This window comes from Photorhabdus asymbiotica (genome assembly GCF_003634575.1).
GTDB lineage: Bacteria > Pseudomonadota > Gammaproteobacteria > Enterobacterales > Enterobacteriaceae > Photorhabdus > Photorhabdus asymbiotica.
The window spans coordinates 461,371-519,041 of record NZ_RBLJ01000001.1; the positions used below are offsets into that span (position 1 = coordinate 461,371).

The following is a 57,671-nucleotide window of genomic DNA, read 5'->3' on the forward strand; positions in this document are numbered from 1 at the left end:
CATATCCAGTGCTGGCCGGACATGCAATACACCCGCATCTACATGGCCAAACATGCCATAATTGAGATGATGGCTATCCAGTAGCTGTCGGAATTCTGCAATATAATCAGCGAGATGCTGTGGCGGTACGCAAGTATCTTCCACAAACGGGATCGGTTTCGCAGCACCTTTACTATTACCTAGTAAGCCAACGGATTTCTTACGCATCGCATAAATACGCTCAATATCATCTAATTCCCGACAAACTTGGTAACCAATGACACCCGCCTGCTTGTTATCCATAAGTTCATCAAGACGCTGACAGAGGGTTGTTACTTGCTGATCTATTAATTGTTGGTCATCGCCACTGAACTCAACAATATTCAACCCCTGCATGTCCTTACCAGGCACATCAGTAATCAACTCTTTAACTGAATGCCAGACAATATCCTCACGCGCTAAGTTCAGAACTTTGGAATCCACAGTTTCAACCGATAAAGCCTTTGCATTTACCATAAAAGGCGCATTACGCAGTGCAGAATCAAATGAATCATATTTTACGTTCACCAACCGCCTAACTTTTGGCAACGGTGTAATATCCAGAACAGCTTCCGTAATAAAAGCTAGCGTTCCTTCTGAACCAGTCAAGATACGGCCTAAATCAAACTTCTGCATGTCGTCACTGAAAACATGACGCAAATCATAACCCGTCAGAAAACGATTAAGTTTAGGAAATTTTTCGACGATAAGTTCACGTTGTTCACGGCAACGGTTAAGCACCGTGTTATAAATACGACCTGTCACAGAATCTTCTTGCGCAATCGATTCCGCCAGCGCTATGTCCATAACGCGGGTATCAAGTAGCTCTCCACCCAACAACACGGCCTGTAAGCCAAGAACATGATCGGAAGTTTTACCATATACCAACGAACCTTGACCGGAAGCATCGGTATTAATCATGCCACCCAGTGTCGCTCGGTTACTAGTTGAAAGTTCTGGTGAAAAGAAATAACCATACGGACGCAAATATTGGTTCAGTTGATCTTTAATCACACCCGCTTCTACTCTCACCCAGCCCTGCTCTGGGTTAATTTCAAGGATGCGATTCATATAACGGGACATATCCACCACGATACCACTATTGAGAGCCTGACCGTTTGTGCCTGTTCCCCCTCCGCGCGGAGTAAATGTTAAATTCTGGTATTTTCTTTCACCTGCGATACGGGCCAGCAAAACCACATCTGCTCCGGATCGAGGGAAAATAATAGCCTGCGGCAATAACTGATAGATGCTGTTATCTGTCGCCATTGTCAGACGATCTGCATAGCTGCTTGTAGCATCTCCAGTAAATCCTTGCTCTTTCAGTGTATCCAAGAATTCCTGTGCCAACTCACTGACGTGAGGGGCTTGTGATATGCGTGGGATCATTATCGTTTTGATCCTTGTAAAATAAGTGTCCACATTGATTTATTTATACTACTCTTTGAGTTTGATACTTTAGCCAACCGTAACAATTAATCACTACTAACCTACTATCTGAGAAGGCAAGCGTTTACCTTATCATAATATTCACCTATTTTGAGTAACCTATAGATAACATCTTATTTATTATCTTTATCGCCACTGAATTACTTAGAGAAATTAACTTATGGACAAATCACAGTCGCATTATGATCTACCAAAGTTATTGTTTACCTTAATCTTTCTTTCACTCTTAATCGTTACCAGTTTCTGGGTGATGAAGCCCTTCATCCTTGGTTTTGTCTGGGCCGGAATGGTTGTTATCGCTACCTGGCCTTTACTGGAAAAACTACAAAACAGCTTATGGGGTAAACGCTGGCTTGCCGTCGCCATTATGACATTATTACTAATTCTATTATTTGTGATTCCCATTGTATTACTGGTTAGTAGCTTATTAGAAAACAGTGCACCATTAATTGCGTGGGCTAAATCCCCCACTAATTTTCAAATGCCAGCCATGACCTGGCTGAGCAGCATTCCTCTCGTTGGTGATAAACTCTACAGCGGTTGGAACTCACTGATTACTGATGGCGGGAATGTTCTGATTGCCAAAGTCCAGCCCTATATCGGAGAAGCTGCAACCTGGTTCTTTACTCAAGCGGCAAATGCCGGACGTTTTGTTTTTCATCTTGCTTTGATGGTGCTATTCAGTGTGTTGCTATATCTAAAAGGTGAACAAGTGACAATGAGTATTCGCCATTTTGCTGTTCGCTTGGCAGATAAACGTGGAGATGCCGCCATCCTTCTGGCAGCGCAATCTATCCGTGCTGTGGCGCTCGGAGTAGTCGTTACTGCTTTGGTTCAAGCTATTATCGGTGGTATTGGCTTGGCTGTTTCAGGTATTCCTTATGCTACTTTGCTAACAGTGCTCATGTTTGTCTGTTGTGTTGCCCAAATCGGTCCATTGCTGATTTTAGTTCCTGCTGTCGCCTGGCTTTACTGGACAGGTGATACAACCTGGGGAACCGCGCTATTGGTCTGGAGCTGTGTAGTAACAACAATGGATGGATTTCTTCGTCCGTTTTTAATCCGTCTGGGCGCAGACTTGCCTATGGCCCTGATATTAACCGGTGTTATTGGCGGAATACTCTCATTCGGTATGATCGGTCTATTTATCGGACCCGTTGTGTTAGCCGTTGCTTATCGTTTATTAATTGCATGGATGAATGAAATCCCAGAACCCAAAAATGATTTGACAGAAACTGAGAAATATCTGGAAAAAAAATTCTCAGAATAATTTTTCCGACAATTAATTTTGCCACATATAGCGAAAGAGGATTAATTCTTTCGCTAAATTATAGCCTTATACAGATACATCTAATCATTCATCTGAAATACGAGTTTATTAGATATAAATATTGTCAAATAAATGTTAAAAAAAGGTTAAATATCGCCATTTTTGTCGATAAATAATACGTAAATTAGGACTATTCTTAATGAATAAACTATTCAACTAAATTAATATGGACGGGCTATGAACGAGACGTTTATTTCTCCTTTTGATGGTTCTAGTAATTAGGAACGCGTATATTGCTGTGTGTAGTCTTTGCCTATCGAGCCCACGATAGGCTTTTTTTTTACTATTTTTGTGCTCCTCCAGAATAATGTCATCCGTTTGCTCTCATCATTAAAAAAACCCGCCATTTTGACGGGCTGTTAGTTCCAATTGCGTATTATTCGCAGTTAACTCTCTTTCGCTAACTCTAACCAGGTTTTCACAACGGTATCTGGATTTAATGACAGGCTATCAATTCCCTCTTTCATCAACCAGTGAGCAAAATCTTGATGGTCTGAAGGACCTTGGCCACAAATTCCCACATATTTGTTTTGACGCTTAGCTGCTTGGATAGCTAATGAAAGCATAGCTTTGACTGCATCATTACGTTCATCAAATAGTTCAGATACCACACCCGAATCCCGGTCCAAGCCAAGAGTAAGTTGAGTCATATCATTAGAACCAATAGAGAAACCATCAAAGTGTTCAAGGAATTGTTCTGCCAGAATTGCGTTGGAAGGAATCTCGCACATCATAATGACTTTCAATCCATTCTGACCACGTCTCAACCCTTGCAATGCCAGCTCAGCAACAACAGCTTCAGCCTGAGCAACGGTACGCACAAATGGGATCATAATCTCAACGTTTGTCAGCCCCATATCATTACGTACACGTTTAACCGCTTCACACTCTAATGCAAAACAGTCACGGAAGCTGTCAGAAACATAACGTCCCGCACCACGGAAACCCAGCATAGGGTTCTCTTCATCAGGTTCATAAATATTGCCACCAACCAAGTTAGCATATTCATTGGATTTAAAGTCAGACAGACGCACAATAACCCGTTTCGGCCAAAATGCAGCCGCCAAAGTCGCGATCCCTTCAGTCAGGCGCCCAACATAGAATTCAATCGGATCATCATAACCCGCCATTAAAGATTTTATTTCTTGCTGTAATTCTGGGGATTGCTGTTCAAACTCTAATAATGCGCGAGGATGGACCCCTATCATCCGGTTGATAATAAATTCCAAACGGGCAAGACCTACACCTTCATTCGGCAAACGGGCAAAATCAAATGCACGGTCTGGGTTGCCGACGTTCAACATAATTTTCACATCAAGCTCAGGTAATCGATCGACCTGGGAACTTTGCACCGTAAAATTCAGTTGATCCTGATAAACAAAACCGGTATCACCCTCCGCACAGGAAACCGTAACCTGCTGATTTTCTTTCAGACGTTCGGTTGCATCACCACATCCAACAACAGCTGGAATTCCCAATTCGCGAGCAATAATTGCTGCGTGGCAAGTGCGGCCCCCTCGATTAGTTACAATCGCAGCCGCTTTTTTCATAATAGGTTCCCAATCTGGATCAGTCATATCGGTGACCAAAACATCGCCCGCTTGGATGCGCTCCATTTCATTTAAGTTATGGATAACTTTTACTGTGCCTGAACCAATACGATGACCTATGGCACGCCCTTCTACTAATATCCGACCTCGTTCATTTAATTGATAGCGTTCCATCACCTTCTGATTTGAGCGGACAGTCTCAGGACGCGCCTGCACAATGTATAACTTGCCATTATGACCATCTTTGGCCCATTCAATATCCATTGGCCGGCCATAATGTTTCTCAATCAACAGAGCCTGACGAGCCAGCGCCTCAACTTCTTCATCAGCTAAGGAGAAACGATTGCGTTGTGATTCTGCCACATCTTCAATACGTACCTGCTTACCATGCTCTTTATTATCAGCGTAGATCATATGCAGCTTTTTAGAGCCAAGATTGCGGCGAACAATTGCAGGATAACCTTTATTCAGAGTTGGTTTATGAACATAGAATTCATCCGGATTCACTGCCCCCTGAACAACCATTTCACCCAGTCCGTAAGCCGATGTAATAAATACAACCTGATCAAATCCTGATTCAGTATCAATAGTAAACATTACACCCGAGCAAGCGAGATCAGAACGCACCATACGCTGTACACCCGCTGATAGTGCAACCCCTCGATGGTCATAACCCTGATGGACACGATAGGAAATAGCCCGATCATTAAACAATGAAGCAAACACATGCTTGATGGCAATCATCACAGCATCAATACCCTGTACATTCAGAAAAGTTTCCTGCTGCCCTGCAAAAGAAGCATCAGGCATATCCTCGGCAGTTGCAGAAGAACGCACAGCAAAAGAGGCATCTGGCTCCCCTTCGGACAATTGTTGATAAGCCTCTTGGATATCTTTTTCTAATTGCGGAGTAAATGGCGTATCTATCACCCATTGGCGAATTTGTGCGCCCGCTTTAGCCAGCTGGCTGACATCATCAACATCGGTTTCATCCAGTAAATTATAAATACGCTGATTGACGCCGCTTTGTTCCAGAAAATCATTAAATGCCTGTGCTGTCGTAGCAAAGCCATTCGGAACAGAAACCCCCAATTCTGACAGGTTGGTGATCATTTCTCCCAGGGAGGCGTTTTTACCACCCACCCGGTCAACATCATGCATACCTAATTGGTTATACCAAAGCACATTACACGGGGTGAGGTCATTATTGGGCATTAAAACAATCCTTTTAACATTCGTGAGGAACAAGTCGGAAAATGGGCACTGCACTTAGCAGCCGTAAATAGACTAACACAATGTTTTGACACACATAGAAAGGTGAATCGATCAACCAAACAATATTATTTTTTTACGAGTATAATCTGTAAAAAATCGCTATCCTATTTCACTGAATTGAACGATTAAGATCAAAGGCCACGATAAATATCATGACAAAAGCCAGACTAAAAATATCAGAAGAAAATAACAATGTTGAACGTACTGTTTTCTTTATTTCTGATGGAACAGCAATTACCGCGGAAGTATTGGGGCATGCAGTATTATCACAATTTCCCATTAAAGTGACTTCACATACTCTTCCCTTTGTTGCAAGTGAAAATCGTGCAAAAGAAATAAAGCAGCAAATAAACCAAATATATCAGGATACGCGTATAAGACCTTTAGTTTTCTATTCTATTATCTCTTCTGGAGTGAAAAATATTATCACCAGCAGCGAAGGATTTTGTCAGGATATTGTCCAAACGCTAGTGGCTCCATTACAGAAAGAAACCGGGCTGGAACCCAAACCTGAACTTAACCGTACTCATGGCCTGACAGAGAAGAATCTCAGTCAATATGACGCACGCATAGCTGCTATTGATTATGCTCTGGCACATGATGATGGTATCTCTTTACGTAATCTTGACCAAGCACAGGTTATTCTATTGGGCGTATCTCGCTGTGGAAAAACGCCTACCAGTCTCTACTTAGCCATGCAATTTGGTATCCAAGCTGCAAATTATCCTTTTACTGCGGACGATATGGATAATTTGCAATTACCTGCAACATTAAAACAATTTCAGCATAAGTTATTCGGTTTAACTATAAGCCCCGAACGATTAGCCGCTATTAGGGAAGAACGTCGAGAAAATAGCCGTTATGCATCATTAAGACAATGCAGAATAGAAATTGCTGAAGTTGAAGCTTTATTCCGTAAGAATAAGATTAATTATCTTAATACCACAAATTATTCTGTTGAAGAAATCTCTACCAAAATAATCGATACAATGAAGCTAAAACGCCGAATGTTTTAAGAATATATTAATATAAACAATTGAAAAAAATTTATCATATGAATAACTATATTGTTTGTTTAATTTAACTATTTTCGTTTATCGTAATTTTAATTATCTATACCCAATAGATTTCAATTTGCAGCGCGGCGGCAAATGAACACATCCCCAGGAGCATAGATAACGATGTGACTGGGGTAAGTGAAAGCAGCCAACAAAGCAGCAACTTGAAGGATAAAGGGTATATATAGACACACGCTAGTATGGAACGAACTTTGAGAAAATATATGCCCAGAACAGATGGTTTAAGGACTCACTGCGTCGATAGTCTGGTAACGCCTCAGGCTCTTGCGAGTCAATTTCCTGTATCCGAAAAAATCGCCAATAATGTGACAGCGTCACGAAAACGTATTGAAGCCATTTTGTCCGGGAATGACCCACGACTTATGGTTATCGTCGGTCCTTGCTCTATTCATGATGTTGATGCTGCTTTAGATTATGCTTATCAACTAAATATATTACGCAAAAAATACCAGCATAGACTGGAAATTGTCATGCGCACATATTTTGAAAAACCGCGTACAGTTTTAGGCTGGAAAGGTCTTATTTCAGATCCAGATCTCGACGGTTCCTGTCAGATAAATCGCGGTATTACCTTGGCCCGGAAATTACTCGTTGGCATAAACGAGTTGGGTTTACCCACCGCAACCGAATTTCTCGATATCGTAACCAGCCAGTATATTGTTGATCTGATTAGCTGGGGAGCCATCGGCGCCAGAACAACTGAAAGTCAAATTCATCGCGAAATGGCATCAGCACTCTCCTGCCCGATTGGTTTTAAAAACGGAACTGATGGCAATACCCGAATAGCAATAGATGCCATCCGAGCAGCCAGTGCCAGTCACACATTCTTATCGCCGGATAAGCATGGTCAAATGACTGTCTACCAAACCGAAGGCAACCCATATGGCCATATTATTATGCGTGGAGGTAAACAACCCAACTACAGTGCCGAAGATATTGCCTCAACTTGTGATCAACTACGTAAATTTGATTTACCGGAGCATTTAGTCGTCGATTTCAGCCACGGTAATTGCCAGAAAATACACAAACGCCAACTGGATGTAGCAAAAGAAGTAGGTCAACAGATTCAAGATGGTTCTACCGCAATTGTCGGTGTGATGGCTGAAAGCTTTCTGATTGAAGGCGCTCAAAAAATCATTCCAGGGCAGCCACTGAATTACGGTCAATCTATCACAGATCCTTGCCTAAGCTGGCAAGATACAGAACAACTTATTGAAACTCTTACCAAAGCAGTAAGTGCTCGTTTTTAAGTCCTTTTCTGAGTTAGCCTTTTGATTCATCAAAGGCTAACTCACAATACATTAATAACTTGCATCAATATATTGATCCTGAACGTTAAAAATATTACTTGAAGTCATCTCTTCATATAACGATAATGATTCTCAATATAATAATAGTTAGTATTCTCTAATCGGACTTATGACTAAAAATTCTACCAATTTCGCCAAACTAAAACCGATAAGCTAATATTAACTAAATATATATAAAGACAACCCAGCCAGCCACCCAGAACATGTATTCGGGGCAGCTCGCTATATCCATAAATCACAAAATATTATTATGGGGATTCGTCTGATGTCTCAATCTGCGAAATCAACACTTAAATTATCAGCGCTAAGCCTGGCAATTATCAGTAGTATTCCAACTGTTTATGCAGCAACAAAATCGCCCGATTCCGAAAGCGATAAATCATCCCACGATGTGATAACGGTTTATGCAACAGGTAATGAAAGGGATAGTTTCGAAGCACCCATGATGGTAACAGTGATAAATAATAAATCACCACAAAGTCAGACAGCTGGCAATGCCAATGATCTCATCAGAAAAATACCCGGCATTAATATAGCCGGTACAAACCGCGCCAACGGACAAGACATTAGCCTGCGTGGTTATGGTCCACAAGGTGTTTTGACATTGATTGACGGCATCCGTCAAGGTACAGATACCGGCCATATTAATGGCACGTTCCTGGACCCAGCACTAATCAAACAAGTCGAAGTGGTACGTGGTCCTTCAGCTCTACTCTACGGCAGTGGTGCCTTAGGCGGTGTTGTCGCCTATCAAACTGTAGATGCCGAAGATCTTCTGCAAGCGGGTCAAAATCACGGATTCCGCGTCTTTGCCCGCGGTGCAACCGGTGACCATAGCATAGGTTTTGGCGGTGCGACTTTCGGCAAAACAGAATCTCTGGATGGTTTATTTGCATTCAGTACGCGTGATGCTGGTAATATCCGCAATAGCAATGGTTTGACGGCTGATAATGATGAATTTATCAGTAATCTAATAGCAAAAGGTAGTTGGAAAATTAATGAAAACCAGTCCCTAAGCAGCCAGTTACGCTATTACCGCAATGAAGCGAAACAACCTAAAAATCCACAAATGCTCATCGGGAAAAATGAAAAACCTGACTCATGGTCTGACCGAACAACAACTCAGCGTGATGCCCAATTAAGCTACCAATTAAATCCAGCAGAATATGATTGGTTAAATGCCAAGGCTAATCTTTATTATTCGGATATCACGATTGATGCCCGCACTAAAGAAAAGGGTTTCGAAGGCCGCAAGCAAAAAACCTATGGCGTAAAACTGGAAAACCGCTCCCGCCTGTGGACAGACAGTCCATTAGCACATCAATTTACCTACGGTGGTGAAACTTACCAACAGAAACAAACCCCAGGGGGCAACACGGATAGCTTCCCAGATGCCGATATCCGCTTCTCTTCCGGTTGGGTGCAAGATGAAATAACCTTGCGTGACCTGCCAATATCTATTATCGCTGGCACTCGTTATGACAACTATAAAGGAACCAATTCTAAATATAAGGATGTCAACGCGGATAAATGGTCTTCTAAAGGTGCTATCAGCATCACACCAACTGATTGGTCAATGCTGTTTACCTCGTATGCTCAAGCTTTCCGAGCGCCGACAATGAAAGAAATGTATAACGATTCCAGGCACTACCCGATGGGTCCAGGAATGAATAACTACTGGATACCTAACCCTAATCTCCGCCCAGAAAGTAACGAAACATGGGAATCTGGTTTCGGGCTACGTTTTGATAACTTGCTGGCAGAAAATGATGAGCTGAAATTTAAAGCCAGCTATTTTGATACCAAAGCTAAAGATTATATTAAGTTAGAACTTACTAATCCGCTTAAAACAAAATCGGGCGAGATAGTCAAATCAAGATCTGGCGATCCAATATACCTGAACACAACATCTACTAATGTACCCAGTGCCAAGATTTGGGGTTGGGATATTTCTATGAATTATGAATCCAGCCTGTTCTCCTGGGAGCTGGCTTACAACCGCACTGAAGGCAAAGACGAAAAAAGCGGTTATTCCCTTAATAACCTTAGCCCAGATACTATCACCAGCATACTGGATATCCCCATTGCACAGACCGGTTTTTCTGTAGGTTGGATAAGCCAATTCACAAATCATACTGATTTCAAAGGCAAAGACGACAAAGGTAACGACCTCAAACAGCAAGCCGGCTATGGGATTAATGACTTCTACGTCAGCTACCAAGGCGAAGGAATGTTAAAAGGTGTGACCACTACGGCAGTTCTAGGTAACGCCTTTGATAAAGAATACTACTCACCACAGGGAGTACCGCAGGATGGCCGCAATGCCAAACTATTGGTCAGTTACCAGTGGTAATTTAATGCACTGTATTTTTAAGGAGCTAAATTGTGAATCCATCACTTTATGAACGTTACCTGCAAGCCAAAGCTGACAACAAAGCCAAATATGCCCGGGATCTGGCTGCTTATCTGAATGTCAGTGAAGGTGAGTTATTGCACAGCCGCGTTGGTGTAGATGCCAAACGCCTTGATGTTGATGCCCCCACGTTATTGGAAGAGCTGGCTGTTGTTGGTGAAACTAAAGCAATTACCCGCAATGACTTTGCAGTTCATGAACAAATTGGCCGGTATGAAAATACACGTTTCAGCAGCCATGCAGGGCTGATCCTAAACCCTCGTGAACTCGATTTGCGGATGTTTTTCAATCACTGGAGCAGTGTATTTTATCTGGTTGAACCAGCAAAAAATGGTATGCGCCACAGCATCCAGTTTTTTGATCATCAAGGTGATGCTCTACATAAAGTTTATGCGACAAGTCATACTGATATGGCAGCCTGGGAAACCCTGATCGAAAAATATCAAACAGAAGAAAACCCAGCACTGGTTATCAAACCTGTAGAGGGGACTCATCATTCAGTAATAACAAATGAACTGAAAACGCAGCTTGATGAAGAATGGCGAGCCATGACCGATGTTCATCAATTCTTCATTATGCTTAACCGCCATAATTTGAGCCGCCAACAAATTTTCAATGCTGTACAGGACGATCTCGCCTACAGAGTAGAAAATTCTGCTTTGAGTGAGATCATCAATACCGCTTATGGTGATCAAAACGAAATTATGATTTTTGTTGGTAACCGTGGTTGCGTGCAAATCTTCACCGGTAAACTGGAACGTCTGATGCCATATCAGGAAGAAAACTCAGATCAAAAATGGATTAATATCTTTAACCGCAATTTCACACTACATTTAATAGAGAGTGCTATTGCTGAAAGTTGGGTAACTCGCAAACCGACAACTGATGGTTTCGTCACCAGCCTTGAATTATTTGATGCTAATGGCAATCAAATTGCTCAATTGTTTGGTCAGCGCACAGAAGGCACTCCTGAGCAAACTAAGTGGCGTGAGCAAGTGGCTGCTCTGCCAAAATTGCAACCAGTACAGGAAGAGCGTGTAGCATGAAACAATGGCTTCTAACATTTGTCCTTATGGTATCGTTCAGTGCTTTTTCCACTGAGCGCATCGTTACTATTGGTGGTGATGTATCTGAAATTGTTTTTGCACTAGGTGAAGGTGAAAAAGTTATCGCCAGAGACAGTACCAGCCTGAAACCAACAGAGTTACTTTCTTTACCGGATGTCGGCTATATGAGGATGCTTAACCCTGAAGGCATTCTTTCTATGCATCCGACACTGGTTCTGACCAGTGAACTGGCAAAGCCTTCACTAGCTCTCAAGCAAATCCAAGACTCTGGAATCGAAGTTATTCAGATAACCGGAAAAGCAACGTTAGAAGCCATTCCTGAAAAAATTAAGACCGTCGCTAAGGCGGTCAATCAAGTTAAACGTGGCGAACAGCTGATTCAACAATATCAAAAAGAGCTGGCGGTCATACCAACAACCAAATTGCCAACCCGTATTCTGTTTGTAATGAGTCACGGGGGTATCATACCAATGGCTGCCGGGCAGAAAACCGCTGCCGATAAAATGATCCGTGCTATTGGCGCAACTAATGCAATGCAAGGCTTTAACAATTATCGCCCACTTTCTCAGGAAGGTGTTATTGCCAGTGCGCCAAATTTATTACTGGTGACTGAGGACGGCATCAAATCAATGGGCGGTTTAGATAAAATCTGGCAATTACCCGGATTGAAACACACCCCAGCAGGCCAAAAACAACAGGTTTTAATCGTAGATGATATGGGGCTGCTTGGCTTTGGCCTCGAAACCCCCACAGTGATGAAACAACTGAGACAGGCGGCGGAGAAAGCTCAATGAGCCGTATGAAATCCCCTGGTTTAGGGGTGGTATTTCTTTGTCTATTACTCTCTGTGTTAGCTATTGTCTCTGCCAATATGGGTGCGTTATCACTATCTTTTAAGACATTGTGGGAAGCTTCTATCAGTGATCCTCAGTGGCAAATCTGGCTAAATATTAGATTGCCAAGAGTATTATTAGCAATACTGGTTGGCTGTGCTTTAGCGGCTTCCGGAGCCGTGATGCAAGGGTTATTTCGTAACCCACTGGCAGATCCTAGTCTACTAGGTATCAGCAGTGGTGCAGCACTGATGGTTGCCGTGGTCATTGTCCTACCATTTAGCCTACCAGCTGCGATTACTGTATATGGACATATTATTGCAGCCTTTATTGGCAGTATATTAATTTCATTACTGATTTTTTCACTGAATAAATATAGCTCCGGAAATCTGGCTCGTTTATTGTTAGCCGGGATTGCCATTAATGCGCTCTGTATGTCTGCTATTGGTGTCCTAAGCTATGTCAGTGACGATCAACAATTGCGGCAATTCTCTTTATGGATGATGGGATCACTTAGCCAAATAGAGTGGCCAACTCTGGCAATTGCTGCTTCTTTGATTATTCCAGCCACCATCCTGACTTTCAGTCAGGCACGTAAACTGAATCTGCTGCAATTAGGCGATGAAGAAGCTCACTATCTTGGTATTAATGTCCAGCGCACCAAATTCCAGTTATTACTGCTAAGCGCTCTACTTATTGGTAGCGCCGTTGCATTAAGTGGTGTCATTGGATTTGTTGGGCTGGTTATCCCGCATCTGATCAGAATGCAGTTTGGTGGCGATCATAACTGGCTGCTTCCCGGTGCTACGTTGGGAGGAGCTTCCCTTCTGCTTACCGCAGATACACTAGCAAGAACATTGGTTTCCCCCGCAGAAATGCCTGTTGGCCTAATCACTGGTTTAATCGGCGGCCCATATTTTTTATGGCTGATACTCAAACAGCCAGGGAACCGCGCATAATGGATACAACAAAAAGTAATATTTTTCTACAGGCGAAGAATCTGAGTTATTCGATTGGTAATCAGAAAATAATTGATGATGTTTCGCTCTCTGTGAAGAAAGGTGAGGTTATCGCCATTATCGGACCAAATGGTGCTGGGAAATCCACATTATTGCGGCTATTAACGGGATACATGAAGCCTGAATATGGGCAATGTTATTTACATGGAATACCTATTGAGCAATGGTCATCTCAACAGTTAGCACGAACCCGTGCTGTTATGCGTCAATACAGTTCACTCTCCTTCCCCTTTAGTGTGGAAGAGGTTATTGCTATGGGACGCTCGCCTCATGGCAATCATCACAAACAAATAGCAATTGATACGGTTATTGCGCAAACAGATTGCCAAGAGTTACGCCACCGCGACTATCGACAATTATCCGGTGGTGAACAACAAAGAGTACAATTAGCTCGTGTACTTGCTCAGCTCTGGCATCCAACACCAACAGAGTGTTGTTTATTTCTCGATGAACCGACATCAGCTTTGGATCTCTACCACCAGCAGCATACGTTACGTCTGCTTTATCGGCTGACTCGGGAACAACCCATAGCCATGTGCTGCGTTCTGCATGATCTAAATCTCGCTGCTCTCTACGCAGATAAAATATTTCTGTTACATAAAGGGAAGTTAGTCGCAGCAGGTACGCCAGAAGATGTGTTGAGTGATCAGATTCTAAGGAAATGGTATCAAGCGGATCTTGGTATCACCCGTCACCCTGAAACCCAGCAGCCTCAGATTTATCTGAGGCAATAATCGCAAAAGCTAACAGGCAAATTATTTCAGTAATTTGCCTGCCTTATTTCTTTACCTATTCTATTCACGAAACTTTATTGCATCAGGTAGATACCAGAAAGCTGAAATCAGACAAAAGCAATAACCCAAGAGCTCACATCCCTCTTCAGCCATAGTTTTTACTGTGCGCTCAAAATGTTCCAACATTAAACCTTGCCATAGTTCTCCCATACCAAACAAACGGGAAAAAACCAACACACATAAAATACCCGCAACCATCATGCCGTAACTTTGATGACGAGCAAAATGAGCAAGCCCTGCTAACGTATCCTTACCTCTACGAACAGCATAAAAAATACAGATCAACGCTAATGGAATGGCTATCCACGCCCAAGCACCATGAAATATTTCATCAAATATGGAATCCAGTTCTCTTATCAACAGACAGGCAAAAAAACCAGACATCAAAATTAAGGCAGGGCGTAATTTGCTATTCTTCCTTGCTTCCCGAAGAAATACAGCAGAAATAACAAACAGTATACTCTCCTGAGAAATTTCAGTTAATGAGTTCTCCTTCACTGCATTCTGCAAATAGATAACATCGATAAAAAGTAAGCCTATTACTATGACCAAGATCAGAGCATACAGAATGAAAAATACCAATCTTTTAGTTAAAAAGGCCAAATCCGATTGCATTACAACCTCCATTAAATTGAACAACGAAAGATGATACTAATTTAAATAAGTTGATGCAGAGCATTTGATGCTACTTATTTTTAAAGTGAAGAAAATCTTTATAAATGATAATAATTATCAACTATAAATAGCATTTTTTGCCTATCGATATTTCCGATTTATTTTAAAATACACACATTAATAACTTATGTTATTATCATTATGGAAATAACTAACAGACTCTAATATTTTAGCAACTAGCCCACCTTAGTGGGAGGTGAAAATGTCAGAAATTGTAGTAAACGATATTATCCGGTGGCTCGAAACTCAGCTTCAACGTAACGAAGGTATAAAAATAGAGACTATTGCCGACAAAAGTGGTTACTCAAAGTGGCACCTGCAAAGAGTGTTTAAAGAGGTAAAAGGTTGTACCTTAGGTGAATACGTTCGCAAACGGCGTTTACATGAGGCGGCAAGATCTCTACGTGAAGGAAATATGCCAATCCTTGATATTGCCTTACAGTATGGTTTCAGCTCTCAGGCAACATTTACTCGAATCTTCAAGAAACATTTTAATACCACACCTGCCAAATTCAGAGAGAATGGTCACCTACCTGAATTAAAGTACTTCTTAGGTTATGAGTGATCATCGATTTCCTAAACTTTATTGGCAGCACTCTCTAATGGTCAATAATTTATTGGCCATTCTTCTCTTCTGCTATCTATACCCGTTATCTTTCAAGTTGCCTCTTTGTTGACTGCACTCACCCCGGTCACAGAGTTATCTATGCTCCCTCGCCGTCGCGATGCATCTTGAAATCCATAGGGTATATAATTTAAAAACAAAAATATTTTCATATAAATCATAATATACGGTATTTTTTATTCAATCAGTAGAATCATTTTACTGTCAGCAGACAGATAAAGAATGATCAAAAAACAAATTAATCATAAATATTAAAAAACCATCTTCCTTATTTTTAATCAATAAATATTAACGAAGATTCCTGATTTTTTCATAAAATAAAATTAATTAGAATGACTTTTAACAATATTTAGTAACCTGATAGAAGAAAACTAAGAAAAGATCATCTATCAGATATTTATAGGAATTTTCGTTCCTAAAGTTCAGTAATTAAAAAATAAAAACCCTGAAGACTGAACATCAGGGTTTTATTTAAAATTAATTCTAATTCACTACTCAACACAATAGACGCTATTTTTGCAGACAACTTGAACATTGTCCAAGTTTAAAATAGCAAATGAATAACGGACTTTTAGTATCTTCAACGTAAATGATAACGAATAATATTTTCTATAGAAATTCTCATTCCTATCATAATTTTACTTTACTTATCATTCCTAATTTTTGCTACCACCACCACTACCGCCGCCGCCACTACCACCACCGCTACCACCACCACCGCTACCACCACCACCGCCACCACTACCGCCACCACTACCGCCTTTATCCTCTTTAATTAATACGCCGTTGATATATCCATGTTTATTATATTCATATCCAGTAGTTCTAAGAGTGACCTTTTTGGAATTAAGGTGTGCAAGAAGCAAAGTTATTAAACTACCATTCCCTTGATAACCCCCGTCAGAGTTATCCAGCAGAAAATCCCGTGAAGCACCTTTGTCATCAATAATAACTACATGAACATTGTTTCTAGCTATTTCCGGAGCAATTTGAATAGAAGACACAGTTACATCAGAAATCGACACATTAGGGGTAACTATATCATTAGAATTGTTTTGATCAGTCATAATATATTATTCCTTATAAAATTGAGTTTATACCAAATTACAAATATAAAAATTTATATTACACAAAAAAAACCCAACTAATTTATCAACATCCATATTAAACCATCATAATCCATAAACTTATAAAAAATAAAAAAACTTTACAACTTTAAAAATAGTTTAGAACCATTAATTCGTCAATAAAATACCAAAGAAAATCAAACTAAAAAAAATAAACATTTAACATTAATTTATAACAACAAATTAAATTACTGTATGTTTTTTATTTTTAACTTAGTGCTAATACATATCATATATTTTGTTGTTTACACCTACCATTATAATAAATAAAAAAACCTCCTAATAATAATCGCTAATAATTATATAATCAGTAGAAATTAAAAAAATAACTAGCTGATATTTAACTAAATATCATTTCAGTAAAAATAATAAAATGAGCCAGATATCTCTAATAGAATAATCTGACTCATTATTCATTACTTCATAGTGAATTCAACTGACCATTCGTAAGTCACAAAGTTAGTAGAAGTGATGGTCGCATTGCAAATGGCACCACCGCTCGGAGTTGCCCCCTTGTTCCACTTAGGCAATTTAACACCATTGACATATGTATTAACGAAAGTAGTAGAAAAAACACAAGTCTTATTTCCAATTTTATATCGCACAATCGCATAATTTCCATCAGGTGAAATCGGGCTTTGAACCCGATAATGATCGAAACCTCCTTGCTCTACACTAACCTTGGGCTTGGTTGATGCATTTACGTATGTACTGACTTCATTATTAGTAACGATGGTATAAACAGCATCGGCGCTACCCGGCGCACCGAGATGCTTAAATGTAACTGTTACGGCTGGTCCTGCATGAGCAATACCCGCAGCAGTTAAGGAAGCAGTTGCAAACAGGGCCAACAACGATTTACGTACTAACATTTAGATATTTTCCTTATGTTGTTTAGAATGGCTTACTGCATTTTGATACAACTTTTTCTTCTACAAGATCACTTAGAACACGATATACCCTTCATCCTTCAAGTTGCTGCTTTGTTGGCTGCTTTCACTCACCCCAGTCACATAGTTATCTATGCTCCTGGGGATTCGTTCATTTGCCGCCGCGCTGCAACTCGAAATTTATTGGGTATATATGTTACGACCTCATAAAGCGAATTTCCGCTTTATATATTTATAATATAGACTACTTTCATTAGGATTTACTCAGAGAGATAAAATATTCTCAGTTATAAAAGCCATAGATATTTTTACCTGGAAAAATATGGAGACAAATAGGTGGGAATTATTTCATGAGGAGATTAAATTTTACCAATAAATATTAATATTCACTTCTAGCAACTTCCAGAATTTAAATTTGAGCAATGTAAATATATCAAAGTAAATTAGTTATATACCTGTTATCTTTCAAATTGCCTCTTTGTTGGCTACACTCACTCACCCCAGTCACAGAGTTATCTATGCTCCCGGGGATTCGCTCCCTTGCCGTCGCGATGCATCTTAAAATCCATTGGGTATATATAGGCCAAATCGGCCATTATTGCACAGGAATCTCAACATAGCCTGCTTCCAACCCGATCACCTCTACCCCCTGAGGAACGGCATATCTTGGCGTCACCCTAATCTGTTGCACTGGATCGCGTAATTCTCGTCGATAGATGACAAAAGTCTGCCCATCAGGACCAGTACGTAACGCATCAGTTGGCACCGCTAAGCCATGTTCATTGCGATACGTGACAATGGCCAGTTTCGCACTCATGTTCAGACGAATACGCTGTCGTTGTTCAGGTGTCAGTGGATCAACCGCGACCAACACGTCATAAGTCACACCAGCTCCTTGAGATTCGGTTGAGCGCCCCTGTACACCAATCGTCTTAATCTGCCCTTGCAAGGACAACCCGGCAAAACCATCACCGGTGATCTGAACCGGCATTCCTTCATATAATTGATGTAGATCCGCCTCTTCAATGCGCGCCACCGCCTGAACTTGTTCCAAATTGATTATGCCAAAAAGTGGGGCTCCCTGAGTTACCCGTGTTCCTTTTTGAATAGATAACGTTTTATCTGATTCGGTAACAAGAGGACGAACAACAATTCCGTCAAAAGGCGAAACCAATTCCCGTTGAACTTGCTGGGTTTGAAGCGCTTGATAACGCGCTTGAGCATTCGCCAATTCCATATCGGCAATCTGCCGATTCTCACCTGTACCTTTGTCAAACATAGCACTTAGTTCCGCCTTAGCTGCGGCAAGATCGAGCCGTTGAACTTTAACCTGCTGTTCCAGCGTATCAACTTCCATGCGGGCAACGATGCCTCGTTCAAACAAAACTCGAGTATCAGTCAGTTTACGTTCAGTATCGTTCAGGCTTAGCTGAGCGTTGGTTAAAGCCCTGCGTGCTCTGGCAACATCCTGGCTGTTCTTCCAATCCGCTAGATCTTGTACGGCTCGCTGGGCTTTCAGCAGTTCGGTAAGCGCCTGTCGCAACTGGATATCCAGTTGTGCAGTGTCAAGGCTCAATAATGGTTGCCCACGCTTAACGCGTTGACCTTCTATCACTCCCACTTCGGCGATAATTCCATCGAACGGTGCTGTAATAGTCAAACTGGTGGCAGCCTGAATACGACCGACTAACCCAAGATGATTTTCTAATAGTTGAGGTTCAACACGTACCCATTGCTCTGGCAATGATATATCGGTTGAGGCAGGAGAGAAAACATAGGCAATAGCTGTCCCGACAACCAAAGTAATAGCGAATACCACGAGCCAATGAATTTTATATCTGCAATGAGCAAATGCTCTGATTTTAGTCATTAAGTGCAATATCCCAGCTCCCCAGAGTGGTACCCAGTGTTTCATCCAACTCCGCCTGTGCATTTAGATAAGCAATCAATGCGTTAAGACGAACATTCTCCGCATTGCGCAAATCAGTTTCAAAGCTCAATACCTGAAAGTTACTGGAGCGGCCCACCGTCAATTTTTCACGTTCAATTTCCAGCTTACGTCGGGATAGGTCCAAAGCACGCTGTGCTATCTCATATTGACGCCAACGTGTACCAATATCACGCACCGCATTACCTACATCACGCTGCAATGACTGTTTTGCTTCAGTAAGACGGATATCCTGATTCTGAACATCAACCTGTGCCCGGACTTCCGCCTGACGCTGACTCAAATCCCCGATAGGTATCTCCACTTGGACACCCGCGTAATTTTCCCAATTACGGGAGCTATTTGATCCTGTTCGATCTCGTACCTGACTAGCCCTGCCGACTAAAGAGACATCCCATAAGCGATCATTACGAGCAACTATTAGGTTTATCGCCGCCTGTTCTGCGGTAATCAATTGAGTGAGGTATAATGGTTGATGTTCTTGTGCCAAATGTTGTGCCTGGAGGAGATTGATATCTATGCGTTTCGCCTCCAATCTGTCAGTTGCCTTTACTTGAGTTTGTAAGTCCAAAGCAAGCAAACGCAGTAACTCTAAGCGACTGTTATCCAGTTGATTGGCTGCTTCCTCTGCTGCCAATTCCTGCATAGCAACATCAGCCTCAGTCTGGACAATTTCAAAGGCTGCCATTCTGCCCGCAGCAATCATGGCTTTGTTAACTTCCAGCAGTTGGCACGACCGTTCTAGCGCATCGCGCGCAATTTGCAATTGTTCTTGCGCACGTAACAACTCACGGTAAGCCATAATAACCTGTGTGATCGTCTGGGATACCGTCGCTTTCAGGTTCAAGCGATTTATCTGCTCCATCATTTGGGCAAGACGCACAGGTGCTGTAGCCACATCCTTACCAGCACCTCTCAGTAAAGGCTGAATGACAGAGAAGGAAACGCCATCGCTACGATTACGGCCAGCATTGTTTGCCCATGTCGTTCGACTCGTCCATGACAAGCTGAACTGAGTACCATATTCTCCAAGCATTGTAGATGTGGGCATAATCTCGCTCTGGTGGTAACGATCACTTTGGTTACGCGCAATAGCATAACGACTATTGAGCAATAACTTGGGCGTAAAACGATCTTCAGCAACCCGCAAATCAAATTTCTGTGCAATGCGATCTAAATAGGCACTACGGATAGAACGATTGTTTCGTAATCCCAAATAGATCGCATCACTGAGCGTTATATCAATAGTCTGTTGACTAAGAGAAATGGTACTTGTTGCAGACATAGTTGCCTGTGACGGAACCAACTGCTCTGCCAAAACCGGCTTTACAGACAAGGCTATTACCAATCCAATGATGATACCAATAATGCGTAGAGAAATTTGGCTAATCATCACGCAGTGCCTCTATAGGTTGTAACTTAGCAGCTGCCAACGCTGGATTAATGCCAAAAAACAGGCCAATTACTAATGAACTGGCAATACCCAGAGGCACAGAAAATAAGGATAACGTGAATACCCAGCCAGAAAATTTTACGAACAGATACCCAGCAGCCACTCCTAACAATGAACCAACTATTGCACCGGCGATTGTCAAGGTGGCAGCTTCCAACATAAAAAGTATGCCGATATCAATGGGTCTAGCCCCCAGAGCCATACGAACACCAATTTCACGCCTGCGTTCCGAGACGTTCATCAGCATGACATTCATCACCCCCACACCGCCCACCAACAACGAAATGCCCCCCAAACCAGCAAGCAAATAAGAGAATGTCTTCGTCTGACGCGTCAGCCCATCAAGCAATTGTTGCGGGATTTGAACTTCGACATTACGACCTTTTGATAGTGAGATAAGATAGTTACGTAATAATGTAGCGTCACGGTTTAATATTGTTGTGTCATGTGTTTTGACAATGATACTGCCAATCTCCGGAGCAGGCCGCAACCGTCTCATTCCTTCAATAGGCAGTATCACAGAATCATCAACAGAGACAGGAAGTAAAGGATTTACTCCCTGAATAGCGAGAATTCCTATCACTTCAAACAAATAATCCCCAATTTGCAGTTGGCTACCTACCTGAATCTTTGACTGTTTCGCTATATCGGCACCAATTACGGTATAAGTCGTCTGACGATCATAGTCCGATAAAAAACGCCCCTGCTCGATTTGTAAATCAAGCACCTTAGCCAGATCAGAGGATGTCCCTGTAATATTCGTATCGATCCCTTGCCCCTGAAAACGAACACGAGTTGAATGTAATGTGATGGGTGCGGCATACGCGATAGCAGGTAATGTACGAGTCAATGCTTGAACATCCAATGTAGATGGTGCAGGTTTAACATCAACGCCGGGAATAAAACTAAAATGAGCAACCAGAATATTGCTTCCCATACTTTTAAAAGTGCTAATAGCTTCATTAGCGGCGTTATAGCCAATGTTCAAAAGTGCAATAACCGAAGCACATCCGACTGCAATGCCAAGCAAAGCAAGCAGAGATCGCCTTCCCAGAAGACGCAGACTATCCAACGACTCACGCAGAGCTTGCGCGAGAGAAAGACCGTGGCGACCAGAATTCACACTAAACATCAAATATCCGACAGATCAGTTTCGGAAATTCGCCCATCATTGACATACAAACAGCGCTGCATATTTTTAGCTATTTCCCCATCGTGTGTAACCATGACGAGCGTAACACCCTGCTCACCGTTTAATGACAGAAGCAGTGTCATGATATCGCGTGCTGTGACACTATCGAGATTGCCTGTTGGTTCATCGGCCAAAATGAGAGAAGGCTTGCCAACCAAAGCCCGAGCGATAGCAACGCGCTGACGTTGTCCACCGGAAAGATCTGCCGGACGATGGTGCATACGATTAGCCAGGCCAACCAACTCAAGCTGGTATTGCGCTTCCTTCCGAGCTAATGAGCGTGAATATCCACGATATAACAATGGCAGTGCCACATTATCCAATGCCTGCATTCTGGGAAGTAAATTAAAACTCTGGAATACGAAGCCTATTTCCTGATTTCTTATTTTCGCCCGCTCATCAGAAGTTACTTTTGTTACATTAACACCATTAAACTTAAAACATCCAGAAGTTGGCTGATCCAGTAAACCAAGGATATTAAGTAAAGTACTTTTACCCGAACCGGAAGCGCCAAGAATAGCACAGCTTTGCCCCCGCATTATAGTCAGTGATATTTTATCAAGCACAGGATGATATTTTTCCCCCATACGATAGGATCGACAAATATTTTCCATGTAAATCAAAGATTCCAGACACCTAGAAGTCGTGATTGTCATGTCTGATTTATCCATCGTTTTTTACATCCATTAAATGGTTCACTGACTCCATTTGATCGTTTAAGCAAGTTTATATCATGGGAAGAATCTCTTGTAAAAGCGTGCAGCCTGAATGAGTTACAAAAACATGGAATAGCAAAAATCCATTAGACATACTTAACAAAAAATTAAATTGCCCATTGCATTTTAAGGTTATTCCATCCAAATTAATCGTTCCTCCTTCGGTGTATAGTGCGTATTTTTATGAAAATTCAGGAGAAAAAAGGAACGAGATCGAAATATATCTCTGTTCTCGCAATAGAAAATTATCAGATATTGGGGTAATGGCTATGAAATTAAAAAAAATCTTTGGAATCGGCAGCGCATTACTGTTAATGATGTTTTCGCAAACTGGGTTTGCGGCAAGTGGAAGCTATCAACCTTCGGTCACTCTACCAACGATATATTCCAGAAACTTCACAGAAACGGCTTATCTTCCTGTTGTCGGATCTCCACCCGCGACGGGCAGTATTACCAATGTATCCTGGACTTGGAATGTCGTTGGATGGCCTCAAGGATTGTCTGTTTATCTTTGCCAAGGAAATACCAGTAATTGCATAGATATATCACGCGTTCGAAGAATGTCGACAACTGCATTCAATAATAGCAGCCCGACACAACAATTCTTTTATGCTATGAGAGTTGCAAGTGGTGGAACAGTACCAGTGGCAGGTCAAACCGGAGAAGTTATTGTCAGTTGGCAATAATATTTCGATTATTCTCCAAAGATTGCCGCCAGCATTATAGGCGGCAATGCCAATTTGCTTTGAATTGTGAAATATAAAATTGGGTATATATTCCTTTATTCCTGCCCGAAAATATTCTCTGCCAAGATAATAGATGGCGACATCAGTCACCATCTCGGTATATCTTAGGTGATTAATCCTACGGTAATTTAACCCCTTTATAACCAGATAAAATTAACTCCCATTCCTGTTGGGCAAACCATGTCTGAGCTTTGCCAGCATAATGTATCTCATCAGGCAAAAAGACACCAAACTGGGGGGCTACTCCGGTATAGTCAGGAGAATTCCTTGCATCAATCAGTGTCCGGTATTGAGGAGCATTAGCGATAACATTGTTGATTGCTTCAAGCACATAATTGGTGTTGATGGGATCAAACGCAACCGAAAGCGGGTAATACAATCTCCATGGTATACAACAGGAACCCAAGGCATCGCTGATACCGGTAATGATGCGGGTAAAATTCTGCTCTGATGCCCGTGCCGCTAATAAACTTTCAGTTTCTGCTTCCCACTGATTCCAATGGACAGCCAAAATGCGAGGGTTTTTGCCCAGTTTACGCAGTGATTCAACTGCCATACACAACGTTCTGATTGCACGGGGATAGAGCGATTCCACATCACTAGGATCACGTTCAGGAGCCCACCGGTTATCCGGCGGATTATCCAAATACATACCCTGACCGCCCCAACCCATTAGAATGACATAGAGATCAGGCAAATTAAGCGAATTACCTTCGTTAATATGGTCTTGCCAGAGCTTGGCGAAACGGTTAGCGGCATTGATGGGATGATCCTGATTGCCGCGTGATAAACCGATAGGAGTACCAATATTGGCATTGCCAAAACTAGTTAGTTTTATCCAGTTAATTACGGTAAAGTCAATGTCGTAGACTTCTGGTAATGATAACGTGAATACATTTTTTAAACCTTGTGTTATTTGTTCATCTCGCGGTAATTGCGTTCCATGACCATAACTGTTGGATTGCCCAAGTATGACAAATAGCGGAGCATCATTAGGTGCCCATGAGGGGTATTTTATTTCAGGAGAATAAAGTTGTTTATCTATCATCAGTTTTCCTCTCAAGATGATTTAAGTTATTGGACTTTTTCTGAACGCAAAAATATAATTGATTTCTGAAGAAAACAAAACTTAGTTAATCAATTATATTTATGTAACGAAAATCAAAATTGCTTTATATATTATTTTTATATTCCTCACGCCACGAAAAATAAAATAAACACCCAATTTATTATTGTTAATTTTAACAAGCTTACCAATCCACTTTAAAATATAAATCTGACATCATTCCTCACAGATAAAACATAATAATTGATCGCACCCATTATTAAAAAACACACTTATTAGTCTAATCCAGAAAATTAAAACGTCACTTATAAAAACAACTTTGTTTAATAAATAACATCTAAGTTTTTTTTCATAAAGAAAAATAAAAATATTTTTTATTTCATTCTTCACCAGTGGTATTTTATTTATGAGAAAAAATTCTTTTAAATATATGCCTCCGTAATAGGAAATAACCTTATTAAATGGATATAACCCTGTTAATAATATTTGAATTTTAACTAACTTTAAAAACACATCAATGAGGAAATAACATGATTAAATTTTAAGATAATTTGTCTATGAAAGGAAATATTTTTGCTTCAAGTAAGAAATTCCCTAAAATCGCTTTAGCCAGTATCATCGCAGTTAATACCTTCTTAATCATTCATGCCCCTGAAGTTAAAGCAGCTGAAACACTATCACTTTCACAAATATCATCTCTTAATGAAAAGACTATTACAAATGGTATCGGAGGAAGAGCGATTCTTAATAATACAGGCGCTATTCTCACCACAAAAGTAGCCCTACCAGAGATTAAAGACGGCTCTTCTTTTAAAGCAGAAGGTGGAACACTATATGTATATTCCGGTTTTTCTGGTCAAGTAGAATCAGATATTGGTTTTCAATATAGTACTACCTATAATGTATGGAAACCAATTGTGAAAGTAGGAAACCGTGGCCAAGAAACTGTTCAATATATTGAAGGAAAAGATAACTTTACTTATACCCTTCATCTTTCAAGTTGCTGCTTTGTTGGCTGCTTTCACTTACCCCAGTCACATAGTTATCTATGCTCCTGGGGATGCGTTCATTTGCCGCCGCGCTGCAAATTGAAATCTATTGGGTATATACAAATGGTTTTAAACCTGGTAGTGAAGTACAACTTACAATATATAAAAATATAAATGGCGCAACAAGAGCAACATATTGGTGCACTTCCAATAAGGATTATACAAATAGACTTATTTCAGAAATAAAAAATACTAATATTATCTCGGTAAAAAACTGGAAGATATTATCCACAATCGCAGTACCTCGTGGAACACCAGAGAAAAATATTAAAATTCATAAAAATTACGCTGCTAAATTTAAAAATATAGTTATATACCTAATAGGCGTAATTATTGTAGGCCGTTCATTGTAAGCCACTCATAAGAGTGTATTTAAATCCTACGGGCTTGCCAAAAAGCTTTTTTCCAGTAAACGCTATTCATAGATGAGCGGGTAACCCCCTTACTGGTTGACGCATGAATAAACTGATTGTTGGCATCATAAATGCCAACGTGTAACCCATGCTCACCACTACCTGTCTTGAAAAAGACTAAATCACCCGGCATTAAATCACTTTTATCAATGCGAGTCCCTAATCCTATTTGTCCACGGGTAGTACGAGGTAATTTAATATCAAATCGGTCACTAAAAGTACGGTAAACAAAACCCGAGCAATCTACGCCCCGATGATCCATCCCACCATAATGATATGGTGTGCCATACCATTGTTTAAGCTGCTCCTTAAGCTGAGCAATCACCATGATTGGATCAGAAAGTGCTGTTTTTAACTCGGGTGCTTGAGTCTTGGGGGAATGACTGGAACAGCCAATGAGCACCAGACTGAATAACAACAGCAACATTTTCATTCTTATTGTCATGTCCCCCCTCCTCATAAAACCAGCAAAAAATAAGGTAACTTTATCTACCACCTAATAAAAAAACAAGGCTATACCCTTCATCCTTCAAGTTGCTGCTTTGTTGGCTGCTTTCACTTACCCCAGTCACATCGTTATCTATGCTCCTGGGGATGCGTTCATTTGCCACCGCGCTGCAAATTGAAATCTATTGGGTATATATCCTACAGCAGTGGCTAGATATTTATTTTGCTACTCGTTCTGGGCGACTGATCAGCCAGACACCAAACAAAATGAAAATCACACCTACTGTTTTCATTAACGTGACAGTTTCATTAAACCAAGGCAATAAAGCAGTCATTAGATACACAAATACATAACTCAAGCTTATTAACGGATACGCTTTATTTAACGGTAAATATTTCAGTGCAAATAACCAACACAACATAGATAACAGATATCCAGCCAGACCGGCTATTATCACCACAAGCGAATCACGATTACCCCACAACCATTCAATATCAAACCAGTGCAAGCTAAGGTTTAATGTGGGCAGATTTACCACGCCCCATTTCAATAATAACTGTGCTATTGTCACCAACAATACACTCGCTAATCCCCAGATATAACCCTTCATTAATTCAAGCTCATCAGCAGAATGCCTAACATGATACAAACAACGCCAGCCCAATGTTTTATGCCAACTGCTTCCTGATAGAAAAATTTCCCCGCCAAAGTAACAATAATAAAATTAATGCTCAGCATTGGATAGGCCATTCCCAACGGCAATATCTGTAATAAACGAAGCCAGAATAGCATCCCAATAGCTAACAGAATCACGGCACCCATTAGCCATTTCAGAGCTGATACCCGCTTATAAGCGTCACTCTGCCAACATATCACAGCCTGTTTCTGACACAGCTGGCCAGCACATGTAAGCAAACTGACCAACAGCAATAGGGCAAAACTTATCACGGGCGTTTCTCATAGACCATAATAACAAAACGATAATGACGGCTGACTTGATCTGCTTTAGGTAAATCAGGTAATTCTTCATTTTTATACAAATGAAGCAGTACTGATACTCGCCCTTCTTTACGGGCTTTCTCTAACCATTGTGGAAAATCTTTATAACTGATACGCCGATATTGGCTATCTGGATAATTCAGGCCATATTCCAATTCTCCCCACCGTTCAAGCATATAAATATCACTGCGTTTCATTTCCCACGCAGCACTGGTTGCCAAACCAACACTTTCCGAAAGAATATACCGACTGTCTTCAAGTTCCTGACGATGCAGGTTAATAAAATTCTGAGGTAATTTAGAATTAATAGTATTTTCAGGCAACGCATTACCGATCGCCAGGCTAACAACAATAGAACAATACGCAGCTAACAGCCAGTATTTTCCATTCAACATAAAGCACAAATAACCAATAATTCCCCAGATACCAAAGGCAACAATAGCCAAAACCCATTTAGGCCATTCTGATGGCTGATATAAAGAATGTTGTGTCACCGTTTCCATAGCAAACAAAGTCATCACTGCCAACAGACCAATAAATACGTTAACCATTCCATTGATCTTCAGTAATTTCATCTTGCCATTTTTTACACAATCGACACCAAACTTAGCCATCATCATTGCCAATGGTGCCATGCAAGGTAAGATATAAGTTGGCAATTTTCCTTTTGCAATACTGAAAAACAATAACGGCACTGCAAACCAGCAAAGCAGAAAAAACATTTCAGGATTGGATTTCCTCTCTTTCCAACCTTTAATCACCGCTCCCGGTAATAACCCCAACCACGGAATGACACCAAGGATCAGAATAGGAATGTAATACCAGAATGGCGCAATATGCTGCGCATCATTGGAAGAGAAACGCTTAATATGTTCAATCCAGAAAAAATAATGCCAGTAGTCAGGCTCACGTTGAGCAACGGCAATAACCCACGGTAGGCTAATGGCTATTGCTGAAATAATGGCAAGTGTGCCAAAGTATGCCGTTTGCAGGAACCGCTTCTGATAAATGACAATTGGCAGCATAGCGATCACCGGAACAGCCAGTGCCAAAAATCCTTTAGTCATAAAACCCATACCACAGCACAAACCAAGCACCAAATAAGCTATAACTCGCTGTCTGGTACAATCTGCTTTTAGCGCCCAGAAACTACATACCATCGCGGCAGTCATCCACAATGAGAACATGGGATCGAGTACGCTATAAGTGCCAATCGCCAATACCAAAAACATTGAGATGTAAATCAGACTGGTGACAAAAGCAATATGCCGACTTTGCCACATCATCATAGCAAGCCGATATAATAAAATCGCACTGATAAAAATACAGAAAACTGAACCAAAACGAACAGCAAAGTTATTATCGCCAAAAATCCACTGGCTGATGTTGTTAATCCAATAACCTGCTACAGGCTTCTCAAAATAACGAATGTCCAACAAATACGGAACAATCCAATCGCCTCGTTGGAGCATTTCACGGCTGATTTCTGCATAACGCGTTTCATCAGGCTGCCATAACAGACGGCCATTAAGGGGTAATAAATAGGTAAGGACAAAAAAAAGAGCCATCAAAAAGGCCCCCACTTTACACGCCCGGTTATTTAACATAAATAAGTTAAACCTCTTGTTGACATCCTAACCACCCTTCTCTGCCGGGAAATTCGGAACGAATAATTCGCCCTACAGGAAGTCGCTGTATATTTTCAGGTAGCAGATGACTCAATGCACAAAATTGTATGTTTTCCCGGTGAGCCATCTCCAACAGAGTTGCAAATTCTGTCGCCTTGGACATCCCTTCCACTTCTGTATGGATGGTATATACCGGAACACCTTGATCATTTTTCATCTCATTAAGAATAAACTGATTAAAATCCTTATCCTTAATCTGAGTTCCTACAACTTCATCATAAGTTGGCAACGTCACCGGAATTTGCACTGTACCGATAGTGCCATCCGGCAAAACTGGCCTGAATGGGTGCGTACCGCGGCAATCACTGTTGTAATCAAAACCAAACTGCTGCTTTACCGCCAGTACCCGCTCATCTGCCCGCCAACCAGCTACAGCCGAGCAAGTTACCCGTTGACCCGTTGCCTGAACTAAAGCATCCACCCCCAATTTAACCTGTTCTGTTAATTGAGCTTCAGACCAACGGCCAACTTTCGCCTGCCAACCCTGATGATCCCATGCATGCAGACCAACTTCGTGGCCTGCATCCAGAGTCTGCTTCATCAAATAACCTAAATCCTTGGCTATTTTTTTACCCGGCCATGCAGTACCCGCCAGTAAAATATCAAGACCATACAGAGATGCCGCATTTGATCTCAGCATCTTCCATAAGAATTTCGGTCGCAAAAGGCGCCATAAATGACGCCCCATATTATCCGGGCCAACACTGAAGAAAAAACTGGCCTGAACCTGATGTTTTGCCAAGATCTTAAGCAACTGCGGTACACCTTCAAAGGTTCCCCGATAAGTATCTACATCAACTCTCAAGCCAACTTGTTTCATTATTTTTTCCCTAATTCTTCCACTGCACCACGCAAGAAGAAATCCAGTGTCTCATCTATCGTCTGTTTCATATCAATAGTTGGCTTCCAGCCTAATAGCCGTTCCGCATTTTTAATGCTTGGCTTACGGTGTTCAACGTCCTGATAGCCTTTTCCGTAATAGCTTCCGCTTTCAATCTTTTTGAATCCCGCAAACGGAGGAAAATAACCTCTCAATTCGTGATTCTCAAAGCTATCAAGTAGCATTTCCGCTAGCTGACGAATACTGGCTTCGTTAGTTGGATTACCGATATTGATAATCTGACCGTCACACAATCCATCTCGGTTTTCAATAATGCGGAATAACGCTTCAATACCATCATTAATATCAGTAAAACAGCGTTTCTGTTCCCCTCCATCTACCAGTTTGATCGATGACCCCTCAACTAAGTTCAATATCAGTTGTGTAATTGCTCTAGAGCTACCAATACGTGCAGAATTCAGGTTATCCAAACGTGGCCCCATCCAATTAAATGGGCGGAACAAGGTGAATTTTAGCCCCTCTTTTTCGCCGTATGCCCAAATAACGCGATCCAGTAATTGTTTAGAGACAGAGTAAATCCAACGTTGTTTGTTAATCGGGCCAACAATCAGACGGGAATCATCTTCGTCAAACTCTTTATCATCACACATTCCGTAAACTTCTGATGTGGATGGGAAAATAATCCGTTTATTGTATTTAACGCAATAACGGACAATTTTAAGATTCTCTTCAAAATCCAGTTCAAATACACGCAGTGGGTTACGGGTATATTCAATTGGCGTTGCAATAGCGACCAATGGCAGAACCACATCGCATTTCTTGATGTGATACTCGATCCATTCAGTATGGATGTTGACATCACCTTCAATGAAATGAAAATGCGGGTTACCAATAAAACGCTCAATAGCGGAAGAGCCAATATCCATACCGTAGATGTCATAGTTGCCATCACGCAACAGACGTTCTGTCAGATGATTACCAATAAAGCCATTCACACCAAGGATTAACACTCGCTTACGGTGACTAATCTGAGATGTTGCCTTTGGACCAACACGTATATCAGTCACAATGCTCATCTCTGCCGCTAGGCGAGTCCCCCGAACATACAAACTAGATTCACTTTGCCCACTGATAATTTCTAATGCCCCTTTCCCACAAGCAATAACCAGTGGCTCTATCGACAATACCGTACCCGGCTGTTTGTTATGGGATTCATGCAACGGAGAAGCACGCCAGATCGTAATCTTACGCTCACCTAGGAAAGTAAATGCTCCCGGGTATGGCTCAGCCACCGCTCTGATAAGGTTGTTGATTTCAGTTGCTGATTTGCTCCAGTCAATCTCTCCATCAGCAGCAGTACGTCGACCAAAGTAAGTTGCCTGACTTTGATCCTGAGGTGTTGAAGTATAGGTCCCTGCGTTGATCTGAGGTAATACTTGATCAAGCAATTCTTCCGCCGCTTTACGAATTTTTCCGTGTAAAATCAGCGAAGTATCCGTTTCTGTAATAGCGACTTTATGTTGAGCAATAATATCCCCGGCATCCGGTTTCAACACCATTTTATGCAGGGTTACACCTGTTTCCGTTTCACCATTCAGAATTGCCCAGTTAATAGGTGCACGACCACGGTATTTTGGCAATAGAGATCCATGCAAATTAAATGCACCTAAACTCGCCAGTGATAAAATATCTTCACTCAGCATGTTCCGGTAATAAAACGAGAAAATCACATCCGGTTTCAGTTCACGGATACGTTCAATCCATAGAGGATGATTAACATTCTCTGGCGCAAAAACCGGAAGCTCCAAATCTGCACTCAAGCGGGCAACAGAAGAGAAAAAATGGTTTTCAGTAGGATCATCTGTATGGGTAAATACTGCCTGAATATCAAACCCAGCTTTAATTAAGGCATTGATCCCGACACAGCCGATATCATGATAGGCAAATACAATTGCTTTCATTAGTACTCTTCCTGGTTGTCGTTGGTCTTTTTATTTCCGACCACTTTTTGAATAAAATAACGTGGGCGCGCACGGACATCGTTGTAGATACGGCCTATGTATTCACCTAATAAGCCCATTGCAATGAACTGCGCGCCAATAAACATGAAAAGGATGGCAAATAGGGTAAATACGCCGTCTGCTGCCCATATAGCCCCAAAAATCAAACGTAAAACCACCAGCAATACAGCCAGCAAAAAACCAGAAACTGCAATCACACTCCCTATTACGCTCAGCAAACGTAAAGGCGCGGTTGTCAGACAGGTAAGCAGGTCATACATCAGATTAATGAGCTTCATGAAGTTGTATTTGGAATCACCAAATTCACGTTCCGCATGAGCAACATCTATCTCAATCGTTTTACGGGCGAAAGTGTTTGCCAGAATAGGAATAAAAGTACTGCGCTCATGGCACTGCAACATGGCTTCAATAATGTGGCGACGATAGGCACGAAGCATACAGCCATAATCTCCCATAGAGCGGCCTGTTGCCTTGGTGATCATCGCATTGATGATTTTTGAAGCTGTTTTACGGAACAGAGAATCCTGCCGATTAGCCCGGCGGGTACCAACAACGTCATAACCCTGCTCAGCCGTTTCAACAAGACGAGGGATCTCTTCCGGCGGATTCTGTAGATCTGCATCAAGAGTAATCACTAAATCGCCACTGACCTGATTAAAACCTGCCATAATCGCTGAGTGTTGACCGTAATTACGGTTAAGCAGAATGGCAATAATATGATTTTCAGGTTGTTCTGCTGCCTGGACCAAAATTTCAGCGGACTTATCACTGCTGCCATCATCAACAAGAATAAGTTCATAGTCCTGAGTCAGTTGTTTACAGGCTGATAAGGTTCTTTCCAATAACAGAGGTAAACTTTCCTCTTCGTTATAAACTGGAATAACAATAGAAACTTTTTTAATTTGTTCAAAAGACACTAAATCTGCGCTCCGAAAGAATTTCTTGTAAAGCATTAATTACACGATCCACATCGTTATCACTCATATCAGGAAAGAGTGGTAATGAACAAAGTGTTGCTGAGTTCCATTCTGATTCAGGCAACGACAACTGCGGAAAGCGTTCCCGATAATATTTTTGCGTATGTGCGGCTCTGAAATGTAAACCTGTGCCAATATCTTTCTCTTTCAGACATTCCATCAATGTGTCACGGTCAATGCCACATACATCCTTATCAACTCGTACCATAAACAGATGATGTGCGTGCAAATGTTCATAATCGGGCACATTCAACATCTGCAAAGGAGAATTTTTTAATGCTGTTGAATAACGAGCAACAATTTGTCGACGACGAGCATTCATTGATTCCAACTTACTTAATTGCACAACCGCAATTGCTGCATGAATATCTGACAAATTATATTTGTAACCTGGCTCTACGACTTCCGCTTGTGGTTTCCTGCCCTGAATCTGACGGTCAAAAGCATCAACACCTAATCCATGAAATTTGAGACACCGAATTCGTTCAGCAAGTTCATTATTATCAGTTGCAACCAACCCGCCTTCTGCACAGGTAAGATTCTTTATGGCATGGAAAGAGAAAATAGCCGTGCCCTGTTCACCGACCCATTCATTTTTATAACGGGTTCCGACTGCATGAGCAGCATCTTCAATCAATGGAATACCCGCATTCTGCGCAATTGCACGTAATGCATCCAAATCACAGGGAGCACCAGCATAATGAACAGGAATAATGGCTTTGGTTCTTGGAGTAATCGACCTTTCTACTGTTGCTGCGTCGACCATTAAAGTATTGCGATCAACATCAATCATGACCGGCTTCGCACCAAGCAAACAGATCATATTTACTGTAGAAACCCAAGTCAGAGATGGAGTAATAACTTCATCTCCAGGGCCAATGCCCAACGCCATCAATGTCAGATGCATACCCGCAGTTGCAGAGGTCAACGCAACCGCATGTTTACAGCCAAACATTCGGCAGAAATCCTGTTCCAATTGATGATTTTGAGGGCCTGTTGTAATCCAGCCCGAATGAAGAACTTTTTCTACTGCCTGAATTTCTTCATCACCTAAAGCAGGACGGGAAAATGGAAGAAAACTTCCCATAAAATACAATCCGATTCGTTCATAATATAATGATATATTAGATGACTATATTTTAACGAATCATCAACGCAGGCACAGATTTAACAAATTAAATGGAAAATAAGGCTATCAAAACAATAAATTCACTGTGGCATACATCAAACTGAATTATAATGAGGCAAAAAAACCCGCCAATATTTATACGTATTCTCAGATACGCATTTGATATCAGCAGCAAAAACTTTAGATAGCGTATTTTCTTTCATTACCTCATCTGGTTTTCCATCCGCAACCAACTGTCCATCAGCAAGCAACCAAATCCGATCAGCTCTATCATAACTATGGTTAAGATCGTGACCACTCATAACTACTGAACCACCAAGTTCACAGAATTTTTTTACTAACAGATCAAGCGCCGCTACCTGAGCGATATCGAGGTTATTAGTAGGCTCATCCAAAAGTAATAGTTTTCCTTCCAGATTGATTGACGACCAAACTTGCAAGAAAACCCCCGCTAATCGAACTCGTTGCCATTCACCACCAGATAATCTCCCTACCGGTGTCTCCAGAAGCATTCCTAACTTAAAAAAGGAACATAATTCTGGCAGTACACCACCTTTAACCGGAGGAGATGCTAAATATAGCTGCAAATATTGAAAAACCGGCATTATTGGTACAGAAGAAACTTGCTGGCTAAACCATGCTCTGTGCCGTGCCAGTTCTCGGTGACGATATTCACTGAGACACTTTTGTTGCAAACAGATTTTGCCACTATACGGCAGAATACCTGCCATACAAGCTAATAACGTACTCTTTCCTGAACCATTCGGCCCAATAAGATGTATTTGTTCACCTTGTTGTATTGATGCTGTCAGCGATATTAATCGGTTTTGGACTGATACTTGCCTGATAGTCATCAATTGATGGGTCATTTGTGCTTTACTCACTTTCTTAACTCCAATCTCTGACTTTCAATAATAACCAAATGAATATCGGTGCTCCTAATGTTGCTGTTACAACACCAATTGGTACCTCTGCGTTAATCAGACTAAGGCGGGAAAGCAAATCAGCCAGCAATAACCCATAACCTCCGGTCAGAACACATGCAGGCAGCAATGTTTTGTAATCTGTTAAACCACATAAACGCAAAATATGCGGAATAACCAAACCGATAAAACTGATTGTTCCAGCAAGTGCAACACTTAACCCCACCAACAGTCCAACAGCAAGTACAAATAAATTACGCCAATAATAAAGTGAAATACCTAACTGGTAAGCCTGTGTTTCTCCCAACGAAAGAAAATTAAGCACTTTTCCTTGACTGCTCAGCCAAATAATCAAAGGAAATAAAGCAACTACCAACCATTGCTGTCGCCAATCTATTCCACTGAAACTGCCCATCATCCAATACATTAGCTGACGCAAATCTAAACTGGTACTAAAATAGACCATCCATGTCATTAGTGCCCCAGAGACAACGCCAAAAGCAACGCCCACCAACAACAATCGGGCATTATTCAAGTGACGCTTTCTTGAAAAGAACAACAATATCATTGTGACAATAAGTGCTCCAAATACAGCGCCAGTACTCAGCAACCAAAATGGGGCAATACCGTGAAACATTAGCACCAAAAACACGACAACGACACCGGCACCATTGCTGATCCCCAGTAGCCCTGGTTCAGCTAAAGGGTTTTCAAACAATGCCTGCATTATCGCACCCGCCACAGTCAAACTTGCACCCACAGCAATTACAGCCAATACCCGAGGAAAACGCAATTGCCATACAAACAACCGACCTGTTTCAGAAAACCACTTATCAGGCCATATCCAATTTTCCCCGGCGCAAAGTGAAAGAAAAAAAACGAATAAAAATAAACAAGCAAGAATTGCCAGAAAACGATAATCACGTCTTTTCTGACGAATTACTAATTCAGCAATAGAATGGGTGGGTTGCATTGGACATCAGCTCATGAGAAAGGATATTTTAAGAAAAAGGCCGCTATTAGCGCGGCCTTTTTGATTTGATTATTCCTTAGGTGTGGCTTTCTCAACCCTGCTTTTTAACTTCTGACCAGGACGGAATGTCACTACTCGGCGAGCTGTAATCGGAATATCTTCACCAGTCTTAGGATTACGTCCCGGACGTTGGTTTTTATCCCGTAAATCAAAGTTGCCAAATCCAGACAATTTTACCTGCTCACCATTCTCCAAAGAACGACGCACTTCTTCAAAGAACAATTCAACTAGATCTTTAGCATCACGTTTGCTAATCCCCAGTTTCTCAAACAGATTTTCTGACATTTCAGCTTTAGTAAGCGCCATAGGTTCAGTCCCTCAAGGATGCTTGGAATCGCTGTTTCAGTACTGCAACACATTTATTAACGGTCGCAGCAATCTCTTCTTCTTCCAGTGTACGCGCGGTATCCTGCAAGATAAAACTTATAGCGAGGCTCTTATGACCCTCGGCTACACCTTTACCACAATACACGTCAAACAAGTTTATGCCAACTATATGATTTACGCCAACTTTCTTACATTCAACCAAAACATCTTCTGCCGCAACATTTTCAGGTACAACGATTGCGATATCACGACGGTTTGACGGGAAGCGCGAAACTTCTTTCGCATCAGGAATCACGCAGTCTGCCAGCTTATTCCAGAGTACTTCGAACACCACAGTACGGCCATTTAAATCAAGTTTGCGCTCCAGCTCTGGGTGAACAACCCCAATGTATCCGATATATTCATTTTCCAAATAAATACCAGCACTTTGACCTGGGTGTAATGCTGGATTTACATCTGCTCTAAAAGAGATCTTAGATAATTTTCCAGTCAATTCCAGTACAGCTTCCAAATCGCCTTTCATATCGAAGAAATCAACAGACTGTTTTTCTAGTGACCAGTGCTCTTCAAAACGATTACCGGTGATAACTCCCCCTAACACCAGTTCCTGGCGAATATCCTGTTCCGCATTTTCATCAGGAACAAAACGCAAACCAGTTTCAAACAAGCGCACACGGTTTTGCTGACGGTTCTGGTTATATACCACTGTTGTTAGCAAACCAGTCAACAAAGATAAACGCATGGCTGACATATCCGCTGAAATTGGGTTAGGTAACATCAACGCTTGTTGCTGTGGATGTAACAGTGCCTGAATTTTAGGATCAACAAAGCTGTAAGTAATCGCTTCCTGATAACCTCTATCAACCAGCATTGTTTTAACACGTTTCAAGGAAAGATCCGCTTCACGATGTTTTTTCATGACAAGATCTGCACGCATCGGTACATCAGGAATATTGTTATAACCGTAGATACGGGCAACTTCTTCAACCAGATCTTCTTCAATTTCCATATCAAAGCGCCAACTCGGGACAACCGCCTGCCAGCAATTTTCTTGCACAGTGACCTTACAACCTAAACGGGTTAAGATGTCACCAACTTGTTCGTCAGGCACGTGATGGCCAATTAAACGATCCAGCTTTTCACGACGCAGAGTGATTGTCGCTGGTTTTGGCAATTGAGATTCATCAGTAACATCAATGATCGGACCGGCTTCACCACCACAAATATCAATCAGTAATTGAGTCGCCCTCTCAATTGCTTTGTGCTGCAATTGAGGATCAACACCACGTTCATAACGATGAGAAGCGTCAGTATGTAAGCCATAACGACGAGCGCGGCCAGCAATCGCCAAAGGTGAAAAAAATGCGCACTCAAGTAAAATATTTTGGGTTTTTTCATTCACACCAGAATGTTCACCGCCAAAAATACCTGCCATTGCAACAGCTTGTTTTTCATCAGAAATAACTAGAGTATCAGCAGAAAGGTTGGTTTCTGTACCATCCAGCAGCACCAATTTTTCATCCTGTTTCGCCATGCGTACAGTGATTGAACCATTTAGACGCTCCAAATCAAACGCATGCAATGGTTGACCCAATTCAAGTAACACATAGTTAGTCACATCGACTATCGGATCGATGGAACGGATTCCCCCACGACGCAATTTTTCACGCATCCATAGTGGCGTTGCCGCTTTCACATTAATTTTCTCAATTACCCTACCCAAGTAACGTGGGCATGCTTCTGTCACTTCAACACGAATAGGGAAGACAGTATCTGTTGTCGGTTTTACTGCCTCAATTTGCTGTTCAGATAATGGAATTTTATTAGCGACTGCTACATCACGTGCAACACCAATAATACTCAGGCAATCAGCTCGGTCAGGTGTAATACTAATTTCAATTACGCTGTCATCTAACTTCAGATATTCACGCAGATCAATACCTAAAGGTGCATCATTTGGTAATTCAATAATACCGTCATGATCCTCTGAAATACCTAGTTCTGAGAAAGAACACAGCATCCCTTCAGAAGGCTCACCGCGCAGTTTAGCCGCTTTGATTTTGAAATCACCCGGCAGCACAGCTCCCACAGTTGCTACAGCAACTTTCAATCCCTGACGACAATTTGGAGCACCGCAAACGATATCCAGCAGGCGTTCACCACCTACATTCACTTTTGTTACCCGCAACTTATCCGCATTCGGATGCTGGGCACATTCGACAACTTCACCAATAACCACGCCATGGAATTGACCAGCTACTGCTTCCATGCCATCAACTTCCAGACCAAGCATGGTCATTTGGTCAGATAATTCTTCACTACTGATGGCTGGGTTTACCCACTCGCGTAACCAGAGTTCACTGAATTTCATGAGATACTCCCGCCTTATTTAAACTGTTTGAGAAAACGCAGATCATTTTCGAAGAACGCACGCAGATCCGTTACACCGTAACGCAACATCGTTAGACGTTCTACCCCCATGCCGAAAGCAAAACCAGAATAGATTTCAGGATCAAGACCAACATTATTCAGAACATTAGGATGAACCATACCGCAACCCAGCACTTCCAGCCATTTGCCATTTTTACCCATTACATCAACTTCCGCCGAAGGTTCTGTAAATGGAAAGTAAGATGGGCGGAAACGGATCTGCAAATCTTCTTCAAAGAAATTGGTTAAGAAATCGTGCAATGTCCCTTTCAGATTGGTAAAACTAATACTTCTGTCAATAACCAAGCCTTCCACCTGATGGAACATAGGAGTGTGTGTCTGGTCGTAGTCATTACGATATACACGCCCTGGTGCAATAACACGAATTGGTGGCTGTTGGTTATGCATAGTCCTAACCTGCACACCTGAAGTCTGAGTACGTAACAGACGCTTAGCATCAAACCAGAACGTATCATGATCAGCTCGCGCAGGATGATGCGCTGGAATATTCAATGCATCAAAGTTGTAATAATCATCTTCAATTTCAGGGCCTGATTCTACAGAAAAACCTAATTCACCAAAGAAAGCTTCAATACGCTCTATTGTGCGGTTAACCGGATGTAACCCACCATTTTCCATCCTGCGACCTGGCAGTGATATATCAATCTTTTCTGCTGCCAAACGGGAGTTCAAGACATCAGCTTCCAGTTTTTCTTTACGGGCATTCAGAACTTCTTGAATTTCCTGTTTAGCCTGATTAATAACAGCCCCTGCGGCTGGACGTTCTTCGGCCGGCAGATCACGCAGCGATGACATTTGGAGGGTTAAATGGCCTTTTTTGCCTAAATATTCAACACGCACCAAATCCAACGCAGCAACATCTTGGGCATCTTCTACGGCTGCTTTTGCTTTTGCAACCAGCTCAGCGAGATGTGGCATCGTTTTCCTCTTCCTTTGGCCTAACGGCCTGCTAATAATTATCGTTGATAACTTAATGACTCTATATACCTGCTTCTGTTTTTATTGTGATAAAAACAAAAAAGCCTCCACGATGGAGGCTCAGGCGCAACTTTTCGTTTCTTTTCTTACGCGCGAAGCCCCCTGGATTCAGGCGCTAAAGTAAAAGTAAAAAAAGAAGCGAAAAAAAGCGAACAACATAATATTAGTTCTCTCAATAATGGTATTTTTTTCTGATGGCGACACATTAGTAAGTCACATTTTTAAACAAAAGTAAAAGAGGGAGCTATGCTCCCTCTTACTACTCTAGCTTATACCAGAGCGCCTTTCGCTTTTTCAACCAAAGCAGCAAATGCTACTTTGTCAAACACAGCGATGTCAGCCAAGATTTTACGGTCAATTTCAATAGATGCCTTTTTCAAGCCATTGATGAAACGGCTATAAGACAGACCATTTTGACGTGCAGCAGCGTTGATACGTGCAATCCACAGTTGACGGAACTGACGTTTACGCTGACGACGGTCACGGTAAGCGTACTGTCCTGCTTTGATTACTGCCTGGAAGGCAACACGGTAAACGCGCGAACGAGCACCGTAGTAACCTTTCGCTTGCTTTAAAATTTTCTTGTGACGTGCACGGGCGACAACACCACGTTTTACGCGAGCCATATACTTCTCCTATCGTCTCTGAGTTCTAATCTAAAAAATTGCTTATGCGTATGGCAAACAAGCAACAACCAGGCCCAGATCACCTTTGGAGACCATGCCCTTTGGACGTAAATGACGTTTACGCTTAGTTGATTTCTTAGTCAGAATGTGACGAAGGTTAGCGTGCTTACGCTTAAAACCACCACTTGCAGTTTTTTTAAAGCGTTTAGCAGCGCCGCGTACTGTTTTAATCTTTGGCATTTTAATTTCCACTTCGCATTGTTAATTACAACGAATTAGTAAGGCGAACAAACCCCAACCAGACAAAACCAGCTGGAGTTTATTACTTGACTGCCTAACTATTTCTTCTTAGGAGCGAGCACCATGATCATCTGACGACCTTCAATCTTCGAAGGGAATGATTCAACCACCGCCAGTTCATCCAGATCGTCGCGAATACGGTTGAGCATTTCGACACCAATCTGTTGATGCGCCATTTCACGCCCGCGGAAACGCAGAGTGATTTTGGCTTTATCGCCATCTTCCAGAAAACGAACCAGGTTGCGTAGTTTGACCTGATAGTCGCCTTCATCTGTACCAGGACGGAATTTAATTTCCTTAACCTGAATAACCTTTTGCTTCTTCTTCTGTTCTTTGATTGACTTACTCTTCTCATAGAGGAACTTGCCGTAGTCCATGATACGGCAAACCGGCGGCTCGGCATTTGGGCTGATTTCAACCAAATCAACACCCACTTCCTCAGCTTTTTCAAGAGCTTCTCTCAGACTGACAATACCAATCTGTTCGCCATCTAAACCTGTTAAACGAACTTCAGAAGCGCGAATCTCTCCATTAATGCGATTAGGACGCGCCGTTTGAATTCTTTTTCCGCCTTTAATACCTTATTCCTCCAATTGATGAAGCTTACGACTGCGTATTTCTATAAGCAGTTTTTCAATGAACTCGTTAACGTCAATACTACCCAAATCTTTTCCGCGGCGAGTACGCACAGAGATTTTCCCTGATTCGACCTCTTTTTCACCACAGACAAGCATATAAGGAACACGACGCAGAGTGTGTTCACGGATTTTAAAGCCAATCTTCTCGTTTCTCAAGTCTGCTTTTGCACGAATACCAGATTCTTGGAATTTTTTTGCTAATTCCTGTACATAATCAGCCTGACCGTCAGTGATATTCATCACAACTACCTGCTGCGGAGCAATCCATGTCGGGAAGAAACCCGCATATTCCTCAGTCAGGATACCGATAAACCGTTCCAGTGACCCCAAAACCGCACGGTGAATCATTACAGGAACCTTACGTTCATTATTTTCACCTACGTAGGATGCACCCAAACGACTTGGTAGTGAAAAATCAAGTTGCACAGTACCACATTGCCACGCACGATCCAAACAATCATGCAAAGTAAACTCAATTTTAGGTCCGTAAAAAGCACCTTCGCCTGGCTGATATTCAAACTGAACACCATTTTCTTGCAGTGCCGCTGCCAGAGATTCTTCGGCCTGATTCCATTGCTCTTCAGTACCAATGCGTTTTTCCGGGCGCGTTGACAACTTCACAACGATTTTTTCAAAGCCAAAAGTACTGTAAACGTCGTACACCATCTTAATACAGTTGCTAACTTCCCGGTGAATTTGCTCTTCTGTACAGAAGATATGGGCATCATCCTGAGTAAAACCACGAACACGCATTAAACCATGTAATGCACCAGACGGTTCATTGCGGTGACAACTGCCGAATTCAGCCATGCGTAAAGGCAAATCACGATAGGATTTTAAACCTTGGTTAAAAATCTGAATATGCCCTGGGCAATTCATCGGCTTAACGCAATATTCGCGGTTTTCTGAAGAAGTGGTGAACATATGCTCATTGTAGTTTTCCCAATGGCCTGTCCTTTCCCACATCACACGATCCATCATAAATGGACCTTTAACTTCCTGATATTGATATTCCTTCAGTTTAGTGCGCACGAAAGTTTCTAGTTCACGAAAAATTGTCCAGCCATCGTTATGCCAGAATGCCATACCAGGAGCTTCCTCCTGCATGTGGTACAGATCTAGCTGTTTACCAATTTTACGATGATCACGTTTAGCCGCTTCTTCCAGGCGTTGCAGATAAGTATTGAGCTGTTTCTTATCCGACCATGCAGTGCCGTATATACGTTGCAACATTTTATTGTTGCTATTCCCGCGCCAATATGCTCCAGCGACTTTCTGCAATTTAAAATGATGGCAGAAACGCATATTTGGCACATGTGGGCCACGACACATGTCAACATATTCTTCATGATTGTACAGACCAGGATGATCATCACGACCAATGTTTTCATCCAAAATCTGTACCTTGTAATCTTCACCACGAACAACAAATGTATCACGAGCCTCTTGCCAACTTACTTTTTTCTTGATGACGTCATAGTCTTTTTTGGCAAGTTCCAGCATGCGTTTTTCAAGCAGCTCGATATCTTCCTGAGTCAAAGCGCGGCCAAGATCAACATCATAGTAGAAACCATTATCAATAACTGGGCCGATAGCCATTTTAGTATCTGGCCATAATTGTTTAATCGCATGACCCAGCAAATGTGCACATGAATGGCGGATAATTTCCAATCCTGCGTCATCTTTACTAGTGATAATTGCAAGGTTTGCATCTGAATCGATTAATTCACAAGTATCCACCAGCTCACCATTTACACGGCCAGCAATACATGCTTTCGCTAAGCCCGGACCAATATCACAGGCAACATCCATTACAGAAACAGCACGGTCAAACTGGCGTTGGCTACCGTCAGGAAGTGTAATAACAGGCATTTACAATCCTTATTTACAGTGGTGACCCACACGAAAGGTCACTTGAAGGAGTTTGATATTCAACTAAAATAACGATTTAAATTATTATCTAGTCAATCCATTAAAGTTTGGTACTAAAATTGGTACACAATATAAAAAGTGACTGCCTTTGATACCGAAACACGATGAAAATATACCACTAACAAACATTCAGGTCACGGCTATGTTTAGTTAGAAAACTAAAAGGCATAAAGAGTTAATAATCCGATATGTCAATAACACGATCATGGTCACGACTAAAAAGTCCACACTTTGATCTTGTTGTAGAATCGGATAAATACTGTAAATTTGATATTGAAATCAACATTAAAGAATGGCCGATAATATACAATGTAGAAAACCCATTAGAAATGAATCACCATTTTCCTCCGTTTGCTATTCTATCATTGTCAATGAACGATAAGCATTTTTTACTTTCCACAAATAGCGTGGAGCCTGGGCTGCCGGATGATTATCCTGAACATGCTGATAAAACTCATCCGGTGTCATACGATTTATTTTATTAACAGCTAACTGGCGATCTGTACTAAAAATGCGTAAAAGGGCACCAGCGCCATTTACGTAAGCAACAATAGTCGCGTAGTAGAGAGTCTCAGGGTTATTAATCCCTGCCAAATGCTGCTCTTTCAGAATGCTGATGTAAGCAGTGCCAAGATCAATATTAGTTTTAGGATCTTTCAACTCACGGATTGTCGGTTGACCAAGGCGCCCCTTCTGTCGATATACATCTCGCCCTGCTGTTGATGCTTTAATCTGCATAAGACCAATTGCATTCGATTTACTGACTACATCAGGGCGAAAACCTGATTCAACTTGAATAATCGCTCTGATAAGTGTTTCATCAACACCATATCGATTAGATGCCTGCTGAATAAATGTATCAAATGGTGTCGGGGGTAAATTAGAAGAAAACTTAGTTACAGCACCACCACTAAGCATACGTTGCAGGCCTGGTTGTTTACCGAGACTTGTTTGCTGGAGATTCTTTTCGGCACAACCTACCAATAGAACAATCAGTACTGCAATGCTGAATCTTGATTTCACCTTAAATAATCCTCTGGATCAGATTTATTAAAACGCAGCATATACAATTTCACTTACAACCCAAAAATATTTTTACTTAACTTTTAACTGTATTCGTGTTCATATCATATGAAATGACTATCGCAATAATCTCTGTTTCCAAACTTTATAACCTTGACTTTACTTAAATGATATTGATAATCGTTATCATATATATACTTATAACAAGTAAGGTTTGAACCGATGAAGAAAAAACTTTCTCTGCTCCCTTCTCCCATACTGGGAATGACTTTGATTCTCCTATCTATAGTTTTATTCAGCCAGCAAGTATCTGCCACTAAAAAATTCAAAGTCGTCACCACCTTTACTATCATTCAGGATATAGCACAAAATGTAGCAGGTGATGCTGCAATTGTTGAATCAATTACTAAACCAGGCGCTGAAATCCATGATTATCAACCTACCCCCAAAGATATTATTAAGTCCCAACATGCTGATTTGATTCTATGGAATGGATTGAATTTGGAACGCTGGTTTGAGCGCTTCTTTGAAAATCTCAAAGATATACCAGCAGTTGTTATTACTGACGGCATTCTACCATTACCTATCCGTGAAGGACCTTATAACGGAAATCCTAACCCTCACGCATGGATGTCGCCAACAAACGCCTTGGTCTATATTGAAAATATTCGCAAAGCATTTGTGAAATATGATCCTGAAAATGCAGAAAGTTATAATAGGAACGCCAAAGCCTACGCTGAAAAAATCGCAAAACTCGATTCTCCATTGAGAGAGCGTCTTTCCCGTATTCCACAGGATCAACGTTGGCTAGTTACCAGTGAAGGTGCTTTCAGTTATCTGGCTAAGGATTATCAACTCAAAGAAGTTTATCTGTGGCCAATCAATGCAGAAGAACAAGGCTCGCCACAACAAGTTCGTCATGTCATTGATACTGTAAGAGCAAATAAAATCCCAGTTGTATTTAGCGAAAGTACAATTTCTGATAAACCAGCCAAACAAGTCAGTAAAGAAACTGATGCCCGTTATGGTGGTGTTCTTTATGTAGACTCACTCTCTGGTAGTGACGGTCCAGTACCAACGTATATTGATTTGTTGAACAAAACCGTAGATACAATAGCAAAAGGATTTAATCAATGAATAGCAGTAAGCCGTTTGAACGTCCTCATTTAGTGGTTGATGATGCCACTGTAACTTACAACAACGGTCACACCGCTATTTATGATGCAAGTTTCTCCATCACTGGCGGTACTATCTGTGCGTTAGTTGGTATTAACGGTAGCGGTAAGTCCACATTGTTTAAGACTATTATGGGTCTGGTAAACCCATCTCAAGGGAAAGTTACCCTGAGCAATATGCCTGTTAAAAGCGCTTTAAAGAAAAATATCATTGCATATGTACCGCAGACAGAAGAAGTTGACTGGAACTTTCCAGTACTGGTTTCCGATGTTGTTATGATGGGCCGCTACGGCAAAATGGGATTTTTGAGAATCCCAGGTAAAAAAGATCACCAAACTGTTGATGAAGCTCTTGAACGCGTTGGCTTAACTGCCCTACGCAATCGGCAGATTGGTGAACTTTCAGGCGGACAGAAAAAACGGGTTTTTCTTGCAAGGGCTCTGGCTCAAGAAGGAAAAGTTCTATTACTGGATGAACCTTTCACCGGTGTTGACGTAAAAACAGAAAATGCCATCATCGACTTACTGTGTGATTTACGCGATGAAGGCCATCTGGTGCTGGTTTCAACACACAATCTCGGTAGTGTGCCTGAATTCTGTGACCATGTTATCCTGATCAACCGGACTGTTCTGGCCAGTGGCCCAACAGAAACAACATTCACTCAAAAGAATTTAGAGAGGACTTTTGGTGGAGTGCTTCGCCACATCAATCTATCTGGATCAGAATTACATGATGACGATGACCCACGTTCTCTAACTGTTATTACTGATGATGAACGTGCAGCAGTCTTTTATGGTCATAACCATCATATTCCGCCGCGGCAAACTCAGCAAAAGGAGAAACGCCAACCATGATAGAACTTTTGCTGCAACCTTTTCACTATAACTACATGGTAAAAGCTATCTGGGTTAGTGCTATCGTCGGTGCCGTCTGTGCCTTTCTTTCCGCCTATCTGATGCTAAAAGGCTGGTCATTGATGGGAGATGCACTCTCTCACTCGGTTGTACCTGGTGTCGCCGGTGCTTACGCACTGGGTCTTCCTTATGCTGGTGGCGCTTTTTTTACCGGCATGTTGGCAGCCCTGTCGATGACTCTTGTTCGTCATATTACTCGCTTACGCGAAGATGCGGTGATCGGATTTATATTTTCTACCTTCTTTGCTGCCGGCTTATTAATAGTTTCTCTCAATCCAACATCTGTTAACGTACAAACCATTATTCTTGGCAATATTCTTGGTATCGCTGATGAAGATGTTCTTCAAGTTGAAATCATCATTACAGTTTCATTGATCGTGTTAATGTTTATCTGGAAAGATTTACTCGTTGTGTTCTTCGATGAAACTCATGCACGTTCTATTGGCCTATCGCCCTTGAGGATGAAAATTATTTTTTTTACTTTATTAAGCGCATGTACAGTCGCAGCCTTACAAACTGTTGGCGCTATTTTAGTAATTGCAATGGTAGTGACTCCAGGTGCAACAGCTTATTTGCTGACTGACCGTTTTAAACGCTTACTGATAATTGCTATTGCCATTGGTGTCCTAACTAGTGCATTTGGCGCTTACTTAAGTTTCTTTCTCAATGGTGCTACCGGTGGCGTCATTGTCACGCTTCAAACAGTTATTTTCTTATTGACGTTCTTCCTTGCACCAAAACACGGGCTATTCGCTTCTCGTATACGTGCCAGAAAAGAATCCTCAGCATTAGCGAAGGAGACGCAATCATGAATGAGTTAATTCAGTTAATTACTGAGCCGTTTATGTTTCCGTTTATGCAACGGGCAATATTTGCAGCTATTGTAACAGGCGCTGTGTGTGCGATGCTCTCTTGCTATCTGGTACTTAAAGGCTGGTCATTAATGGGTGATGCTATCTCTCACGCCGTATTACCAGGGATTGTTCTGGCTTTCGCTGCTGGGATACCACTGGCTATTGGTGCATTTCTTTCTGGTATTTTTTGTGCTTTTGCAACAGGATATCTGAAAGAACATAGCCGAATAAAAGAAGATACCGTTATGGGAATTGTCTTTTCTGGTATGTTTGCTTTTGGTCTAGTTCTTTTTGCCCGAATGGATACCGACCAGCATCTTACCCATATTCTGTTTGGTAACATGTTAGGGATAACTAAAGATGAATTGAATCAAACACTATGGATTACCTGCATTACTATGATAGTAATTCTATTGAAACGCAAAGACTTCATGCTCTACTGCTTTGATCCTAATCAAGCGCGTGTAGTGGGATTGCCCATTAAGTTTTTGCATTACGGCTTACTTTGCCTGCTAGCAATGACAATAGTTGCTTCTTTACAAGCTGTAGGAATGATTTTGGTCATTGCAATGTTGATATCACCAGGAATCATTGCTTTCACACTATGCCGCAGCTTTGATCGGATGTTAATTGTCGCCGTTATTGCATCAGTCAGCTCCTGTGTTCTTGGTACACTTATTAGTTTCCACATTGATGGAGCAACGGGTCCGTGCATTGTTATTGTTCAAGCCATTTTCTTTACACTAGCACTGACTTATAGCCAAATAAAACTGGCAAGAATAAAATCCAAACGTAAAACGCATCAAATTTCTCTGAAAATTTCTAACGAGCTCAATCAATAACAAAAAGGGTTATATCTGTTTGATATAACCCCGTTAATCATCTTTTTTACCTGATCATATATTTTCTCTGACTATAATTGTTAATTGTTTATAAAGTGATTGAGGACTATAGAGAGGTGAACCATGTGGCAAGCAGTAAATCGTTTATTGAATGAGCATTTCGGTGTTGCCGAAATTCACAATAAAACTGAGTTAGTCGGGGGAGATATCCATCAAACTTGGCGGATTACCCATGGAGAAAGGCAAATTTTTATCAAATCTAACCAAAGGGAAATGCTTCCTGTCTTCAAAGCAGAATCAGAGCAACTTGAACTGCTGGCACGCAGCCAAACTATCCGTGTTCCAGCCATTTATGGTATTGGCTGTGATCGTGACTATAGTTTTCTGTTACTTGAATTTCTGTTTTTAAAACCTTTTGATCCTCACAGTGCTTATTGCTTCGGCCAACAACTGGCAAAACTTCATCAGTGGAGTGAGCAACTTCAATTCGGCTTTGATTTCGACAATATGCTAGCAACAACACCACAACCAAATGGCTGGCAACGACGTTGGCATCAATTTTATGCAGAGAAAAGGGTTGGTTGGCAATTACAAATTGCGGCGGAAAAAGGCATGATATTTGGTGATATTGATAATATTGTTCAAGCAGTAAGTAACAAACTGCAACATCACCATCCACAACCCTCTCTGTTACATGGAGATCTCTGGCCAGCTAATTGTGCTTCTCTAGATGATAACGCGGTTGTTTTCGACCCAGCCTGCTATTGGGGAGATCGTGAGTGTGATTTTGCGATGTTACCGTTATACCCTGACTTACCAATGCAAATTTTTGATGGGTATCAGAGCGTCTGGCCACTTCCCGCTAGCTTCATTGAACGACAACCTATATATCAACTTTATTACTTACTTAACCGATGTAACCTGTTTGGTGGTGATAATTTTGTTACAGTTCAAAATATTATTGATAATATTCTGTCCGAGAATAGTCAATAAATAAAGTAATCAGGCTGCGAAAACACTTTATTCCGCAGCAATAACCATTGGAGAACTTACTAACCTAAAATTTCCAGTATAAAATAAGCAATTACACCAACAATTATCGGTGAAATATATAAGATATAAATCTGGCTGAACAGTGTATGATGAGGAAGTTTAATTTTTGATTCAATCTGTTCCTTTGTCAGGCCATTGCTGCCTTTGGCTTTCTCAAGAATAAGCTGATCCTCAATATTTTCACGTATAAACTTCACCTGCCTATACATGCGTTGACCTGATGCTCTCATGGCGAGACCAATAAAAATAAGGAAATAGATAAGCAAGAACCCAAAAGTTGATCCTGTAAAACCAACCAAACGATCGGGCGTTGGAGAATTCTTCCAGAAGAAATCCAAGAATGGAGTATTAAAGCGAACCATTTCTGCCATCATCTTCAGAAAATCACCCAAAACCGCATTGATGCCATCACCTCTAATACCATGCCGACAAACAAGATTGATTACAGAAACAATAGTTGATACAAGTGCCGGAATAAAAATCACCCAACCCAAGACTCGCTTCATCATAGCGATATATCCGGCTTTCTGGTAAGTCATCGATATCTCCCTAGCGATAAATAGATTTTATTTTTGTTTAATCATAGACCATCAGTCATTAAATTTAACTTTATATTTAATTAACTAAGAACTTCTTACCATTTCCCATAAGAAAAAATTTCATCCATCAAGATTGCTACAATCAATTTTCGCTAACTACTATGACCAATGGGAGTACCCGATAGCCAACCTGTCACCCCAAGAAGCTTAAAAATACGTCAGCTAAGCTACATACAATTTACTCAAAAGTTTCAACCAAGTAGACCGCTACAATTATCTAAAAATCATTGAACAGAGGAAAGTAAATTCTTGTCATTGTGAGCAATAAGGGCCAAACAGCCCTTATTTCATTACCCTGAGGTTTTTTCAGGCAATTGCACGCGAACATTTATTACTCTTCCTTCTGGAATATCACATAGCTCACCATTATTGTAATAAATGACTTCGCCTGTTGCAGTTACTCCTTTGACACGCTTATTTTGAACGAACCCGGGAGCGTCTGTATTTTGACGATAATAGCACTCGATTATTATATCTCCGCTGGATGTATCTACATTTTCATTAACCCAAATAAGATTCAATCCGTTACTATCTGCTGGGACGATAGTACTACCATAAATTCCGCACTCACCATCTTTAGGAAAACCATTGTGGCTGCTGATATGATATTTCCCTGTCTCTCTCCGCTCGACAGCCATCCCTTCCGCTTCACGGGTTAGCTCATAAGTTCCGTCTGGACGAATATCTACAACCAGGCTGGATACTCTAAGATTGCCGTTAGCGTCGGGGCGTGCTGGAACCTGATTTTTCAGATAATAAATAGGAGTAACCTTTCCCTTAACTGCACCTTTAGACTTCTGACAACTCTGCTATTCTCAATAATCGACTAACAGTCGCATTAGCTGACGTAAAAGCATTTAAAATTATGTTTTGAGCATAAGGACCAATAAATATATAAATGAATAGAAAAAGCTTTAAAATCATTATTAGGATTCATATATTCCCCCTATAATTAAATAATATGATTTTATAATTAACATATTGAATCATCGTACAGATGACTTCTCACGATTATCTTCAACCGGAGTGTAGTTTGAATGAAAAATAATGGATCATTCTTATTTATTAAATTATTAACTATTTCTATATAATTGGTAGTAATAAGTAGTTCAACACCTTGGAATATAAAATATATTTAAAATTTATATTGAACAATGGATTCACTCCCTTTGTAAGTCTAATCTTGTAATAACTCTATGAAAAGTTACCTAGACTACTTAAGAAGAATAGGGACATAGAGAAATCTATTAATGAATTATCAACGCAAACACCTCAATGGAAACAGTTACAATTGATTCCTAGCGTTGGATAACCTATCGCCTCAACGTTTGTTACCTATAATGTACCATCAACTCATCATTTTAATGATCCAGTAACGCATATCATTTAACTATGACTTTAACTACCATTATCTGTTCAGACGGAAGTGTTTAATTGTTCATATAGTCGCCATAGCGTTCATATCTCATTCTGTCAAATAAAAACTTGATTAAATATTAACGTTATTTATTAATAAATAAGATATTTTTATTTTTCAACCTCTATCTTACCCGCATAAAACCCTCTATACTCGCCCACTGTATGGATAGACAGTCACCACCCAGAGGAACTTATGACCGCAGAAGGGCATCTTTTATTTTCAGTTGCCAGTATTATGCTGGCACACAAACTCGAAATAACACCAGAAATAGCTAATGGTGACTGGTTACATATGCTACCAGGGGTGCTTCTCACCGCCTTGTTACCAGATATAGATCACCCAAATTCAACCTTGGGTAAACTATTTAGGTTTATCTCCATACCAATCGCCAAATTATGTGGACATAGAGGATTTACTCATAGCCTACTTGCTCTCATATTAGGTGTCGCTTTATTTTGGCTAAAAATACCAGAAGAGTGGCCTATTCCAACTGATTTTTTCCATGCCATGATTGTTGGCTATTTAAGTCATCTGATCGCAGATATGCTAACTCCTGCTGGTGTACCATTGTTATGGCCAATAAAAATACGTTTCCGCCTACCGGTGCTTGGCAAGCAAGGAAATAAGAAAGCAGAAAGATTTATTTCTGCCCTACTGATTATTATTGCCATTTTCCTGCCAAGAAATATTGAATACTCTATATTCTTTTATATAGATTATATCAAGGAACTCTATTTTTAATGCTTTAACTGACTAAAATTAAATCCTAATCACCCAATTTGTTATATCAAATTCGATCTAGTTATAAATAGAAATGATTTAAACTGATATTATATTCCCCAACTGCTTGTTGTAATGTGTTCGTTTGCAGACTTACACGATTCAATACAGCTTATTACCTAACTAATTGAATTCTGGAGTTTGGGAATGAATTTATCACTCATTCTGAATGTGCTCGTTTTCGCAGCACTGCTTTTGCTATTGTCAAAAGCTAGTTCACATCAATGGAGTCTGTCGAAAAAAGTTCTTATCGGCCTTGCCATTGGCGTTATTTTTGGCTTGACATTACAACTCATTTATGGTCCCGATAATGCCACAGTGAAAGAATCGATATCATGGTTCAACATTGTCGGCAATGGTTACGTACAACTTCTACAGATGGTAATTATGCCTCTAGTATTTGCCTCTATTCTGAGTGCAGTTGCCAGATTACATAAAGCATCTTCTTTAGGAAAAATTAGTTTCTTGACCATCGGAACGCTGCTGTTCACGACAATGATCGCAGCATTCATCGGTATCATTATTACTAACCTATTCGGCCTGACTGCTGAAGGTTTGGTTCAAGGAACCCAAGAAACAGCACGCCTGTCTACCATAGAAAACAACTATATAGGCAAAGTCTCTGACTTGTCTGTGCCACAATTAATTTTGTCTTTTATTCCTAAAAACCCATTTGCTGATTTAACGGGTATCAATCCAACTTCTGTTATTAGTGTTGTTATTTTTGCAACCTTTTTGGGTGTTGCTGCCCTGCAAATGCTGAAAGATGATCACAAACATGGTGAACTAGCATTAGTCGCTATTGATACGATGCAAGCATGGACAATGAAATTAGTTCGCCTGGTCATGCGTCTGACACCATATGGTGTCATGGCTCTAATGACTAAAGTTGTCGCTAATTCTAACATCCACGAAATCGTGAAACTGGGCAGTTTTGTTATCGCATCTTATGTTGCACTCACTTTGATGTTTGTGATTCACGGATTTTTGCTCTCTTTTACTGGTATCAATCCAGTAAAATTTTTCAAAAAAATCTGGCCAGTGCTAACCTTTGCATTCACCAGCCGTTCAAGTGCTGCCAGTATTCCGTTGAATGTTGAAACACAGACACTCCGTATCGGTGTACCTGAGTCTATTGCCAGTTTCTCAGCATCTTTCGGAGCAACAATTGGTCAGAATGGTTGTGCCGGTATTTATCCTGCCATGCTGGCAACCATGGTTGCTCCAACAGTAGGGATAAATCCATTTGACCCTGTGTGGATTGCAACACTAGTCGGCATTGTAACTATCAGTTCTGCTGGCGTTGCCGGTGTAGGTGGAGGGGCTACATTTGCTGCACTGATTGTTTTACCCGCAATGGGATTACCTGTAACGTTAATTGCCCTGTTGATTTCTGTTGAACCTCTTATTGACATGGGCCGCACAGCCTTGAATGTAAGTGGTTCAATGACCGCAGGTACAATTACCAGCCAATTGATGAAACAAACTGATACAACCATCCTCAATCAAGAAGAAGAAATTGAGTTAAATCAGGTATAATTTAATCTTCAAAAGCTGGGGGAAACTCCCAGCTTTTTATTCTGTCCACTAGATTATTTATTCAGGTATTGCCCATTACGCAGTGCTTCAATACGTTTGTCTAATGGTGGGTGAGACATAAAAAGCTCACTGAATGTCTTAGATTTCCCATTAATACAGAACGCCATCATACTGCCTTCTTCTTGCGGTTCATAACTGGTTTTCAGACGTTGTAAAGCAGCAATCATCTTCTCACGGCCCACCAACTTGGCAGAACCTGCATCTGCGTGGAATTCACGGTAACGGGAGAACCACATAGTAATAATACTTGCCAGAATACCGAATACTATTTCCAACACCATCGAAACGACCATGTAAACAATCGGATTACCAGAATTGCTTTCTTCTTCATTTTCATTGTTACCAGACAGAAAACTTGATACAGCCTGAGCCAACAAACGGGAAATAAAGATAACAAAAGTATTTACTATCCCTTGCAACAAAGTCATGGTCACCATATCACCATTAGCAATATGGCTAATCTCATGAGCGATAACAGCTTCCGCTTCTGCTCGACTCATATTGTCCAATAGGCCAGTACTGACAGCTACCAGAGATGCATTACGGCGCGCTCCGGTAGCGAATGCGTTAATATCAGGCGCAGCATAAATCGCAACCTGTGGCATAGCAATATTGACTTGTTCTGCCTGACGGCGAACAGTTTCTACTAACCAATGTTCAATTTCATTTGTTGGCTGTTCTATAACCTGACCACCAACAGAACGCAGAGCCATCCATTTGGACATCAGCAGAGAAACAAACGCTCCACCAAAACCGAACAGACCAGCCATAATCATTAGACCCTGTACACTACTTCCCTGAATTCCTGTCAGAGACAGTATTATCCCAAACACCAACATAACAGCAAGGTTGGTGAGGAGGAACAAAGCAATTCGCATCATAAAAATAGGCTTCCTTTATTAATAATCAATACACTTCAGAGCTATCCTATAAATAAGGCTATTCTTGCTATATTCAAGGTTTTTAACTCTTCAAACGATAAAACCAACACAACTTTACAAAACCACAAAAAACCAACATCAGCCTAACACTAATTGGTTAAGCAAAATACTTTGACACTAGGTAACACAAGGGAATTGTGAAACAGCTCATCCTTCCCGAAAAATAAAACCGTCTCAAAAAGGGTCGCTTATATATCGAAAGCCCAACACCGTTCGCTCAAAGCATCTAAGATGAACGGTATTGGGCATTATTAAGCTAGTTATTTATATTGCTCTACTTAGATTGAGCTAACATTTTCTCAGCAGGCTGATGTGCTAAATCAAGCGCAATCTTCGCTGATTCATCAAGATAAGGATCAGGTCCTTGATAATCCTTAGGTAAATCATCCAATGAAGCTAATGGTTTTTTACCTTCTCGTTTAAAGCGATCATTAATCCGGTTCAATTTCAGAACCTCGTCTTCTTTATTCTCTTTCTCTCTTTGTACATAGTTCAAAGAAACGATATTTTTACGCTCTTTCATCGCCTTATAGTGAGCAATATCCTCATTGATATACTTAAATTCTGGATCATCTGCAATACGGGCATTATGAGCCACATTTAACTGCGGAACTAACGCGGCAATAACTTTAGACCCCGTATAACGGGCGGGAGGAATACTATCCCAAGGCAAAGCATTATCTTCAAAACTCTCGCCTGTTTCTGCCGGATCAACTCCAGTTGGCATTACAATATCAGGTGTCACACCTTTACGCTGAGTACTACCACCATTTACACGATAGAATTTCTGAATTGTATACTGGACAGAACCCAACGATGGCCAATCAGGGCGCATCATTTGATCGTAAATACGACTCAAAGAACGATATTGCTGAACAGTCCCTTTACCGAAAGTTGGCTCTCCAACAATCAAAGCTCGCCCATAATCCTGCATAGCTGCGGCAAAAATCTCAGAAGCAGAAGCACTGAAACGATCTACCAGCACAACCAAAGGTCCTTTATAGTACACCACTTCATCAGTATCAGAGTCCTGACGAATTTTCCCGTTATTATCCCTGACTTGCACTATCGGGCCACTTGGAAGAAACAGGCCAGACAAAGAAACCGCCTCTGTCAGTGCACCACCACCATTGCTACGCAGATCTATGACAATAGCACTAACATGCTGCTTAGTCAGTTTTTGCAATTGAGTTTTAACATTATCAGTTAAGCCGACATAAAAACCCGGGATATCAAGCACCCCTACTTTTTCTTTACCGATTGTCTTCACTGACATCTTCACTGCCCGGTCTTCCAGACGGATCTGTTCACGAGTTAAAGTGATAGTACGTGGTTTCGCCCCTTTAGTATCAGAAATAACCTCAAGCCGCACTTTACTACCTTTAGGGCCTTTAATCAGTGCAACCACATCATCCAAACGCCAGCCAATAATATCAACCATTGACTTCCCTGATTGACCGACACCGATAATCTTATCTCCCACTTTTAGCGCTTTACTTTTAGCAGCAGGACCACCAGCAACCATAGAATTTATGACAGTGTAGTCATCGTCTATCTGTAAAACAGCACCAATACCTTCAAGGGACAGGCTCATCTCTGAGTTAAACTGTTCAGTATTGCGTGGTGAAAGGTAATTGGTATGAGGATCAATCTCACGAGCAAACGCAGTCATAATCAGTTGGAAAACATCTTCACTCTGACTTTGTGTCAGACGCTTTAACGCAAACTGATAGCGCTTAGTCAGCACTTCTTTAATTTCTTTATCATCTTTACCTGCGAGCTTGAGATTAAGCCAATCATATTTAACTTTAGCATCCCAAAGCCTATTCAGTTCTTCTACACTCTGTGGCCAAGGGGCTTTAGACCGATCAACATCAATTGTATCGTTGTCATCAAAATTCATTGGCCGCTCAAGCCGAGATAAAGCATACTGATAACGCTCAAAACGGCGTTTCTGTAATAGATTAAACAGGTCATATGGGATTTCCAGATTCCCACTTTCCAATTCCTGACCTAACAATTTTTTCTTATCCGCATACTCAGCTACATCTGACGCCAACAATATATTATGGCTGTAGTCCAATATATTGAGATAACGGTCAAATATTTTTACTGAAAAATCACCATCTAAACTAAATTGACGGTAATGGGAACGAATGAAGCGGGATGTTACCCGCTCGCTCACAGTGGAATGCTGAGGTTCTTGCTTCAATATAGGCAGCTGTTCAATACGAACAGGAACCGCTGCTGGACTGTTTGTATTTGCATAACAAGTACCAAAAATTGAAACGCCTAAGACAAAAGCCAGTCTGACGAATTTGTTCATGCCTAGGTTGGCCTCCGTATCAGAACTGTAAATGTTCTGCGCGTACAATCATTGCCAAACCAGAAGGCAATTGTACCCGTACACCATCTTTAGCGATTTCAAGCACAGAGGCATCCATCGAGCTTTTACCTACTCTCACTTTAATTTCCTGACCAATTTTCAGCGTTGAAACATCAGCAATCTGAGTCGGTGCTGGTTGGCTAGGTTTAGCGGCAGGTTTATGTGCTTGTTTCTGAGGACGACTTTGTTGGCGTGGCTGCCGTTTTTCTCCTTCAGTATTATTAGCACGGCGACGAGGAGTTGACTTTTTAGTTGCCGGTCGCTCATTTTTTTCACCGTCAACTGTATTTTCAGCTTCACGTTTTTTGGCTCTTTGCTCTGCACGCTGTACCTGAACCCGTGCTTTGGCTTCAGTCAGTTGCTGAAGAGCATGCTCAATATGCTCTGCTTCCAATTCACCACATGAGTTACCATCAAGATCAACACGCTGTGCCCCTTCTTTAACACCATACAGGTAACGCCAGCTTGATGTGTACAAACGCAAGGCGGAGCGCAATTGTGTTTTACTTAAACATTCTTCGTCCTGAATACGTTCAACGATATCCTGAAAGATACCAATTTTTAAAGGACGAGCTTCACCTTCAGCGACGAAACAGAGCGGAAAGCGCTCAGCTAAAAAAGCAATGATTTCTTTACTACTATTCAACTTAGGTTGATTTTCCATGAAATTTCCTGATTACAACGGTTTTGCCAACCAGCATAGGCATGAACTGGCGTCATTATAATAGCGTTGCTG

At 41.2% G+C, this 57,671-nt stretch carries 53 protein-coding genes and 1 other annotated feature (1 of these 54 running past the window's edge); of the genes, 19 read left to right on the top strand and 34 right to left on the bottom strand.

Features of this window, described 5'->3' with window-relative positions:
- Positions 1 to 1,407 carry the beginning of a D-2-hydroxyglutarate dehydrogenase YdiJ gene (ydiJ, locus tag BDD30_RS01945; RefSeq protein WP_015834042.1) on the bottom strand. The gene continues 1,653 nt to the left of window position 1, outside the view, so 1,407 of the gene's 3,060 nt are visible here — the first part of the coding sequence; the start codon lies at positions 1,405 to 1,407; its stop codon lies beyond the left edge, outside the window.
- A 220-nt stretch (positions 1,408 to 1,627) separates the two neighbouring features.
- Here ydiJ and ydiK point away from each other — a divergent pair, with 220 nt between their 5' ends.
- The gene (ydiK, locus tag BDD30_RS01950; RefSeq protein ID WP_015834041.1) at positions 1,628 to 2,737 is read left to right on the top strand and encodes an AI-2E family transporter YdiK; all 1,110 of its coding nucleotides are present in this window, start codon (positions 1,628 to 1,630) and stop codon (positions 2,735 to 2,737) included.
- Positions 2,738 to 3,183: 446 nt separating this feature from the next.
- Here ydiK and ppsA read toward each other — a convergent pair whose 3' ends face one another.
- Complete coding sequence (gene ppsA / locus BDD30_RS01955; RefSeq protein ID WP_015834040.1) at positions 3,184 to 5,562, bottom strand: phosphoenolpyruvate synthase; 2,379 nt, start codon at positions 5,560 to 5,562, stop codon at positions 3,184 to 3,186.
- 212 nt (positions 5,563 to 5,774) lie between these two features.
- Between ppsA and ppsR the strand changes: the two genes are divergently transcribed.
- From ppsR to BDD30_RS01995, 7 genes are all read left to right on the top strand, one after another.
- Positions 5,775 to 6,638, top strand: coding sequence for a posphoenolpyruvate synthetase regulatory kinase/phosphorylase PpsR (gene ppsR, locus BDD30_RS01960; protein WP_015834039.1), 864 nt, complete (start codon positions 5,775 to 5,777; stop codon positions 6,636 to 6,638).
- 266 nt (positions 6,639 to 6,904) lie between these two features.
- Positions 6,905 to 7,951: a 3-deoxy-7-phosphoheptulonate synthase gene (locus BDD30_RS01965; protein ID WP_015834038.1), complete on the top strand. Its 1,047-nt coding sequence runs from the start codon at positions 6,905 to 6,907 to the stop codon at positions 7,949 to 7,951.
- Between the two features lie 325 nt (positions 7,952 to 8,276).
- On the top strand, positions 8,277 to 10,364 hold the full coding sequence (locus BDD30_RS01975; RefSeq protein WP_015834037.1) for a TonB-dependent hemoglobin/transferrin/lactoferrin family receptor: 2,088 nt from the start codon (positions 8,277 to 8,279) through the stop codon (positions 10,362 to 10,364).
- A 32-nt stretch (positions 10,365 to 10,396) separates the two neighbouring features.
- Positions 10,397 to 11,470, top strand: a complete 1,074-nt coding sequence (locus BDD30_RS01980; RefSeq protein ID WP_015834036.1) for a hemin-degrading factor — start codon at positions 10,397 to 10,399, stop codon at positions 11,468 to 11,470.
- Positions 11,467 to 12,285, top strand: a complete 819-nt coding sequence (locus BDD30_RS01985) for a heme/hemin ABC transporter substrate-binding protein (RefSeq protein ID WP_015834035.1) — start codon at positions 11,467 to 11,469, stop codon at positions 12,283 to 12,285. The genes BDD30_RS01980 and BDD30_RS01985 overlap by 4 nt, the downstream gene beginning before the upstream one ends.
- Positions 12,282 to 13,283 carry a FecCD family ABC transporter permease gene (locus BDD30_RS01990; protein WP_015834034.1) on the top strand — a complete coding sequence of 334 codons (1,002 nt, stop codon included), beginning with the start codon at positions 12,282 to 12,284 and terminating at the stop codon, positions 13,281 to 13,283. The genes BDD30_RS01985 and BDD30_RS01990 overlap by 4 nt, the downstream gene beginning before the upstream one ends.
- The gene (locus BDD30_RS01995; RefSeq protein WP_015834033.1) at positions 13,283 to 14,077 is read left to right on the top strand and encodes a heme ABC transporter ATP-binding protein; all 795 of its coding nucleotides are present in this window, start codon (positions 13,283 to 13,285) and stop codon (positions 14,075 to 14,077) included. Before BDD30_RS01990 ends, BDD30_RS01995 begins: the two co-directional genes overlap by 1 nt.
- A 60-nt stretch (positions 14,078 to 14,137) precedes the next feature.
- On the opposite strand, the gene BDD30_RS02000 is transcribed toward BDD30_RS01995, so the two are convergent.
- Entirely contained in the window at positions 14,138 to 14,752 is a 615-nt protein-coding gene (locus tag BDD30_RS02000) for a hypothetical protein (protein ID WP_015834032.1), read from the bottom strand.
- Between the two features lie 262 nt (positions 14,753 to 15,014).
- On the opposite strand from BDD30_RS02000, the gene BDD30_RS02005 reads away from it, so the two are divergent.
- Positions 15,015 to 15,377, top strand: coding sequence for a helix-turn-helix domain-containing protein (locus tag BDD30_RS02005; protein WP_015834031.1), 363 nt, complete (start codon positions 15,015 to 15,017; stop codon positions 15,375 to 15,377).
- A gap of 716 nt (positions 15,378 to 16,093) precedes the next feature.
- Here BDD30_RS02005 and BDD30_RS23850 read toward each other — a convergent pair.
- From BDD30_RS23850 to BDD30_RS02040, 6 genes are all read right to left on the bottom strand, one after another.
- The gene (locus BDD30_RS23850; RefSeq protein ID WP_015834030.1) at positions 16,094 to 16,504 is read right to left on the bottom strand and encodes a hypothetical protein; all 411 of its coding nucleotides are present in this window, start codon (positions 16,502 to 16,504) and stop codon (positions 16,094 to 16,096) included.
- 476 nt (positions 16,505 to 16,980) lie between these two features.
- Positions 16,981 to 17,436 carry a hypothetical protein gene (locus tag BDD30_RS02015; RefSeq protein ID WP_015834029.1) on the bottom strand — a complete coding sequence of 152 codons (456 nt, stop codon included), beginning with the start codon at positions 17,434 to 17,436 and terminating at the stop codon, positions 16,981 to 16,983.
- A gap of 613 nt (positions 17,437 to 18,049) precedes the next feature.
- Complete coding sequence (locus BDD30_RS02025) at positions 18,050 to 19,324, bottom strand: HlyD family secretion protein (protein ID WP_015834028.1); 1,275 nt, start codon at positions 19,322 to 19,324, stop codon at positions 18,050 to 18,052.
- A complete protein-coding gene (locus BDD30_RS02030; protein ID WP_015834027.1) occupies positions 19,317 to 20,795 on the bottom strand; it encodes a TolC family protein in 1,479 nt (492 codons plus the stop codon). The genes BDD30_RS02025 and BDD30_RS02030 overlap by 8 nt, the downstream gene beginning before the upstream one ends.
- Entirely contained in the window at positions 20,788 to 21,987 is a 1,200-nt protein-coding gene (locus BDD30_RS02035; protein ID WP_041381797.1) for an ABC transporter permease, read from the bottom strand. The genes BDD30_RS02030 and BDD30_RS02035 overlap by 8 nt, the downstream gene beginning before the upstream one ends.
- Positions 21,987 to 22,718: an ABC transporter ATP-binding protein gene (locus tag BDD30_RS02040; protein WP_231849206.1), complete on the bottom strand. Its 732-nt coding sequence runs from the start codon at positions 22,716 to 22,718 to the stop codon at positions 21,987 to 21,989. Before BDD30_RS02040 ends, BDD30_RS02035 begins: the two co-directional genes overlap by 1 nt.
- A gap of 308 nt (positions 22,719 to 23,026) precedes the next feature.
- Here BDD30_RS02040 and BDD30_RS02045 point away from each other — a divergent pair, with 308 nt between their 5' ends.
- The gene (locus BDD30_RS02045; RefSeq protein WP_015834024.1) at positions 23,027 to 23,449 is read left to right on the top strand and encodes a flagellar protein FlhE; all 423 of its coding nucleotides are present in this window, start codon (positions 23,027 to 23,029) and stop codon (positions 23,447 to 23,449) included.
- Positions 23,450 to 23,627: 178 nt separating this feature from the next.
- Here the strand turns inward: BDD30_RS02045 and BDD30_RS02050 are convergent, their stop codons facing one another.
- Positions 23,628 to 24,557: a hypothetical protein gene (locus BDD30_RS02050; protein WP_015834023.1), complete on the bottom strand. Its 930-nt coding sequence runs from the start codon at positions 24,555 to 24,557 to the stop codon at positions 23,628 to 23,630.
- Positions 24,558 to 25,132: 575 nt separating this feature from the next.
- On the opposite strand from BDD30_RS02050, the gene BDD30_RS02055 reads away from it, so the two are divergent.
- Both BDD30_RS02055 and BDD30_RS24930 read left to right on the top strand, forming a co-directional pair.
- Entirely contained in the window at positions 25,133 to 25,738 is a 606-nt protein-coding gene (locus BDD30_RS02055; protein WP_049795199.1) for a YrpD family protein, read from the top strand.
- Positions 25,636 to 25,977 (top strand): YrpD family protein, encoded by a 342-nt coding sequence (locus BDD30_RS24930; RefSeq protein ID WP_071823702.1) that lies wholly within the window; start codon positions 25,636 to 25,638, stop codon positions 25,975 to 25,977. Before BDD30_RS02055 ends, BDD30_RS24930 begins: the two co-directional genes overlap by 103 nt.
- Positions 25,978 to 25,996: 19 nt before the next feature.
- Here BDD30_RS24930 and BDD30_RS02065 read toward each other — a convergent pair whose 3' ends face one another.
- The 19 genes from BDD30_RS02065 to BDD30_RS02150 form a co-directional block, all read right to left on the bottom strand.
- Positions 25,997 to 26,482, bottom strand: a complete 486-nt coding sequence (locus BDD30_RS02065; protein WP_015834021.1) for a C40 family peptidase — start codon at positions 26,480 to 26,482, stop codon at positions 25,997 to 25,999.
- Positions 26,483 to 26,522: 40 nt separating this feature from the next.
- On the bottom strand, positions 26,523 to 26,648 hold the full coding sequence (locus tag BDD30_RS24575) for a hypothetical protein (protein ID WP_015834020.1): 126 nt from the start codon (positions 26,646 to 26,648) through the stop codon (positions 26,523 to 26,525).
- Between the two features lie 54 nt (positions 26,649 to 26,702).
- Positions 26,703 to 27,095 carry a 4-amino-4-deoxy-L-arabinose-phosphoundecaprenol flippase subunit ArnF gene (arnF, locus tag BDD30_RS02070; protein WP_015834019.1) on the bottom strand — a complete coding sequence of 131 codons (393 nt, stop codon included), beginning with the start codon at positions 27,093 to 27,095 and terminating at the stop codon, positions 26,703 to 26,705.
- Positions 27,095 to 27,430 (bottom strand): 4-amino-4-deoxy-L-arabinose-phosphoundecaprenol flippase subunit ArnE, encoded by a 336-nt coding sequence (arnE, locus tag BDD30_RS02075; RefSeq protein ID WP_041382781.1) that lies wholly within the window; start codon positions 27,428 to 27,430, stop codon positions 27,095 to 27,097. The genes arnF and arnE overlap by 1 nt, the downstream gene beginning before the upstream one ends.
- On the bottom strand, positions 27,430 to 29,091 hold the full coding sequence (gene arnT / locus BDD30_RS02080) for a lipid IV(A) 4-amino-4-deoxy-L-arabinosyltransferase (RefSeq protein WP_015834017.1): 1,662 nt from the start codon (positions 29,089 to 29,091) through the stop codon (positions 27,430 to 27,432). Before arnT ends, arnE begins: the two co-directional genes overlap by 1 nt.
- 7 nt (positions 29,092 to 29,098) lie before the next feature.
- Positions 29,099 to 29,992, bottom strand: a complete 894-nt coding sequence (gene arnD, locus BDD30_RS02085) for a 4-deoxy-4-formamido-L-arabinose-phosphoundecaprenol deformylase (RefSeq protein ID WP_015834016.1) — start codon at positions 29,990 to 29,992, stop codon at positions 29,099 to 29,101.
- Positions 29,992 to 31,974, bottom strand: coding sequence for a bifunctional UDP-4-amino-4-deoxy-L-arabinose formyltransferase/UDP-glucuronic acid oxidase ArnA (gene arnA, locus BDD30_RS02090; RefSeq protein ID WP_015834015.1), 1,983 nt, complete (start codon positions 31,972 to 31,974; stop codon positions 29,992 to 29,994). Before arnA ends, arnD begins: the two co-directional genes overlap by 1 nt.
- On the bottom strand, positions 31,974 to 32,987 hold the full coding sequence (arnC, locus tag BDD30_RS02095) for an undecaprenyl-phosphate 4-deoxy-4-formamido-L-arabinose transferase (RefSeq protein WP_049795198.1): 1,014 nt from the start codon (positions 32,985 to 32,987) through the stop codon (positions 31,974 to 31,976). Before arnC ends, arnA begins: the two co-directional genes overlap by 1 nt.
- Positions 32,941 to 34,098, bottom strand: coding sequence for a UDP-4-amino-4-deoxy-L-arabinose aminotransferase (gene arnB, locus BDD30_RS02100; RefSeq protein WP_015834013.1), 1,158 nt, complete (start codon positions 34,096 to 34,098; stop codon positions 32,941 to 32,943). Before arnB ends, arnC begins: the two co-directional genes overlap by 47 nt.
- Before the next feature lie 137 nt (positions 34,099 to 34,235).
- Positions 34,236 to 35,009, bottom strand: a complete 774-nt coding sequence (gene btuD, locus BDD30_RS02105; RefSeq protein ID WP_015834012.1) for a vitamin B12 ABC transporter ATP-binding protein BtuD — start codon at positions 35,007 to 35,009, stop codon at positions 34,236 to 34,238.
- 19 nt (positions 35,010 to 35,028) lie between these two features.
- A complete protein-coding gene (btuC, locus tag BDD30_RS02110) occupies positions 35,029 to 36,036 on the bottom strand; it encodes a vitamin B12 ABC transporter permease BtuC (protein ID WP_015834011.1) in 1,008 nt (335 codons plus the stop codon).
- 69 nt (positions 36,037 to 36,105) lie between these two features.
- Positions 36,106 to 36,402 carry an integration host factor subunit alpha gene (ihfA, locus tag BDD30_RS02115; protein ID WP_011146885.1) on the bottom strand — a complete coding sequence of 99 codons (297 nt, stop codon included), beginning with the start codon at positions 36,400 to 36,402 and terminating at the stop codon, positions 36,106 to 36,108.
- Positions 36,403 to 36,406: 4 nt separating this feature from the next.
- Positions 36,407 to 38,794 carry a phenylalanine--tRNA ligase subunit beta gene (gene pheT, locus BDD30_RS02120; RefSeq protein WP_015834010.1) on the bottom strand — a complete coding sequence of 796 codons (2,388 nt, stop codon included), beginning with the start codon at positions 38,792 to 38,794 and terminating at the stop codon, positions 36,407 to 36,409.
- A 14-nt stretch (positions 38,795 to 38,808) separates the two neighbouring features.
- Positions 38,809 to 39,792: a phenylalanine--tRNA ligase subunit alpha gene (gene pheS / locus BDD30_RS02125; RefSeq protein WP_015834009.1), complete on the bottom strand. Its 984-nt coding sequence runs from the start codon at positions 39,790 to 39,792 to the stop codon at positions 38,809 to 38,811.
- A gap of 94 nt (positions 39,793 to 39,886) precedes the next feature.
- Positions 39,887 to 40,017: a sequence feature (Phe leader region), on the bottom strand.
- Positions 40,018 to 40,121: 104 nt separating this feature from the next.
- Positions 40,122 to 40,478 (bottom strand): 50S ribosomal protein L20, encoded by a 357-nt coding sequence (rplT, locus tag BDD30_RS02130; protein ID WP_015834008.1) that lies wholly within the window; start codon positions 40,476 to 40,478, stop codon positions 40,122 to 40,124.
- Between the two features lie 42 nt (positions 40,479 to 40,520).
- Positions 40,521 to 40,718: a 50S ribosomal protein L35 gene (gene rpmI, locus BDD30_RS02135; protein ID WP_006118955.1), complete on the bottom strand. Its 198-nt coding sequence runs from the start codon at positions 40,716 to 40,718 to the stop codon at positions 40,521 to 40,523.
- Positions 40,719 to 40,816: 98 nt separating this feature from the next.
- Positions 40,817 to 41,356 (bottom strand): translation initiation factor IF-3, encoded by a 540-nt coding sequence (gene infC, locus BDD30_RS02140; protein ID WP_071823701.1) that lies wholly within the window; start codon positions 41,354 to 41,356, stop codon positions 40,817 to 40,819.
- Positions 41,357 to 41,359: 3 nt separating this feature from the next.
- On the bottom strand, positions 41,360 to 43,288 hold the full coding sequence (thrS, locus tag BDD30_RS02145) for a threonine--tRNA ligase (protein ID WP_015834006.1): 1,929 nt from the start codon (positions 43,286 to 43,288) through the stop codon (positions 41,360 to 41,362).
- 414 nt (positions 43,289 to 43,702) lie between these two features.
- On the bottom strand, positions 43,703 to 44,371 hold the full coding sequence (locus tag BDD30_RS02150) for a transglycosylase SLT domain-containing protein (protein WP_015834005.1): 669 nt from the start codon (positions 44,369 to 44,371) through the stop codon (positions 43,703 to 43,705).
- A gap of 222 nt (positions 44,372 to 44,593) precedes the next feature.
- Here BDD30_RS02150 and BDD30_RS02155 point away from each other — a divergent pair, with 222 nt between their 5' ends.
- The 5 genes from BDD30_RS02155 to BDD30_RS02175 all read left to right on the top strand — a co-directional run bounded on the left by BDD30_RS02155 (position 44,594) and on the right by BDD30_RS02175 (position 49,150).
- Positions 44,594 to 45,508, top strand: a complete 915-nt coding sequence (locus tag BDD30_RS02155; protein WP_015834004.1) for a metal ABC transporter substrate-binding protein — start codon at positions 44,594 to 44,596, stop codon at positions 45,506 to 45,508.
- Positions 45,505 to 46,401, top strand: a complete 897-nt coding sequence (locus BDD30_RS02160) for a manganese/iron ABC transporter ATP-binding protein (RefSeq protein ID WP_015834003.1) — start codon at positions 45,505 to 45,507, stop codon at positions 46,399 to 46,401. Before BDD30_RS02155 ends, BDD30_RS02160 begins: the two co-directional genes overlap by 4 nt.
- Entirely contained in the window at positions 46,398 to 47,273 is an 876-nt protein-coding gene (locus tag BDD30_RS02165; RefSeq protein WP_015834002.1) for a metal ABC transporter permease, read from the top strand. Before BDD30_RS02160 ends, BDD30_RS02165 begins: the two co-directional genes overlap by 4 nt.
- Positions 47,270 to 48,157 carry a metal ABC transporter permease gene (locus BDD30_RS02170; protein WP_015834001.1) on the top strand — a complete coding sequence of 296 codons (888 nt, stop codon included), beginning with the start codon at positions 47,270 to 47,272 and terminating at the stop codon, positions 48,155 to 48,157. The genes BDD30_RS02165 and BDD30_RS02170 overlap by 4 nt, the downstream gene beginning before the upstream one ends.
- Before the next feature lie 123 nt (positions 48,158 to 48,280).
- Complete coding sequence (locus BDD30_RS02175) at positions 48,281 to 49,150, top strand: fructosamine kinase family protein (protein ID WP_015834000.1); 870 nt, start codon at positions 48,281 to 48,283, stop codon at positions 49,148 to 49,150.
- Positions 49,151 to 49,209: 59 nt separating this feature from the next.
- On the opposite strand, the gene BDD30_RS02180 is transcribed toward BDD30_RS02175, so the two are convergent.
- Positions 49,210 to 49,749, bottom strand: a complete 540-nt coding sequence (locus BDD30_RS02180; protein ID WP_015833999.1) for a YniB family protein — start codon at positions 49,747 to 49,749, stop codon at positions 49,210 to 49,212.
- Positions 49,750 to 50,099: 350 nt separating this feature from the next.
- Positions 50,100 to 50,570: a phage tail fiber protein gene (locus tag BDD30_RS02185; RefSeq protein WP_446934261.1), complete on the bottom strand. Its 471-nt coding sequence runs from the start codon at positions 50,568 to 50,570 to the stop codon at positions 50,100 to 50,102.
- Between the two features lie 851 nt (positions 50,571 to 51,421).
- Between BDD30_RS02185 and BDD30_RS02190 the strand changes: the two genes are divergently transcribed.
- The gene (locus BDD30_RS02190) at positions 51,422 to 51,970 is read left to right on the top strand and encodes a metal-dependent hydrolase (protein ID WP_015833997.1); all 549 of its coding nucleotides are present in this window, start codon (positions 51,422 to 51,424) and stop codon (positions 51,968 to 51,970) included.
- Positions 51,971 to 52,156: 186 nt separating this feature from the next.
- Entirely contained in the window at positions 52,157 to 53,548 is a 1,392-nt protein-coding gene (locus BDD30_RS02195) for an L-cystine transporter (protein ID WP_015833996.1), read from the top strand.
- A gap of 53 nt (positions 53,549 to 53,601) precedes the next feature.
- Here BDD30_RS02195 and htpX read toward each other — a convergent pair whose 3' ends face one another.
- The 3 genes from htpX to proQ form a co-directional block, all read right to left on the bottom strand.
- Complete coding sequence (gene htpX, locus BDD30_RS02200; protein WP_015833995.1) at positions 53,602 to 54,489, bottom strand: protease HtpX; 888 nt, start codon at positions 54,487 to 54,489, stop codon at positions 53,602 to 53,604.
- 334 nt (positions 54,490 to 54,823) lie between these two features.
- Positions 54,824 to 56,875 (bottom strand): carboxy terminal-processing peptidase, encoded by a 2,052-nt coding sequence (gene prc / locus BDD30_RS02205; protein WP_015833994.1) that lies wholly within the window; start codon positions 56,873 to 56,875, stop codon positions 54,824 to 54,826.
- 19 nt (positions 56,876 to 56,894) lie between these two features.
- Positions 56,895 to 57,599: an RNA chaperone ProQ gene (gene proQ / locus BDD30_RS02210; RefSeq protein WP_015833993.1), complete on the bottom strand. Its 705-nt coding sequence runs from the start codon at positions 57,597 to 57,599 to the stop codon at positions 56,895 to 56,897.
- Positions 57,600 to 57,671: the final 72 nt, after the last annotated feature.

Coding starts and splice junctions, on each gene's coding strand:
- BDD30_RS02035 (WP_041381797.1), bottom strand. CDS start 21,987: ATGTTTAGTGTGAATTCTGGTCGCCACGGTCTTTCTCTCGCGCAAGCT.
- BDD30_RS01995 (WP_015834033.1), top strand. CDS start 13,283: ATGGATACAACAAAAAGTAATATTTTTCTACAGGCGAAGAATCTGAGT.
- BDD30_RS02015 (WP_015834029.1), bottom strand. CDS start 17,436: ATGTTAGTACGTAAATCGTTGTTGGCCCTGTTTGCAACTGCTTCCTTA.
- ppsR (WP_015834039.1), top strand. CDS start 5,775: ATGACAAAAGCCAGACTAAAAATATCAGAAGAAAATAACAATGTTGAA.
- arnA (WP_015834015.1), bottom strand. CDS start 31,974: ATGAAAGCAATTGTATTTGCCTATCATGATATCGGCTGTGTCGGGATC.
- BDD30_RS02040 (WP_231849206.1), bottom strand. CDS start 22,718: ATGGATAAATCAGACATGACAATCACGACTTCTAGGTGTCTGGAATCT.
- rpmI (WP_006118955.1), bottom strand. CDS start 40,718: ATGCCAAAGATTAAAACAGTACGCGGCGCTGCTAAACGCTTTAAAAAA.
- BDD30_RS01985 (WP_015834035.1), top strand. CDS start 11,467: ATGAAACAATGGCTTCTAACATTTGTCCTTATGGTATCGTTCAGTGCT.
- BDD30_RS02030 (WP_015834027.1), bottom strand. CDS start 20,795: ATGATTAGCCAAATTTCTCTACGCATTATTGGTATCATCATTGGATTG.
- BDD30_RS01975 (WP_015834037.1), top strand. CDS start 8,277: ATGTCTCAATCTGCGAAATCAACACTTAAATTATCAGCGCTAAGCCTG.
- prc (WP_015833994.1), bottom strand. CDS start 56,875: ATGAACAAATTCGTCAGACTGGCTTTTGTCTTAGGCGTTTCAATTTTT.
- arnT (WP_015834017.1), bottom strand. CDS start 29,091: ATGTTAAATAACCGGGCGTGTAAAGTGGGGGCCTTTTTGATGGCTCTT.
- BDD30_RS02045 (WP_015834024.1), top strand. CDS start 23,027: ATGGCTATGAAATTAAAAAAAATCTTTGGAATCGGCAGCGCATTACTG.
- BDD30_RS01990 (WP_015834034.1), top strand. CDS start 12,282: ATGAGCCGTATGAAATCCCCTGGTTTAGGGGTGGTATTTCTTTGTCTA.
- pheT (WP_015834010.1), bottom strand. CDS start 38,794: ATGAAATTCAGTGAACTCTGGTTACGCGAGTGGGTAAACCCAGCCATC.
- BDD30_RS02195 (WP_015833996.1), top strand. CDS start 52,157: ATGAATTTATCACTCATTCTGAATGTGCTCGTTTTCGCAGCACTGCTT.
- btuD (WP_015834012.1), bottom strand. CDS start 35,009: ATGACCCATCAATTGATGACTATCAGGCAAGTATCAGTCCAAAACCGA.
- BDD30_RS02005 (WP_015834031.1), top strand. CDS start 15,015: ATGTCAGAAATTGTAGTAAACGATATTATCCGGTGGCTCGAAACTCAG.
- rplT (WP_015834008.1), bottom strand. CDS start 40,478: ATGGCTCGCGTAAAACGTGGTGTTGTCGCCCGTGCACGTCACAAGAAA.
- BDD30_RS02165 (WP_015834002.1), top strand. CDS start 46,398: ATGATAGAACTTTTGCTGCAACCTTTTCACTATAACTACATGGTAAAA.
- BDD30_RS02000 (WP_015834032.1), bottom strand. CDS start 14,752: ATGCAATCGGATTTGGCCTTTTTAACTAAAAGATTGGTATTTTTCATT.
- arnD (WP_015834016.1), bottom strand. CDS start 29,992: ATGAAACAAGTTGGCTTGAGAGTTGATGTAGATACTTATCGGGGAACC.
- arnB (WP_015834013.1), bottom strand. CDS start 34,098: ATGGGAAGTTTTCTTCCATTTTCCCGTCCTGCTTTAGGTGATGAAGAA.
- BDD30_RS02025 (WP_015834028.1), bottom strand. CDS start 19,324: ATGACTAAAATCAGAGCATTTGCTCATTGCAGATATAAAATTCATTGG.
- BDD30_RS02175 (WP_015834000.1), top strand. CDS start 48,281: ATGTGGCAAGCAGTAAATCGTTTATTGAATGAGCATTTCGGTGTTGCC.
- BDD30_RS02170 (WP_015834001.1), top strand. CDS start 47,270: ATGAATGAGTTAATTCAGTTAATTACTGAGCCGTTTATGTTTCCGTTT.
- ihfA (WP_011146885.1), bottom strand. CDS start 36,402: ATGGCGCTTACTAAAGCTGAAATGTCAGAAAATCTGTTTGAGAAACTG.
- BDD30_RS02180 (WP_015833999.1), bottom strand. CDS start 49,749: ATGACTTACCAGAAAGCCGGATATATCGCTATGATGAAGCGAGTCTTG.
- pheS (WP_015834009.1), bottom strand. CDS start 39,792: ATGCCACATCTCGCTGAGCTGGTTGCAAAAGCAAAAGCAGCCGTAGAA.
- thrS (WP_015834006.1), bottom strand. CDS start 43,288: ATGCCTGTTATTACACTTCCTGACGGTAGCCAACGCCAGTTTGACCGT.
- BDD30_RS02155 (WP_015834004.1), top strand. CDS start 44,594: ATGAAGAAAAAACTTTCTCTGCTCCCTTCTCCCATACTGGGAATGACT.
- htpX (WP_015833995.1), bottom strand. CDS start 54,489: ATGATGCGAATTGCTTTGTTCCTCCTCACCAACCTTGCTGTTATGTTG.
- BDD30_RS23850 (WP_015834030.1), bottom strand. CDS start 16,504: ATGACTGATCAAAACAATTCTAATGATATAGTTACCCCTAATGTGTCG.
- BDD30_RS01965 (WP_015834038.1), top strand. CDS start 6,905: ATGCCCAGAACAGATGGTTTAAGGACTCACTGCGTCGATAGTCTGGTA.
- btuC (WP_015834011.1), bottom strand. CDS start 36,036: ATGCAACCCACCCATTCTATTGCTGAATTAGTAATTCGTCAGAAAAGA.
- arnC (WP_049795198.1), bottom strand. CDS start 32,987: ATGCTTTACAAGAAATTCTTTCGGAGCGCAGATTTAGTGTCTTTTGAA.
- BDD30_RS02065 (WP_015834021.1), bottom strand. CDS start 26,482: ATGACAATAAGAATGAAAATGTTGCTGTTGTTATTCAGTCTGGTGCTC.
- BDD30_RS02050 (WP_015834023.1), bottom strand. CDS start 24,557: ATGATAGATAAACAACTTTATTCTCCTGAAATAAAATACCCCTCATGG.
- BDD30_RS02160 (WP_015834003.1), top strand. CDS start 45,505: ATGAATAGCAGTAAGCCGTTTGAACGTCCTCATTTAGTGGTTGATGAT.
- BDD30_RS24930 (WP_071823702.1), top strand. CDS start 25,636: ATGCGTTCATTTGCCGCCGCGCTGCAAATTGAAATCTATTGGGTATAT.
- arnF (WP_015834019.1), bottom strand. CDS start 27,095: ATGAAGGGTTATATCTGGGGATTAGCGAGTGTATTGTTGGTGACAATA.
- BDD30_RS02055 (WP_049795199.1), top strand. CDS start 25,133: ATGAAAGGAAATATTTTTGCTTCAAGTAAGAAATTCCCTAAAATCGCT.
- proQ (WP_015833993.1), bottom strand. CDS start 57,599: ATGGAAAATCAACCTAAGTTGAATAGTAGTAAAGAAATCATTGCTTTT.
- ppsA (WP_015834040.1), bottom strand. CDS start 5,562: ATGCCCAATAATGACCTCACCCCGTGTAATGTGCTTTGGTATAACCAA.
- BDD30_RS02190 (WP_015833997.1), top strand. CDS start 51,422: ATGACCGCAGAAGGGCATCTTTTATTTTCAGTTGCCAGTATTATGCTG.
- ydiK (WP_015834041.1), top strand. CDS start 1,628: ATGGACAAATCACAGTCGCATTATGATCTACCAAAGTTATTGTTTACC.